The organism is Streptomyces sp. NPDC055400, assembly GCF_053644375.1.
In genome coordinates this window covers 32412-88746 of sequence record NZ_JBSHLM010000016.1, presented here as the reverse complement: position 1 = coordinate 88746, position 56335 = coordinate 32412, and the positions used below count along the sequence as shown (strand labels likewise).

Genomic DNA, 56335 nt, shown 5'->3' with positions numbered 1-56335 from the left:
TTCCCCCGTGGCACACCAGGTCTCCGGGGAACGTGCGTATGACATCTGCACACTCCCTCCGCATCTTGACTGGGGCCCCGGGACTGCGCGACATTGAAGCCCGGCATCCGGCGCTTCGGGGGGCAAAGTCGCCAATGCAGACCATCGGCATCAAGCCACCGTCATCAGACAGAGCACCGTCACCTGCGCAGTGGGGACGCAGCAGGGACGTATCGCCCCTGGCAGCAGGGGTCGCCGCCGCCGTCGGAGGGGTCGGCGCGGTACTGGCGCTCGCGGACATCTCGTCGCCGTTGCGCGGCCCGTTGACGCTCTTCTTCCTGGTCGCGGCGCCGGGCGCCGCGATCGGTTCGGCGCTGCGCGGACTCGATCCGTGGGGCCGCTGGATCTGCGCCGCCGCGGGAGCGGTCGCGCTCGACCTGCTCGTGGCCGAGGCGATGCTCGCCACGCACCGCTGGTCGGTGACCGGCGGGGTCGTCACGATCGCGGTGATCAGCGTCGTCGGCCTCCTCGCACCCATGGTCCCCGCGCGGCGGCTCCTCGGCCGCGCACCGGGAAGGCGGGACTCCTGACGTGGACATCACCCTGCACCGGCCCGGCGAGCTGACCGCCGCCGACCGGGCCGCCTGGACCGCCATGCAGTCGAAGGCGCATCTGCACGGCTCGCCCGAGCTGGCGAACCCTTTCCTCTCGCCCGAGTTCACCCTCGCGATGGGCCGCTGCCGGCGCGGCGTGCGGATAGCCGTCGTGCGCGAGGACGGCGAACCCGCGGCGTTCTTCCCGTTCCAGAGATCCGTCACCGGCGTCGGCAGAGCCGTCGGCCTCGGCGTCTCCGACAGCCAGGGCCTCGTGCACAGACCCGGCTTCGAGTGGGACGCCCACGACCTGCTGCGGGCCTGCGGGCTCTCGGTATGGGAGTTCGACCACCTGGCGGGAGGCCAGGAGCCGTTCGAGGCGGAGGCCTCCGGCAGCTTCCCTTCCCCGGTCATGGACGTGGACCAGGGGTACGAGACGTATCTGCGCCTGCTGCGCGAGAGGTCGCCGAAGTTCACCAGGACGACGCTGGCCAAGGACCGCAAGCTGGGCCGGGACGCCGGCGAGGTGCGCTACGTGCACGACGAGCGCGACCCGGAGGTCCTGGCGACGCTGATGGAGTGGAAGTCGGCCCAGTACCGCAGGACCGGCCGCAGCGACCGCTTCGCGCACGCCTGGATCAACCGCCTCGCGCAGCAGCTCTTCCACACCTCTTCGGAGCCGTTCGCCGGGATCCTGTCGGTCCTGTACGCGGGCGGGAAGCCGGTCGCCGCGCACTTCGGGCTCCGCTCCGAGCGCGTGCTCGCCTGCTGGTTCCCGGCCTACGACCCGGCGTTCGCGAAGTTCTCGCCCGGGCTGATCCTGCATCTGCGCATGGCCGAGGCGGCCGCCGCCGACGGTATCGCCTATCTGGATCTCGGCCGCGGCCAGAAGGAATACAAGGACTCCCTCAAGACACGGGAACTGACCGTGCACGAGGGTTGGGTGACGCGCCGTCATCCGGTCGCTCTCGGACACCGGGCGCGCCGCGCTCCGGTCCGGGCGCTGCGTAACACCGTGCTGTCCCGGCCCGAGTTCTTCGAGCCGGCCGACAAACTCCTGAAACGGATGGGGAAAATCCGTTCGGGGAGTTAAGGGCGAGAGTCAGGTAAAGGTCAAAACAATAGAAAGGTGAGGCCTGGATACAGGTCTTGCCATACAGTCTCAATCATCAATACCGTCATACAACCACCCGCATCGGACCATCAACGCAATAGCGATCTAGGGGAGGGCTCAAGATCGCGATGGTCGGGCGCGGGGCGCGGTAGGGGGGTGCCGTGCTCGGTGACCGAGTTTCCGCCGAGTCGCGTGCCGCGTGGCCGATTTAGTCGATCGGTCTATTTTGCCAGCTCAACCGGCCTGTACAGAGCTGTATTTGTCATGGCCGTAGTGAGCACCCCCCTTTCGAACCGGATAAACAATCGGACCGCCCGGGGGCGGGCGGTCCACCGGACGAGAGGGACCAGACTCATGAGTTCTTTTGTGCGCCCTGCCATAGCCGGCCAGTACAGGGCGATCTCGACCCATCTCGCGATTGCGCCGCCGGTGAGCGTCGTGATCCCCGCCATGAATGAGGCGGAAAATCTTCCGTATGTGTTCAAGACACTTCCCGACTGGATCCACGAAGTGGTTCTCGTCGACGGGAATTCCACCGACAACACGGTGGAAGTCGCCCGCGAACTGTGGCCCGACGTGGTCGTCGTCCCACAGCGCGGCAAGGGCAAGGGCGACGCGCTGATCACCGGCTTCGCGGCGTGCACGGGGGACATCATCGTGATGGTCGACGCGGACGGTTCCGCGGACGGCCAGGAGATCGTCTCCTACGTCTCCGCCTTAGTCTCGGGCGCCGACTTCGCCAAGGGCTCCCGCTTCGCCAACGGCGGCGGCACCGACGACATGACGCCGATCCGCAAGCTCGGCAACTGGGCGCTGTGCACGGTCGTCAACAAGAAGTTCGGCGCCCGCTACACCGACCTCTGCTACGGCTACAACGCGTTCTGGCGGCACTGCCTGGACCAGATCGACCTCGACTGCACCGGCTTCGAGGTCGAGACCCTGATGAACATCCGGGTCGTCAAGGCCGGCCTCAAGGTCCAGGAGATCCCGAGCCACGAGTACCTGCGGATCCACGGTGCGAGCAATCTGCGCGCGGTGCGGGACGGGCTGCGGGTCCTCAAGGTGATCCTCAAGGAGCGCTCTACCCGGCGCGCGCAGCGCCGCCGGACGCAGGCGGGCCTGCTCAACACGGGGCGGGGAGAGGTGTCTTGAGCGCTCACGCCCCGCACGGCGGCGTGTCCGTCGTGATCTGCGTCTACACCGAGGACCGCTGGGAGGACATCCTCGCGGCGGTGTCCTCGGTGCGGGCGCAGTCGCTGCCGGCTCTCGAGACGCTGCTGGTGGTCGACCACAATCCGGCTCTCCTGGAGCGTCTCGGCAAGGAGTTCAAGGACGACAAGAAGTCAGCCGACGTGCGCGTGCTCGCCAACGCGGGCCCGCGCGGCCTGTCGGCCGGACGCAACACGGGCATCGCCGTCTCGCGCGGCGGGATCATCGCGTTCCTCGACGACGACGCGGTCGCGGAGCGGGACTGGCTGCGTCACTTCGCCGCCGGGTACGAGGATCCCCAGGTCATGGCGGTGGGCGGGCGTACGGAGCCCGTCTGGGCCTCGGGCCGCCGCCCCGCGTGGTTCCCCGAGGAGTTCGACTGGGTCGTCGGCTGTACGTACAAGGGGCTGCCGCGCGGAAAGGTGCGGGTGCGCAACGTGCTCGGGGGAAACGCCTCGTTCCGGCGGTCCGCGTTCGACGCGGCGGGCGGCTTCGCGACGGGCATCGGCCGCGACGGCGACAAGCGGCCGCTCGGCTGCGAGGAGACGGAGCTGTGCATCCGGCTCACCCGCGCCAGGCCGGACGCGGTGCTCCTGATCGACGACCGCGCGGTGATCCACCACCGGGTCCCCGCGGGCCGCGAGCGCTTCGCCTACTTCCGGACCCGGGCGTACGCCGAAGGGCTCTCCAAGGCGCTGGTCGCGCAGAGCGTGGGCGCGGACAAGGGCCTGGAGTCCGAGCGGCGCTACGCCACGCGGGTCCTGCCGGCCGGAGTGGCGCGCGGGGTACGGGACTTCGTCCTGGCGCGGCCGGGGGGCGCGGCGCGGGCCGGGGCGATCGTGGCCGGAGTCCTCACGACCGCCGGCGGATACGCGCTCGGCAGTTTCCGGGCGCGCAGGACGGGCGCGACGTTCTCGGTCGTGGAGATCGGGGACGCCCCGGCCGACGAGGGGGGCGGGCCGTCGTGAGCACGCCCGTGCCCATCCTCATGTACCACTCGGTGGCGCGTGAGCCGAACGACGCGACGCGCGAGCTGTCGGTGACACCCGAGGCGTTCGCCGAACAGCTCGCGGCGGTCGCCGACCTCGGCCTCACTCCCCTGACGACCGCCGAACTCGCCGCGGTCTGGCGCTCCCCGGGGCGCGCGCTGCCCGAGCGGCCCGTCCTCATCACCTTCGACGACGGCTACGAGGGCGTGCACCGCCACGCGCTCCCCGTCCTCGCCAAGCACGGCTTCCCGTCGACGCTGTTCGTGTCGACGGGCTGGCTGCGCGGGGCGTACGACACCGGGGGCGGGCTCGACACGATGCTCGGCTGGGACGAGGTGCGCGCACTGGCCGGCGCCGGGACGGAGATCGGCGGGCACAGCCACACACATCCGCAGCTCGACCAGCTCGACGACGACGCGCTCGGCTTCGAGCTGCTGCGCTGCAGGGAGATCGTCGCCGATGAACTCGGGGCGGTGCCCGTGTCGTTCGCGTACCCGTACGGCTACTCCAGCCGGCGGGTGCGCGCCGCCGTGCGCGGGGCCGGGTTCACCCAGTCCCTGGCCGTCGGCAACGGGCTGGCCAGGCGGCGGCAGGGCCCGTACGCACTCCAGCGCGTCACCGTGCGCCGCGCCACCGGTATCGAGGAGTTCGCGCGGCTCGTGGAGGGCCGCGCGATCGCCCGTAATTTTGCCAGGGACCGTGCCCTCACCAAGGGGTACGCCCTGGTCCGCAGAGCCCGACAGGTCCGCCGGAAGGCAAACCGAACCCGTGTCTGACACGACCACCGCCCAGGCCGCCACGACCACACCGACGACCGAGCCCCAGCCACCGGCCGGCCGCAGACTGCGGCTGCCCGGCAGGGGCAAGGGCGGCAAGGGCAACAAGGACGGCATGGGGTCGGGGGGCGGGAACCAGCTGTTCCGCAACGCCTATGCCCTGATGCTCAACACCGGCATCTCCGGGGTGCTCGGCGTCGGCTTCTGGCTCGCCGCGGCCCGCTACTACTCGGCGGACTCGGTGGGCCAGGGCTCGGCGGCCATCGCGGCGATGAAGTTCCTCGCGGGGCTGACCGCGGTGACCCTGACGGGCGCGCTGGCCCGCTTCATCCCGATCGCGGGGCGGCGCACCGGCAGCTTCATCTTCCGTACGTACGCGGGGAGTTCGCTCGCCGTCGCGTGCGCGGCGCTGGTCTTCCTGCTGACGCTGGATGTCTGGGGGCCGTCGTACCGGTTCCTGCACGGCCCGGTCAACGGGCTCGGGTTCATCGCCGCCGTGGTCGCCTGGTCGCTGCTCACGCTTCAGGACGGCGTGCTGACCGGGCTGCGCAGCGCGCTGTGGGTGCCGGTCGGCAACACCGTCTTCTCGACGGTGAAGCTGGGGCTGCTGATCGCGTTCGCCGTGGCGATCCCCACGACCGGGGTCTTCGTCTCGTGGGTCGTGGCCATCGCGACGTCGGTGATCCCGCTGGGCTGGCTGGTGTTCCGGCGCCTGGTGCCGCGGCACGTCGAGCTCACGGCGCACCGGACGAACCCGCCGACCCTGCGCGAGGTGGGCCGCTTCCTGGCGGGCGACTACACGGGCTCCCTGTTCTCGCTCGCCGTCGTCTATCTCGTCCCGGTCCTGATCGCCTCCCAGGTCAGCTCCGCCGACAACGCGTACTTCTACATCACCACCACCATCGGCGGCACCGTCAACCTGCTCGCCATCAACATGGGCGCCTCGCTCACGGTGGAGGGCTCGCACGACCCCGCGCAGCTCGCGGCGAACACCCGGGCGGCGCTGCGCCGGATGGCGCGGATCATGCTCCCGATCTGCGGGCTGCTGTTCCTCGCGGCGCCGCTGGTCCTGCACGTCTTCGGCGACGACTACGCGCACGCGGCGACGCCGCTGCTGCGCTGGTTCGCCGTCGGCGCGGCGCTGCGGGTGGTCATGGAGACGTACTTCGCGGTACTGCGCGCGCAGAGCCGGACGGCTGGACTCGCCTGGCTGCAGGGCCTGCTGTGCGTCCTGGTCCTCGGTCTGACGCTGCTGCTCCTGCCCAGGATGGGCCTGACGGGCGCGGGCGTCGCGGAGATCTCCAGCCTGGCCGTGATCGTCGCGCTCGCCGCGCCGAAGCTGTACCGCATCGTGCGGACCGCTCCCCCGGCACCGGCCGTCGTGGCGGCCCCGGACGGCGATCTGGCCGACCTCGGCACTGCGGACGTGACCACGGGGGCCAAGCGGCAGGGCCCCGGGCAGGCGTTGCGCGGCACGCTCGACTCGGACACCCTGCACCTCGCGGTGCAGCTCAATCTGGACCATCAGGAGCGGCGCCCCGACGTGCGGCCGGGGCCCGCGGCACCCGCGCACGGGACGCCGGCGGCGCGAGGCGGGGAGGACGACATGGGGCACCGGCCGACGTGGGCGCTGAAGTCCCCGCCGCCACCGGCACCGAGACCGCCCGCGGAGCCGGAACCGGAGCCGGCCACCGCCTCTGCCACAACCGAAACCTCTGCCACGTCGGAGGCTTCTGCCACCTCAGGCATCGCCGGCACGTCCAGCACCTCAGACACTGACGGCACCTCTGACACCGCAGTTCTCGCCCCGCCTGCCACGGACGCGCCCGCCGCCCGGACCCTGCGGGACCGGCTCACGCTGCTCAGCCCCCGCGTCGTCGTCCTGGCGCTGCTGCTCGTCGCCGCGCTCGGGCTGTACTGGGGACCCGTACTGGGCCTGGGCGACGGCGATCTCGACGCGATGGGCGGGCTCGGGCTCATCTCGGTGCTGCCGCCCGCGACGCTGCTGGGCGCGGCGCTCCTGATCGGCGTGTTCGCGTCCCTTCTGTGGCTCGAACGCCCGCACAAATGGCTGCTGTTGCTGACACTGCTCGCCACGGTCGTCTCGCTGCACGCGCTGCCCGCCGTGATCGAGGCGGAGCCGCGGTTCGCGACGGCGTGGCAGCACCTCGGCTTCATGGAGTACATCGACAGGACCGGCTCGGCGGTGCCCGATCTGGACGCGCGCTGGAGCTGGCCGGGGTTCTTCGCCGTCGCGACGTTCTTCGCCAAGGCGTGCGGCGTCACCGACATGACCGAGGTCATCCGCTGGTGGCCGCTCGCCATGCAACTGCTCTACCTGGCGCCGATGTTCCTGCTCACGCGCTCGATGCGGGCGAGCTGGCGCGCCCGGTGGACCGGGCTGTGGATCTTCGTGCTGAGCGGCTGGGTCGGCCAGGACTACTTCTCCCCGCAGGGCTTCACGTACCTCCTCTACCTGGCCTTCGTCGCCATCCTGCTGGTGTGGTTCCGGGCGCCTCGGGTGCTGTGGACCAAGCGGCGGCCCGGCGAGCTGGAGGTCGAGCCCACCGACCGGAGCCAGCGGGCGGTGCTGCTGCTCGTCCTGATCGGCCTCTTCGCGGCGACGGTCCCGGCCCACCAGCTCACCCCGTTCGTGATGCTCGGGGTCCTCGCGGTCCTGGTGCTCGTGGGCCGCTCCGAGCTGCGCGGCCTGCCGATCCTGTTCGCGGTCCTGGTCGCCGTGTGGGTCTCGTTCCTCGCGGAGCCGTACTGGTCGGGCCACTTCGACGAGCTGTTCGGCGGGCTCGGCGGCGTCGGCGGCAATGTGTCGTCGTCGGTCTCCGGGCGTATCCAGGGCGGCAGTTCGGCCCACAAACTCGTCCTCTACGCGCGCGTGCTGCTCGCCGGCGGTGTGATGGCGTTCGCGTGCTGGGGCTGGTGGCGGCGGCGCGACGCCAAGTACCGGGAGCGCTCCCTCCTCGTCCTCACGTTCGTCCCGTTCCTGGGCTTCGGCATGCAGTCGTACGGCGGTGAGATGGCGCTGCGCGTCTTCATGTTCGCGCTGCCGGGCGCCGCGCTGCTCGCCGGGCTCGCGCTGTTCCCGCGCGCCGGGATCACCGCGAAGGAACGCGACCGCGACCGGGTGAGCCTCGCGCCGCTCGCCGCGCTGCTGGCCGGCCTGATCCTCATGGGCGGCTTCCTCGTGGCGCGCTGGGGCAACGAGCCGTTCGAGCGGATCAGGCCGGGCGAGGTCGCGGCGATGGACTACGTCTACGCGCACGACGACCCGACGGTCCGCCTGTTGTGGATGAGCAACGACACCGTCGACAACGTCACGCCCGCGATGCCGTGGGGCACGCGAGACATGGAGAAGGTCCAGTACGTTCCCACGCTGGCGCCCGTCGACCCTGTCCTCGTCTCCAGCCTGGTGAAGGCGCTCAAGGACGCGGGCCCGAACTCGTACCTCATGATCAACAAGAGTCAGGTCGTCTATCTGCAGATGGACGTCGGCTACTCGAAGACCTGGGAGACGCGGCTCATCCGCAATCTCGACGACCGCCAGGAGCTGACGAAGGTCCTCGTCAACGACGACGTCACGATGTACACGCTGCGCCAGCAGCCGAGCGGTGAGGTCCCGAAGGCCGAGCCGGGGCCGATCGGCCCGCAGATCACCTGGACCCCGTGGTCCGTGGTGGGCGGCCTCGCGGCCGTCACCCTGGTCCTGCTGCTCGGGGCGCGCGAGATCGTACGGGTGGCGGTCCGGCCGGGCGTGCGGCAACTGCGCTGGCTGCAGAGCAGCTTCTGGTTCTCGCTGCCGCTGCTCGCGGTGCTGCTCGCGTCCATCCTCCAGAGGTTCCTGACGATGGCGTAGGCCCGTTTCACGGTGAGACGCGGCTCGGGCGGACTACTTCCGCTCGAGCCACTTCAGTTCGTACGCACCCATCTCGAAGCGCTTCCCGTCGACCAGCGCGCTGATCTTCCGGTTCAGGGTGTTCACCACGAGGACGGTCTTGTCGTCGGCGAGCACCCGCACGTTCGGTACGTCGTCCGCGGCGACCGGCACCGTCTCGTACACGGTGCCCGGGGGGAACGCCTCGTGGAAGCGGGAGATCAGGTCGTACATGGGCAGCTTCGCGCCGCCGTCGCCCGACTGCGTGGGCGTCCACAGACAGCCGGCGCACGTCGCACCCGTCTTCTCCTCCGGGTTCCAGTAGAAGCCCGAGGACGCGCCGCCCTTGGCCATCGCGACGAGGCCGGACGCCTGGACGGCGACGCGGTGCGGCTCGCTCCAGCCCTTGCGGTCGTCGTTCCGGTCGCCGGGCTCCACGTAGTACTCGGCCCACCACAGGGGCAGGTCGCCGGTCTGTCGCTCCACCCACTTGCCGACGGCGGTGAGCTTGTCCGTGGCCTTGAACTCGTCGGGCAGCAGCTCGTCGTCGACGGTGTAGCTGGAGCCGTCGACGACGACGAAGTCCGCGCCCGCCTTGTTCTTGTTCCAGTAGTCGAAGGCGTCGAGGACGCGCTGGTCCATGCTGCCCCAGGGCCCCTTCACGTCCGCCGACGCGTTCTCGCTCTGGCGCGGGTCGACGCTGTCCATCACCAGGTACGGCCCGCCGACCATGATGTCCTTGTCGACTTTCTTGAGGGCCTTGTAGACGAGGTTGTACAGCTCCGTGTAGCCCTCGTAGTCCCAGCGCTGCTTCCCGTTGTTCCAGAAGCCCTTGAACTCGTTCCACACGATGAAGTGCCGCACGTCCGGGTAGCGCTCGGCGACCGTCGCGGCGAGCGCGGCGAAGTCCTTGTAGTGCGCGCGGTCGGGCGCGGTCTCCAGGGACTGCCGGCTCCAGTCCGTGTTGTCGACCCCCGCCTTGCCGCCCTTCATCCAGTCCGGCGAACAGCACAGGGTGACGACTGGAGTGCCGCCCGACTTCCTGATGAAGTCGATCCGGCGGTCCATCTCGTCGAAGTCGTAGCGGCCCTTGACGGGCTCCGGGTTCCCCGCGCCCCAGCCCATGATGTGCTGGATCTGCGGAACCGACTGGCCGGAGAGCCTGTCCTCGACCCGCCGCGTCGCGCCGTCGTCGCCCTCGTCCGCGCTGTACTGGGTGTGCGTGAAGCCCCACCCGACCGCCGGCCCCAGCTGTGCGGGCGGATCGGAAGGGGAGCCGTGCACCTTGCCACCCGCGCTCGTGGTGCCCCGGTCATCGGCCCTGTCGTTCGGCAGTGTGCTGATCACTGTCAGCACCAGGGCCAGAGCGGCCACCCCCACGCCGAGCAGAGCGGTGAGCCGCCACCGCTGTGCCCCCGAATTCCACCCATGACGTCCCATCAAGGACAAGAGTAACTACGGTCGTTCGCGGAGGGGCAGACTCCGCTGCGACAGCGTTGTAACGGCGCGCGGGACCGGTCCACCGTGCGGGCAAGCGTGTGACGCGCTGCGGAAATCCCGTGCGGGAGCGCCGTGCGTGGCGGATCATGGCGGCATGTCTGCGAACCCACACGACGCGCTGCCGATCCGGCTCAACGTCGACGACAGCGACTCTCCTGCCGACGTCGTCGACGCGCTGTTCCTCGGCCGTTTCGCGACGGGCGAGCAGCCGCACTCGCACGCGGCGAACATCGACCGCGTGCGGTCGGGGGCCACCCTCCTGCCGCCCGAGGCGGTGGTCCTGCGCTCCGCGCGTGACGACGACCGCAGCGCGACGCTCGCCGAGGGCGACGGCTGGACCGTCCTCGTCTCCCGCTGGAACAGGGGCGCCGACGTCACGGTGACGGCGACCACCGCGGAGCTCGCCGAGAAGGTGCTCGGGCAGGCCACGGACGGCGCCGCCGACGAGCCCGAACCCCAGCCGGAGAACGTGACGATGGGGTTCTGGTACGTCTCGCCCCGGCGCGGGCCGCACCGCACCACGCGGCAGATCTCGGCCGGTACGTGGGACGAGGTGCGGGAGAACTACACGGCGCCGGTCGCCGGCGCCATGGAGCAGCTGATGAAGACGACCCCGCAGGACATCGCGGGCCGGCTGCTCCTGCTGCACGGTCCTCCCGGCACGGGCAAGACGTCCGCGCTGCGCACCCTGGCCCGGTCCTGGCGGGACTGGTGCCAGGTGGACTGCGTACTCGACCCGGAGCGGCTGTTCTCCGACGTCGGCTATCTCATGGACATCGCGATCGGCGAGGACGACGGCACGGCGAAGGGCCGCTGGCGCCTCCTCCTCCTGGAGGACTGCGACGAGCTCATCCGGGGCGAGGCCAAGCACACGGCGGGCCAGGCGCTCTCACGCCTGCTCAACCTGACGGACGGCCTGCTCGGGCAGGGGCGGAACGTCCTGGTCGGCGTCACGACGAACGAGGACCTTGAGCGCCTCCACCCGGCGGTCGTGCGCCCCGGCCGCTGCCTGGCCCGTATCGAGGTGGGCCCCCTGACCCACCGCGAGTCGGTGAACTGGCTCGGCAGCGAGAAGGGCGTGGGCCGCGACGGCGCGACACTCGCCGAGCTGTACGCGCTGCGCCGCGGCACCAGCCCGGCATCGGTCCCGGACCCGCGCGAGTCGGCGGACGCCGGGCTGTACTTGTAGGGGCGGGGCGGTACTTGTCGGGGGGCTGTACTTGTAGAGGCGGGGCTGTACTTGTAGAGGCGGGGCTGTACGTCCCGTTACCCCTTGTCCCCGTACGACGCCCGCAGCGCGTCCCGTACCGCGGCGAGTGCCTGCGACTCGGTGAGGCCGAGGCGGTGGGCCCGTTCCGCGAAAGCGGCGGCCGCCGCCGAGGCCTCCCGGGCCGAGGCGTCACCGGCGGCGGCGACGAACGTGCCGTTGCGGCCGCGCGTCTCGATCACCCCGTCCGACTCGAGCGCCCGATACGCCTTGGCCACCGTGTTCGCGGCCAGGCCGAGCGTCTCGGCGAGCCCGCGCACCGTCGGCAGTTTGTAGCCGACGGGCAAGGTCCCGGAAAGGGCCTGCCCGGCGATCTGGGCCCGTACCTGTTCGTAGGGCGCCGTCGCCGCGCCCGCATCGATATCGATCTTCAAGGTCACGCGCCGATTGTCCCGCACCGCGGAAAAATGGGAGGCACCCCGGCGCGCCCCGCGCGTAGCGTGCGGCCGTATGACTGTGATCGTCCGGGCCCTGCGGCCCGAGGACGCCGCGGCGTTCGCCCGGGTGCGGCGCGCCGCGCTGCCCGCCATGCTCGCGACCGCCGAGTCCGTCGCCTTCGATCTGGCGCACGCCCATCCGGACGCCCGGTACCGGCCGCTGGTCGCCGAGGCCGACGGCGAGGTCGTCGGCACCGCGCAGGTCGGGATCGCGTACGACAGCCCGGACCCGGGGCAGGGCTATGTGAACGTCTATGTGCACCCGGAACGCCGCGGGCTCGGGGCCGGGTCCCTGATCGTGCGGGCGGCGGAGGAGTATCTCGCCGGTGAGGGCGCCGTCGCCCTCTACTCGTGGGTGCTCGACACCCCGGACGACCGGGCGTTCGCCGCGCGCCGCGGCTACCACGCCAGCCGCCCCGCCCACTTCCTGAGACTCGACCTGGCGCACGGCACGCTGCCCCCGCTCACCGCGCCGCCGGCCGGAGTGACGCTGCGGACCGGCACGGACTTCGCGGACGACCCGCGTCCCCTGTTCGACCTGGACGCCGAGACGGTGAGCGACGAACCGAGCGACGTGGCCACGGAGTTCACGGACTACGAGCACTGGCTCGACGAGACCTGGCACCATCCGCTGACCGACCAACGGCTGACCTCGGTGGCCGTGGCCGGCGGCCGGCCCGTGGCGTTCAGCCTGGCCCGCACCGACGACGAGACCCGCTACACGTCCGGGATGACCGGCACCGCGCGGGAGTTCCGCGGCCGCGGCCTGGCCAAGCTCGCCAAGAACGACTCCCTGCACCGCGCCCGCGAGGCCGGGCTCACCGAGGCGTTCACGGGCAACGACGCGGAGAACGGTCCGATGCTCGCGATCAACAAATGGTTCGGCTACGAGATCTGCGCCACGGAGGTACGCCATGTCCGCACCCTCACCTGATCCCGCCGAGGCCCTCGACGTGGTCCTCGTCAAGGCGGGCCGGCTCAAGATCCGTTACCCCGCGGACGTCGTCCGTGACGACGGCACGCGCGTGACCGTCACCGCCGCCTGGGCCTCCCCCGGGGTCAGGGACTTCGGGTTCGTGCAGTTCGAGCCGGGCGACGTCTTCACCGAGCACTACTGGCGGGACCGGTGGTACGCGGTCAAGGAGGTGCGCACCGGCGGCGGCACCCTCAAGGGCTGGTACTGCGATGTGACGCGGCCTGCGGTCCGCGAGGGCGGCGAGCTCCGCGTGGAGGATCTCGACCTCGACCTGTGGGTCTCGGCGGACGGCAGCGACGTACTGCGCCTCGACGAGGACGAGTTCGCCCAGAGCGGGCTCGCGGAGCGCGACCCGCACGCGGCGGCGGCCGCGGTCCGCGCCCTCGACGGCCTCGAACTCCTCGCGCGCACCGAGGGGTTCGGCCGGCTGCTCGCCTAGGGGGTGTCCGGCGGATCAGGGTCGGACACCCCTAGAGCCGTACGGTCGCGACCACCGCGTACCGGTCGTCCTCGACCTGTCTCCCCCACAGCAGCGCGTCCCCGGAGAGCGGTTCGTGCCGGACGTGGGCGGCGAGCGGGGCGAGGGCGCCGGTGAGCCGGGCCGCCGGGACGCCGACGGGGCTGAGCGTTCCCCACACGCCCTCCACCAGGATCAGCCGCCCGCCGGGCCGCAGCAGCGAGAGCCAGTGCGCGAGGGCGCCGTCGAGGTCGGACAGTGTCCACGCGACGTGCCGCACGAGTATGACGTCGAAGGTCTCGCCCGCGACGGGCGGCGCCGCGGCGTCCCCGACGAGCACCCGCGCGGCCCGGCCGGCCAGCTTGGCCCGCGCGAGGTCCACCATGACGGGCGACAGGTCGACCGCGGTCACGCTGTGTCCCTGGTCGGTGGCGAGCAGCGACATGCTGCCCGTGCCGCAGCCCAGGTCGAGCAGGTCGCAGGGGTGGTCCGGCAGCCAGTCCCGCAGGCGCGCGGCCCAGGCCCCGCGCACGGCGGGATCACGCAGGCCGTGGTCGGGTTCGTCGTCGAATGCGGCGGCCTCGGCGTCCCAGTCGACCGGTTCGAGGGGCGCCATGTCCCGATTCGTGGTGTCCTCGCTCATCGTCATGCCCAGATCGTGACACCTGCCACTGACAATCACGCTTCGATGCGTCACCCTCCGGGGAACACGTCTACAGCGGTACCGCAGTGGAACCGGGGTAGGCACAGGAGGCAGTCATGCGCCGTGTGACCATCAACAAGCCCGTGGCGAAGACCAGCACCACCCGCCGGCAGCAGCAGGACGACGCCGCCGCGGAGCGCCGCCACGACCGTCCGGAAGTGCGCAAGGACATCCGGCGCACGTGGTGGCCCGACGAGTGAGCGGGCCGGGACACACGCGTCAGGCGGGCGGGGCCGCGGAGAGCCGCTTGCGGTAGTGGATGCGGTCGTAGAGGCCGTCGGTGCGGCGCTCCACGACCTCGTATCCATAGCGCGGATAGAGCTCCTGGTTCTCCCACATCTTTGCGTTCGTGTAGAGCCGCACCTCGGGAAGGCCGAGCACGCGCGCGTGCTCGTCGACGAACGCCAGCAGCCGCCGCCCCACGCCCTGTCCATGGGCATCGGGGTGGACGGCGATGCTGTCGAGGAACAGATGGTCCTCGCGGGTCTCGACGACGACGAGCCCGATGACTGCGGGCGCGCCGCCCCGCTCGCCGTCCACGACGTACACCTTGCCCGCGGCCACCTCGGCGCCGTGGTCGGCCTCCATGGGCGCGGGCACCACTCCGATCCGGTCGATGTAGTGGCGGTACGCGGCGTCGGTCACCGCTTTCACTGCGGGTACGTCGGCTGCTGCGGCGCGGCGAACTGTGTGAGTCATGGCCGCACAGTACGGGACGTGATCGCAGTCTGAGCCCCCGATTAGCCCTCCCTTAAACGCACCATAAAGATCGCCATCGCCTGCCCTCAGCAGGCGATTTCGCGGTTTTCAGGGGCTAGCTTTCTCACCGCCGGGGCCGTCGTCGCGGCCCTTCCCCCCACCCCTGAACCGCCGTTGAGGAGTTCCACTCATGACAGTTCGCCGCAAGGCCGCCGCGTTCGCCGTCGCAGGTGCCGTCCCGTTCGCCCTGACCGCGCTGGCCGCCGCGCCCGCGTCGGCGCACGGCTCGATGACGGATCCGGTCAGCCGCGTCTCCGCCTGCTACGCGGAGGGCCCGGAGAGCCCGCAGTCAGCGGCGTGCAAGGCCGCCGTCGCGGCCAGTGGCGCGCAGGCCTTCTACGACTGGAACGCGGTCAACATCGCGAACGCCGCGGGCAAGTCGAAGGAGATCATCCCCGACGGCAAGCTGTGCAGCGCGGGCAACGACAAGTACAAGGGGCTCGACCTTCCGCGCGCCGACTGGCCGTCGAGCCCGATGTCGGCGGGCAGCCACACCTTCCACTACAAGGGAACGGCGCCGCACAAGGGCTCGTTCGAGCTGTACATCACCAAGGACTCGTACGACCCGGCGAAGCCGCTGAAGTGGTCGGACCTGGAGGCTCAGCCCTTCGTGAAGGTCACCGACCCGAAGATGGAGAACGGCGACTACGTCTTCGACGGTGATGTCCCGGCGCGGTCGGGCCGTCACCTCATCTACTCGATCTGGCAGCGCTCCGACTCCCCCGAGGCCTTCTACACGTGCTCCGACGTGGTGTTCGGCAAGGACAGCGGGGCCGGTGCGGCCGCTCCCGCGGCGTCCGCGCCCTCCGACCAGGAGATCGCGGACGGTGCCGGCAAGTCGTCCGTGGAGCACCACCACGGTGACGCCGGGGGCAGTGCCGAACCGCAGGCCGAGGGGTCCGCGGCACCCGCTGCCGACGACGCCGACGACGCGACGGGCGGCAACGGGCCCGAGGCGAAGGGCGGTGCCGCGAAGCCCCTCGCCGACGAGAACCTCGCCGAGACGGGCGGCGACAGCGCCACCCCGTACATCGCGATGGGCGGCGCCGCGGTTCTGGCGATCGGTGCCGCGACGTTGTTCGCGTCGGTGCGGCGCCGCTCCGTGGCGGGCGGGCGTCACAGCCGCTGACGCCGCACAGCCGGGCCGCCGTCTCCCTGCCCACTCGTGGAGGCGGCGGCCCTTTCACGTTTCTGGCTGCGGTGCGCTCAACTCACCGCCGAGGCGCAGGTGGTGGGGGTGGCGTGGGCCGGGTCGAGGGCGTTCGCGACCTCGTGGAAGGCGACGCGGTCGATGGTGCCGATGGCGACGTGCTCGGACAGATCGACGGAGCACAGGTCCTGGAGCTTGACGTTGTGGACGTCGGAGCCGCTCAGGAACTGGGTGGCATACGGGGTGACGACCTCGTCGTACTTGGTCGCGATGACGGTGTAGTGGACGCCGGGGACGGTGTCCCCGCCCTGGTTGAGCTTGGTGATGAACGGGGAGCCCGCCATCTGGTCGGCGAGGCCGGGGGTGGCGAGGGTCAGCAGGTCGCCGGCCCCGGGGAAGTACGGCAGGAGGTTCGTGAGGCCGTTCAGGGTGGTGCCGTGGTTGTCGGGCGCGATGCCGACGAGGGAGTTCACCTTCGCGGCGCCGCCGAGGAACTTGAGGTAGTAGCGGGGCATCATGCCGCCCTGCGAGTGGCCGACGAGGTCGGCCTTGGGGGCGCCGGTGGCGGTGAGCACCTTGTCGACGAAGGTGTCGAGCTGGCCCGCCGACTTGTCGATGGGGCCGAGGCCGTTGAACAGCGGGACGCCGGGCAGTTGTCCGTAGTCGAGCGAGAAGACGCAGTAGCCGCGGTGCACCAGGTAGGGGGCGAGGACCAGCCAGTTGTCGACGGAGTTCCCGAAGGTGCCGTGGACGAGGACGACGGGGCGCGGGTGGGCGGCGGACGGCTTGCAGTCGTAGTTGTTCCAGCCGCTGTCGGGGGCGGTGTCGGCGTGGGCGGCGGCGGGGATCGCGCCGGCCGCGGCCGTGAGCAGCAGGGCGGCGGTCAGGGATCTGACCGCACGTTTCCAGTTCCGGGGCAGCATCGTGTGATCTCCTTGCGGCTCAAGGGAGTTGCGATGTGGGGTGCGTGCCCTGTGATCCGGATCACGAGGATGCTGTACTGCCAGCCAAATTACGCGCCAGTAGTAAAAGAGTGAAGTTACGCGTCAGTAAAAACTTGCAGTGGTAGCTGGACGCTGCCGGTGCTGACGCGGTGTCACCGGGCGGGCCTGACGGGTCCCCCGGGTGCGACAGCGGTCAACTGGTCGAGCAGGGCGCGGACCTGAGACGGTTCTGGCGGACGGCACGCGCGTATCGCCGCCCTGGGCTCGGTAAGGACTCACGCCGCGAGCCGCCCGGGCACGATCGCCCCGGGTCCGAACCGCGCCCGGGCCCGGTCGGCCACCGCCTCCAGCGCCCGCGCCTTCTCGTCCGCGGGGTCGAAGGTCAGCTGGCGGGCGGAACCCTCGACCGGGCGGAGCCCCTCCGCCCGCAGGGCGAGCGCCCGCACCCTGGCCCGCTGCAGGCCGAGCGCCTCGTACATCCGGTACGCGGTCGTGGACAGCGCGGTCGTGTGCCCGGTGGGCTCGGGGAGCGTACGGCTGCGGGTGGTCGTGGACCGGTCGGCGTAGCGCACGGTGAGGGTCAGCGAGCGGCACACCTGCTTCCCGTCGCGGAGCCGGGCGCCCAGTTCGTCGGCGAGGGAGAGCAGGGCGCGGCGGTGCCGGTACGGGTCGAGTTCGTCGCGCGGGAAGGGGCGTTCGGCGGCGGTGGACCGCGTGGCGGCGTTGGGGGTGACCCGGGTGCGGTCGACGCCGCGCGCCTTCTCGTGCAGTTCACGGCCGATGCGGGCGGTGGTGAGCCGTTGCAGGGTGCCCTGCGGGGCGGCGGCCACCCTGTCCAGGGTGTCGAGCCCGTACTCGCACAGGGTGCGGGCGGTGGCGGCGCCGACGCCGGGCAGCGCGGCGACCGGCTGCCCGGCGAGGAACTCCGCCACGGCGCCGGGGTCCCCCGGCACCACCCGGGTCACCCCGGGCGAGGCCGTCCGCGCGGCCATCCGCGCCAGCATCGGGCCGGGGCCCGCGCCGATCACGCACTCCACCCCGTACAGGGCGAGCGCCCGCACCCGGATCACCGCGGCGAGTTCGACGGCGTCCCGCCCGAAGTAGCGCACGGCGCCGCCCAGGTCCACGAGGGCGGCGTCGGGCGGCAGCGCCTCGACCGTCGGGCTGAACTCGCCCAGCAGGCCTATCAGTTGAGGCAGTGCCGCCTCGTACATGGGCGGTAGCAGGAACCGTACGTACAGAGTGGTCATCCCGCACTCCCGGGGCTCTGGTGCCACAGTTTGCGCGGTGGTCCGGACTGGCCGTCGCCCGCCGGGCGCAGGTCCGCCCAGGGGTGCATCTCGTATCCCGTGGCCATGCGGATGCGGCGGCCGTCGACCGGGTCGTCCTCGTCGGACGGCGACTGTCCGGGCGGCTCCGCCAGGCGCAGCGCCACCGCGTCGAGGCCGCCCTGCCGGCGCACCTCCACCAGGTCCGCGAGGTTCCACGCGGCCGCGCCCACCACGCTGAGACTGCGCGGTCCGCGCCGCTGGACCGTGCCGCGGACCAGGAGCAGCCACGAGTGGAAGACGGTGTGCGCGCACGCGGCGTGCGCGTCGTCGAAGAAGGCCAGGTCGACCAGGCCCGTGCCGTCGTCCAGGGTCGTGAAGATGACGCGCTTGCCGGAGCGGATCGGCGGGGTCTGCGTGGCGACCTTGGCACCCGCGACCAGCACGACCTTGCCGTGCTCGGCCTCGCGCAGGCGGCGCGCCGTCAGCACCCCCAGCTCCTCCAGGAACTTCTCGTGGTCGCCCATGAGATGGCGGGAGGCGTCCATCCCGAGTACCCCGAGTTCGGCGCTGAGCCGCTCGGCGTCGCCGAGGTCGGGCAGGCCGGCCGGCGCGGTGCCGTGGCCGCCGGACAGGGGCAGTTGGGCGCCGCGGGCGCCCCGGGACCCGCGCGTTCCCCGGTGCAGTTCGGTCAAGTGGAGTTGCAGGTCACGCCGGTTGGCGCCGAACGCGTCGAGCCCGCCGACCTGGGCGAGCCGCTGCGCGAGCGGCCGGCTGGGCCTGGCCCGCTCCCAGAAGTCGAGCAGCGAGGAGTAGGGCCGGCCCTCCTCGATGCGGGCCGCCTCGGCCTCGCTGATGCCGTGCACGTCGGAGAGCGCGAGCCGCACGCCCCATTTCTCCTCTTTGTGACCGCCATTCTTGTGGCCGCCACCTCCTTTATCAGACACCAGTTCGATACGGTGAGCGACTGCGGACTTGTTCACGTCCAGCGGAAGGATCGGCACCCCGCGCCGCCGCGCGTCCGCGAGGATCAGCCGCTTCGGGTACATCCCGGGGTCGTGGGTGAGCAACCCCGCGTAGAACGCGGCCGGGTGATGGGCCTTCAGCCACGCCGACTGGTAGGTCGGCACCGCGAAGGCGACGGCGTGCGCCTTGCAGAACCCGTACGACCCGAAGGCCTCGACGATCTCCCAGGTGCGGGCGATGGTCTCGGCGTCGTATCCGTGCGCCGCCGCCTGCTGTGCGAACCAGAACCGGATGCGCCCCTGCGAATCGGGGTCGGACAGCCCCCTCCTGACCCGGTCCGCCTCGTCGCGGCCGCATCCCGTCATGATGTTCACGATCTCGATGATCTGCTCGTGGAAGACGACGACCCCGTACGTCTCCTTCAGGGGTCCCTCCAGGTCGCGGTGCGGATAGCGGACCGGCGCGCGCCCGTGCCGCGCCTCGATGAACGGCCGCACCATGTCGGCGGCGACGGGTCCCGGGCGGAACAGCGAGATGTCCACCACGAGGTCGTGGAAGGTGGCCGGCTGGAGCCGTCCCACCAGGTCCCGCTGGCCCGGCGACTCGATCTGGAAACAGCCCAGCGTCTCGGTGGACTTGATGAGCCGGTACGTCTCCGGGTCGCCGGGCGGCACCGCGTCCAGGTCGAGCGCGGTGCCGGTCGCGCGCTCGGTCTCGGCGACCGCGTGCGCCATCGCCGACTGCATCCGCACCCCGAGGACGTCGAGCTTGAGCAGGCCGAGGTCCTCGACGTCCTCCTTGTCGAACTGCGACATGGGCAGGCTCTCGCCGCTGGTCGGCACGACGGGCGTACGGGCGAGCAGCGAGGCGTCCGAGAGCAGCACCCCGCACGGGTGCATGGCGATACCGCGCGGCAGCGCGTCGAGCGCCTCGACCAGCTCCCACATGCGTCCGTACCTGTCCCCGCCCCGCCGGGACTCCCCTGCCAGTTCCCGCAGTTCGGGCAGTTCCTCCAGCGCGGCCCGCGCGTCGCGGGCACGGATGTGCGGGAAGGACTTGGCGATCCGGTCGATGTCGGCCGGGTCCATGGACAGGGCCGCGCCCACATCGCGTACGGCATGGCGGACCCGGTACGTCTCCGGCATCGAGACGGTCGCGACGCGCTCGGCGCCGAACCGGTCGATGATCGCCCGGTAGACCTCCAGGCGCCGGGCCGACTCCACGTCGATGTCGATGTCGGGCAGGACGGAGCGGCGCTTGGACAGGAACCGCTCCATGAGGAGGCCGTGTTCGACCGGGTCCGCGTGCGCGATCCCGAGCAGATGGTTGACCAGGGACCCGGCGCCGGAGCCGCGCGCGGCGACCCGGATGCCCATGTCCCGTACGTCGTCGACGACTTGGGACACCGTCAGGAAGTAAGTGGCGAAGTCGTGGTGGGCGATGATGTCCAGCTCGCGGTGCATCCGCTCCCAGTACTCCCGCTTCCGGTCGTACCCGAGGCGCAGCATCCCCGCCGCCGCCCGCGACGCGAGGACCCGCTGGGCGGTGCGGCGGCCGGCGCCGACGAGCCGCGGTTCGGGGAAGTGCACGGAGCCGATGCCGAGGTCGCCCTCGGGGTCGACGCGGCATTCGGCCGCCGCGGCGTTGGTCTGTTCGAGCAGCCGGTACGCGGCGTCGCGGCGGAAGCCCGCGGCCTCCACCACCCGTTCGGCCGTCATCAGCATGGCCCCGGCGTCCTTCAGCCAGCGCTCGCCGCTGTCGAGTTCCTTGCGGGGGTCGACCGGGACGAGGCGGCGCGCGGCGTCGAGGACGTCGGCGACCGGGCCGAGGCCCGGGTCGGCGTACCGGACGTCGTTGCTGAGGACCGGGCGGATGCCCTGCTCGGCGGCGAAGCCGACGGTGCGGGCGGCCAGGCGCAGGGATCCGGGGCCCGTGCCCTCGCGTCCGTGGTGGACGGCTTCGAGGCGCAGGGCGTCGCCGTAGATCTCCCGCCAGGGGACGAGGAGGTGCGCGGCCCGGTCGGGGCGGCCCGCGGCGAGCGCGCGTCCGACGTCGGACGCGGGTCCGAGCAGTACGGTCAGGCCGTCGCCGTGGTTGTCCTCCCAGGTCAGCCGGGTCTCGCCGGTGGCGTGGGCAGCGGTGACCAGGCGGCACAGGGAGGCCCAGCCGATGGCTCCGTCGCGGGCGAGGAAGGTCACGCGCGGGGTCGACTCGTCGATGAAGGCACCGCCGCGCACGGGCTGCCTGCGGCGCTCGGCCGGGGTGCGGCCCGGCGCGGGGGCTCCGGCCGGCGGGGGTCCGCTCACCGCGAGGTCCGTCCCGAACAGCGGGCGCACCCCTGCCTTGACGCAGGCCTTGGCGAACCTGACCGAGCCCGAGAGGGTGTCCCGGTCGGCGAGGGCGAGCGCGTCCATGCCCCGTTCGGAGGCACGCTCGGCCAGCCGCTCCGGGTGCGAGGCCCCGTACCGAAGGGAGAACCCGGAAACGGTGTGCAAATGCGTGAACCCTGGCACACGCACCTCCTGCACACCTCGAACCGACCTGCTCTCGCCTCCCCACCACCACCATAGACCAAGTATCGAACGCATGTGCGACATCCGAGCGAGGTCACTGCCCCCGGCACCCGTTCAGCCCACCCCACCTGCACGAACACCGTGCCCCCCGGACCGTGGGAGCATGATCCAGACAGCCGATACCCCGCCCGGGCCCCGCAGCACCCGCAGCGCCCGGGACGCCCGAACCGCCCGAACCTCACACAACGCGAGGGGCCGACCCGTCGATGACGGGCCGGCCCCTGCGTCTGGCTGTCCAGCAGCTTTCTGGCTGTCTCGCTGTCGTTACCTCAGCCGATCTCGGCGCCGAACGTGGACAGCGCCTCCGTCACCGGCTGGAAGAAGGTCTCCCCGCCGGAGCTGCAGTCGCCGCTGCCGCCCGAGGTGAGGCCGATCGCGGTGTCGCCAGAGAAGAGCGAGCCGCCGCTGTCGCCGGGCTCGGCGCAGACGTCGGTCTGGATGAGCCCGTTGACGATGTCGCCGTTGCCGTAGTTCACGGTGGCGTCCAGGCCGGTGACGCTGCCGTCGTGGACCTGGGTCGTGGAGCCGCTGCGGGTCACCTTCATGCCGACGGTCGCGTCGCCCGCCTTGGTGATCTGCTGGCTGGAGCCGTTGTAGAGGTCGACCTCGCTCGGGTGCGCGACGTCGGCGGTGTACTTGACCAGGCCGAAGTCGTTGTCCGGGAAGCTGGACTGCTCGTTCGTGCCGATCTCCTGGCCGCTCGAGTCCGACCAGGTCGAGATCGCCTCGGTGCAGTGGCCGGCCGTGATGAAGTACGGCTGACCGCCCTTGACCACGTTGAAGCCGAGGGAGCAGCGGCCGCCGCCGCCGCTGATGGCGTCACCGCCCGCGATGAGGGGCTTGAACTCCCCCTTGGTCCGCTGGAGTTCGGCCTTGGATCCGAGACCGTCGACGACCTTGCTCAGCTTGCTCCACGCGGCCGCGCCGACCGTGCGGTCGGCGGTCACGACGACCTTGTTGGTGGCCGGGTCGACCGCCCACGAGGTGCCGGGGATCGTCGCGTCCTGCTTCAGGGTGATGCGGGCGCCCTTCAGTTCGGCCAGGGAGTTCTCGACGACTCTGGCCTTGGCTCCGGCCGCCTGCACGACGTCCGCCGCGTCCTTGTTCAGGACGTTCACGACGAGGTGCCTGGCCTTCGCGTCGTAGTACGTGCCCGCCGAGTCCGCGCCGAGGTCCTTGGTCAGGGACGAGGCGAGATTTCCGGCCTTCGCGATCGACAGGGTCTGCGGGGCCACATCAGGGGTGTCCGTGCTCGCGTTCGCAGTCTGGAAGGTGACTCCCGCGGCGACCAGAGCGGCGATGCCCGCTCCTACCGCGGCGGCACGCCGCTTGGGTATGCGTCGGTGCTTCAACTCTCGTCCTCCTGTGGGGGGTCGGAACCGACCGCTGTGGGGTGAGCCGGTCCCGTAGGTTGACGCGCCCACTATCCCGACGGCCACAGGGGACACACAAGGTCGACTTCAGGACGCGCGTGCGACTGACGCTATGCGCTCCCCCGGCCGCGTGCACCCCCGTCATACGCCTGTCGCACCACGTCGGTTCCCACTGCAAACACTCCGCGCAGAGGGGCGGTCCGCAATGGGTGAGGTCTAGTCCTGTCCTGATTCCGATGCCGTCGAGCCGGGAATCGGCGGCGGTTCGGCGGCCGGCTGCCGCGCCGCGTCCCCCGGCGTCGCCCGTTCCAGGAAGCGCAGGAGCTCCACCGGGAAGGGCAGTACGAGGGTCGAGTTCTTCTCGGCGGCGACGGCCACCACGGTCTGCAGGAGCCGGAGTTGGAGCGCCGCGGGCTGTTCGGACATCTCCGAGGCCGCCTCGGCGAGCTTCCTGGAGGCCTGGAGTTCGGCGTCCGCGTTGATGATCCGGGCGCGCCGCTCGCGCTCCGCCTCGGCCTGCCGCGACATCGAGCGTTTCATGGTCTCGGGCAGCGACACGTCCTTGATCTCGACGCGGTCGATCTGCACGCCCCAGCCGATTGCCGGGCTGTCGATCATCAACTCGAGGCCCTGGTTGAGCTTTTCGCGGTTCGAGAGGAGGTCGTCGAGGTCGCTCTTGCCGATGATCGAGCGCAGCGACGTCTGCGCCATCTGGGAGACGGCGAACCGGTAGTCCTCCACCTGTACGACGGCCTCGGACGCGTCGACCACCTTGAAGTAGATGACGGCGTCGACCCGCACCGTGACGTTGTCCCGCGTGATGCCGTCCTGCGCGGGCACCGGCATCGTGACGATCTGCATGTTGACCTTATGGAGCCGGTCCACGAACGGCATGATCATCGTGAATCCCGGGCCGCGCACATCCGGTCGCAGCCGCCCCAGGCGGAAGACCACGCCCCGCTCGTACTGTTTGACGATGCGCGCCGCCGCGGCCGTCACGCAGATCACCGCGGCGGTCGCGGCAGTGGCTCCCGCCACCACCAGCTCCTCGACCATGGAGGCCTCCAGGGGTCGGACCCAGGCACTCAGGGACGTTTTTCGACGGTTTCTCCTTCGAAGGTAACTCCGGAACGCGCACAAGGACGAGCCCCCGCACGGCAGTTGCCGTACGGGGGCTCCCTGCTGCTGACCGCAGGTCAGACTGTCCGAAGGCCGGTGACCGCCGGCCCAGGGACACGGATCAGTAGACGCTCACTCCGTACGCGCTCAGCGCCTCGGTGACCGGCTGGAAGAAGGTCGTACCGCCGGAGGTGCAGTTGCCGCTGCCGCCGGAGGTCAGGCCGTACGCGGTGGAGCCGCCGTAGAGCGGGCCGCCGGAGTCGCCGGGCTCGGCGCAGACCGTGGTCTGGATGAGGCCGGAGACGATGTCGCCGCCGCCGTAGTTCACGGTGGCGTTGAGCGCGGTGACGCGGCCGCTGTGGATACCGGTGGTCGAGCCGCGCCGGGTGACCGTGGTCCCCACGGACGGCGTGGCCGCACCGGTGATGTCCTGGCTGCCGACCGTTCCGGGCGGGGTCCCCGTGGTGGTGTACCTGACGATGCCGTAGTCATTGCCCGGGAAACTGGATCCCGCGGTCGAACCTATGGCCGTCGAGTGGGACGAGTTCGACCACCAGGTGCCGGCGCCGTCGGTGCAGTGGCCCGCGGTCAGGAAGTAGTAGGTGCTGCCCGAGCGGACGTTGAAGCCGAGCGAGCAGCGCCAGCTACTCGCATAGATGGCGTCGCCGCCGGAGACCAGCTTCTTGAACGTGCCGGGGGTGCGCTCGATCTTCAGGGCGCCCGCGTTGCTGCCGGCCGCCTTCTGGATCCTGGCGATCTCGGCCCGGGAGACCGTGCTGTCGGCGGTGACGACGACCTGGTTGGTCTTCTGGTCGACCGCCCAGGCGGTGCCGGGTACATCGGACTTCAGGACGGACGTGCCGGCCTGGGTGAGCTGGGTCGCGCTGAAGGTGTGCGCGACGGGCGCGTCCGACGCGCTGGCCGTGGGGACGGCGAGTGCGCCGATGGCGACGAGTCCGGTGGCCACGGAGATCATCCGGGCGCGTCTCGCTATGCCACTGCGGGGGGTGGTGCGCTTGATCCTCACTGGTTCGTTCCTCCCGAGGGAAGTCGGGGGCCCCGCGTGGGGTCGGGGGCCCGTGAGGCGCAGCCAGCGGCCCCCGTTCGGATTCCGGATTCCGGAATGTTCCGAAGATGCGGTGCCCCTGACAAGCGCTGCTCGGGAGTATTCGGCGTTTCAACTGACCGGCACAAGGGCGCCTTTCGGCCGTCCGTCCGGTACACGACCACATGCCCCGACGGCTTCTGCGGTGGGTCGCAGGCCGTCGGGGCTCGGCTCCCCTGTCAGACGGAGTGGCGGCCCACGAGGTTCCGTTCGCCGGCCTCGATCTTGACCGGCAGGGCGTTGCCGGGTGGCGGGAAGGGGCAGAGGAAGTGGTCGGTGAAGGCGCAGGGCGGCAGCACCGCGCGATTGAAGTCGACGCTCGTACGGCCTTCGGCGTCAGGCGCGGCGGGCCGCAGGAAGCGGAACCGGAAGGTCCCGTCGCCGCTGGTGGCGTCGGCGAACACGGCCCACAGCGAGCCGTCCGCCTGCACCGCGACCTGGAGGGTCAGGTCCTGTCCGTCGAGGGAGAAGGCCAGTTCACCGCCGAGGCCGAGGCCGCGCTCCTTGCCGTCGGCGTTCTCGACGCGGACCGTGCGGCTCTCCTCGTACGGCGTGAAGCGGCCCTCGACCGTCCAGCGGGGATCGTGGGCGGTGGCCTCGATGCCTGCGAAGTCGCGTCGCGGCCCCGACCGCGGGTCGAAGTCGCGTACGGCCCACAGGCCTTCGCGCACGATCGCGACGAGGCGGCGCTCGCCGAGGCCGATCCGCGCGTCGGCCGTGAGCCGCACCTCGCCGGTCAGCGGCTGTCCGTCACGAGTGAGGCCGTCCTCGGGGGCGGCGGTCAGGCCGACCTGGCCGCCGTCGGCCCGCCACTTCCCGGGAATGGCCGGAAGTTTGCCTTCCGGATAGTCGTCCAGCCAGTACGTGCCGGTGAGGGCGAGCGGTCCGTAGGGCTCGGAGACGGATGCGGTCCGCTGCTCGTGCCACTGCTGCCAGGCGTCGGCTGCGTCGTCGGTCATGCGGTCAGGCCTTCCTCGCGTGCGGGGCGTACGGGTTCTTTCAGCCCCAGATGGGAGCGCAGCGTCGTACCGGTGTATTCCGTGCGGTACGCCCCGCGTTCCTGGAGCAGGGGCACCACCTGGTCGACGAACTCGTCCAGGCCGCCCGGGGTGAGGTGCGGTACGAGGATGAAGCCGTCGGCCGCGTCGCTCTGCACGAACTCGTCGAGCTCGGCGGCGACGGCCTGCGGGGTGCCGATGAACGACTGGCGCGTGGTGGTCTCGATGACGGTCTGCCGGATGGACAGACCCTTGGCGCGCGACAGGGCGCGCCACTGCTCGGCGATGGCACGGGGGTCGCCGCGCTTGGTACGGCCCTGGGAGAGCCCGGAGTCGACGACCGGATCGATGTCCGGCAGCGGCCCGTCGGGGTCGTACGCGGAGAGGTCGACGCCCCAGATCTGCTCCAGGGTGAGGAGCGCGTTCTGCGGGGACACCTGCTGGCGCCTGATCCCGGCGGCGCGCTCCTGGGCCTCGGCTGCGGTGTCGCCGAGGACGACGGTGACACCCGGCATGATCTTCAGGTCCTCGGCGGTACGCCCGTACGTCGCGAGCCGGCTCTTCACATCGGCGTAGAAAGCGCGGCCCGCCTCCAGCGTGCCGTGCCGCGTGAAGATCACGTCCGCCGCCGACGCCGCGAACTCACGCCCCTCAGGAGAGTCCCCGGCCTGGATGACGACCGGGTGCCCCTGCGGGGAGCGCGGCAGGGTGAACTCGCCCTCGATGTCGAAGTGCCGGCCGGTGTGCGCGAAGGGCCGCGGCTCACCTTCGGGGGTCCAGGAGTCCCACAGCTCGCGGGCCGTGGCGACGAACTCGGCGGCGCGGGTGTACCGGTCGGCCCGGTCGAGGTAGCCGCCGCGGCGGAAGTTCTCGCCGGTGAACGCGTCGGAGGAGGTGACGACGTTCCAGGCGGCGCGGCCCCCGCTGAGGTGGTCGAGCGTGGCGAACCTGCGGGCGGTCTCGTAGGGCTCGTTGAACGTCGCGTTGACCGTCGCGGCAAGTCCCAGGCGCTCGGTGACGGCCGCGAGGGCGTTCAGGACGGTGACGGACTCCGGCCGCCCGACGACATCGAGATCGTGGACGCGCCCCTTGTGCTCGCGCAGCCGCAGCCCCTCCGCGAGGAAGAAGAAGTCGAACAGGCCGCGCTCGGCGGTGCGGGCGAGGTGCTCGAACGACGCGAAGTCGATCTGTGAGCGGGAGCGCGGATCGGTCCAGACGGTGGTGTTGTTGACCCCCGGGAAGTGGGCGGCGAGATGAACGTGTTTACGTGGCGTGGCGGTTGAGGTCATGACGGGTCCCCCGCGAGCGCGGCGTACTGGTTGGCGGGCCGGGCGAGCCCCAGGTGTTCCCTGAAGGTGCTGCCCGGATAGAACGTGCGGAACAGGCCGCGGTGCTGGAGCAGCGGCACCGTGCCGTTGACGAGCCGCTCCAGGTCACGGCGCGGCTCGACGGGGGTGAGGTGGAAGCCGTCCACTGCTCCGGCGCGGTGCCAGGCGGTGACGAGGTCGGCCAGGCCGACCGGACCGCCCCGGTAGAGCGGGCCGAGTTCGCTCGGCAGCGGCCCTCCCCCGCCGTGACCGGGCACGGCCGCGTGCTCCCCGCCGCCGAGGTCGATGCGCAGCGCGGCCAGGACGCGCAGGGCGTCGGGATCGCGTCCGTACTCCGCGGCGCGGCGGCGCAGTCCGGCGCGGACGGCGGCGGCCTGCGCCGGGCCCGCCGCGTTCACCAGGGCGACGTCGGCGTGGCGGGCGGCGACGTCGTACGCGTGCTGCTCCGTGGTGTCGACGACCGTGACGGGGTGGCCCTGCGGCGGCCGCGGCACGATGGAGGGGCCGCGCACGGAGAACGTGGCGCCCTGGAAGTCGACGTAGTGCAGCTTCTCCCGGTCGATGAAACGTCCGGTCGCCACGTCGCGGATCTCCGCGTCGTCCTCCCAGCTGTCCCACAACCGGGTTGCCACGTCGGCGACTTCACCGGCCTCGCCCCACAGCTCCGCAGCGGGCGCGGCGGCCCTGCGGCCGAAGAGGCGGGCCTCCTCCTCCGTGGCAGACACCTCGGGCCGCCAGCCGGCGCGGCCCCGGCTCACCCAGTCGAGGGTGGCGACGGCGGCCTGCACATGGAAGGGCTCGGTGTGCGTGGTGGTGACGGTGGGGACGAGGCCGATGCGGGCGGTCGCCGGGGCGACCCGGGACAGCACGGCGAGCGCGTCGGGCCCGGGCCGGCCGAAGGAGTCCTTGAGGGTGACGAAGTCCAGGGCGCCGCGTTCCGCGAGGCGCGTGAGCGTGAGATACGGATCGGCGTCGTAAGTGTCGGGCTGGTCGACGGCCGCCGCGAGATGCAGCAGGCCGCGCCCGGTTGACGTAGTCATGAGCAGGTCCTTGGACGAGGAACGGAGGAACGGGGCCGGCGGGCGGGCTACGGCTTGGGCAGGCCGGGCGGGTTGATCTCCGACTTCTCGACCGCCTCGGTCGACAGGCCCCAGCGCTTCAGGACGCGCCCGTACGACCCGTCCTTGATCACGTGGTCGAGGGCGGCGGCGTACGCGTCGACGAGTCCGCTGTCCTTCTTCGTCGTAGCGGCGATCTTGCCCTGGATCTTGTCCCCGGCGCCGGAGAGCGTGCCGATGATCTGCGACTGCCCGGCGGACTCCACGTGGTAGGCGGCGCTGGGGCTCGGGCCGAGGTAGGCGTCGATGCGGCCCGACTGGAGAGCGAGGTAGTAGTCGGTGTCCTTCTGGAAGTACTTGATGGTGACCGGCTTCAGGCCCGCCTTCTCGTCCTGCTTGCTCCAGTCGACGAGGATCTTCTCCTGGTTGGTGCCGGAGGAGACGGCGATGGTCTTCCCGGCCACGTCCTTGGGTTCCTTGACCCGCCAGGTCGTGCCCTTCTTCGCCTCGAACGCGATGTTGTCGAGCCGGTAGGTCGCGAAGTCGTACTTCTCCTTGCGCTCCTCCGTGACGGTGACGTTCGAGAAGACGGCGTCGAACTTGCCGCTGTCGAGGCCGACGAAGAGGTTCTCCCAGGACACCGGGGAGAACTCGATCTTCAGGCCGAGCGTGTCGGCGACGAGGGTCGCGAGGTCGATCTCGGAGCCGATGCGGGTCTTGTCGTCGGTGGCGTAGAAGCCGAGTGGCGGCGAGGCGTCGGCGCTGCCGCCGAGCCTGAGCGTGCCGCGCTCACGGACCGCGGCCGGCAGCTTGGCGGCGATCGCGTCGACCTTCTTGGCGTGGATGCGGTGCTGGTCGGGCCCGATGTTGATGCCGCCCACCTTCTCGGAGCCGCCCTTGTCGGTGCCGGTCGCGGCATCGCTGTCACCTCCGCAGGCGGTGAGCAGGGGCGCGGCTACGAGTGCGGCGACGGACAGGGCGAGGGTGCGGCGGGACAGCATGCGTGAACTCCTGTTGATGAAAGGCGAGTTGAAAGGGGGTGCGGGAGGTGCGGAATCAGGGGTGAGGGTCACAGGACCTTGGAGAGGAACGCCTTCGTGCGGTCGTGCCGCGGTGCGTCCAGTACGTCGCCGGGGGCGCCCTGTTCGACGATGCGGCCCTCGTCCATGAAGACGACGGTGTCGGCGACCTCGCGGGCGAAGCCGATCTCGTGCGTGACGACGATCATCGTGGTGCCCTGGAGCGCCAGGTCCTTGATGACGTCGAGGACTTCACCGACGAGCTCCGGATCGAGCGCGGACGTCGGCTCGTCGAAGAGCAGCAGCTTCGGTTCGAGTGCCAGCGCGCGGGCGATGGCGACGCGCTGCTGCTGCCCGCCGGAGAGCTGCTTCGGGTAGGCGCCGGCCTTGTCGGCGAGCCCGACCCGGTCGAGCAGCCTGCGCGCGTGGTCGAGGGCCTCCTTGCGGGGGCGCTTGAGGGCGGAGACGGGGGCCTCGGCGATGTTCTCCAGGACCGTGAGGTGCGGGAACAGGTTGAAGTTCTGGAAGACGAAGCCGATCTGGGTGCGCTGCTTGAGCACCTCGCGCTCGCGCAGCTCGTACAGCTTGTCTCCCGCCCGTCGCCCACCACCGCCCTTGCCGGAAGCCCTTCGGGCCGCAGTCTTCTTCTCGCGCCGGTAACCGACGAGGGAGCCGTCGACGCTGATCCAACCGCTGTCGACCTTCTCCAGATGGTTGATGGTGCGCAGCAGCGTGGACTTGCCCGAGCCCGACGGGCCCAGGACGACGGTGACCTCGCCGGTGCGCACCTCCAGGTCGATGCCGCGCAGCACCTCCAGCGTGCCGAAGCTCTTGTGGACGGCCTTGATGTCGACCATGGTCCGGCCGGCGCCCGCGTCGCTCATCGGGTGGTTCCCTTCGAGAAGTGTCGTTCTACGTAGTGCTGGAGGACGGAGAGCGCGCTGGTCAGGAGCACGTACCAGACGGTGGCGACCATCAGGAGCGGGACCACACGCCCGTTGCGGCCGTAGATGACCTGGACCTGGTAGAAGAGCTCGCCGATCGCCATGACGGAGACGATCGAGGTGCCCTTGAAGAGGGAGATAACCTCGTTGGCCGCGTTGGGCAGGATCGAGCGCATGGCCTGCGGCAGGACGATGCGGCGGATCTGCCGCAGCCGGGGGATGCCGAGCGCGGCCGCGGCCTCCAACTGGCCGCCGTCGACGGCCAGTACGCCACCGCGGACGATTTCGGCGGCGTACGCGGCCTGGTGCAGCGCGAGCCCGAGGACGGCCGCGCTCATCGCGCCGACCAGGCCCATCGTGTCGAAGGAGAGGAAGCCGGGCCCGAAGGGGATCCCGAACTGCAACTCCTTGTACAGATAGGCCAGGTTGAACCAGAAGAGCAGTTGCACGATCAGCGGGATCGAGCGGAACGCCCAGATGTAGCCGAAGGCGACGGCCTGGAGGAACCGGCTGGCAGACAGACGCATGAAGGCCAGGACGATGCCGAGCGCGAACCCGAGGGCCGTTCCGTAGAACGTCAGCTGAAGGGTGGTCCACACCGCCTTGAGGATCACGTCGGCGGTGAAGTAGTCAGCGAACACCCCCCATTCCCAGCCGGTGTTGGTGATGAATCCGTGCGCGAACTGGGCGAGCAGCACGGCGGTCGCGACGATGGCGGCCCAGCGCCAGGGGTGGCGGACGGGCACCACCTTCAGCGCGCCGTAGTCGACGGCGCCGCCGGCTGTCGTGGCTGATGTCGTTTTGCCGATGGGTGGATCACTGGTCAGGGACATGGGGGTTCCTCAAGAGGACGGAAAGGGACGGGCGGTGGCCGGGGCTCAGGCTGCGGCGCGACAGGAGAGGTCGTGCAGGAACGCCAGGACCGCGCGTGCGGTGGCGTCGTTCTGCCGGAACGAAGGGCTGTTCGTACGCGGCCGCGTGAACGCTCCGGCGCCGCGCGCGTTCGTGTGCGGGCCGAGCGCGAAGCGGCGCGGATGCGCCGTGCCGTCGCGGTGCAGGACGCGCCCGTCCTCGGGGTCGACCGCGAGGAGCCCCGCCGGGGTCGCCCGCGCCCCGTCCTCGTACAGCTCGCGCAGGAGCTGGTCGCGGGTGCGGGCGAGCGTGGGGTGCGGCAGGCGGGCCTCGACGAGGGCGCGGGCCTCGACGACGGAGCCGGGGACGGTGGCGCTCGTCGCGCGGAAGACGCCGTCCTCCGCGGCGACCCGCATGTCCGCGCCGATGAACTTCACGACGCCTGCCCGGGAGAGCGCGAGCAGCTGCCGAAGCCGGGGCCCCGGCGGCCCGGAGGCGAGATAGCTGAAGAAGCCGTGCCACCAGGACCCGATGTCGCCCAGCCGCACGAGCTGCCCGTACACGGACAGCAGACCGAGGAACACGGCGAGGTCGGGGCTGTGCGCGGGGTCGTGGCGGCGTTCGAGGTCCGCGGTGATGTAGCCGCGCAGCCCGTCCTGGAGTTCCTCGTACGAGGTGTGGCGTACGCCGTCCAGCGGGTGGTCGAGGGCCGTGAGGTCGAGGCGGTCCGCCGGGTCGGGCACGGCGGAGGCCACGAGGGCCTGGAGTTCGGCGCTCAGCGGTTCGGCGGCGGCGTACTTCTCCTCGAAGTCGGCCCAGGCGACGGCGGTGCGCTCGGGGTGGGCGGTGAACAGGCGGTGGTAGTGGGCGTAGCCCAGCTCCTTGTCGATGAGGGGCCACACGTCGCGCCGGAAGTCGTAGCCGTCGGGGCGGGCGAGGAGTCCGTCGATCTCGGCGGGGCCGAGGAAGCGGGGCAGCGGCGGGCGCTCGCCGGTCCAGTCGTAGCCGATCTTGGAGTGGTACGGGACGCCGCGCCGGGAGCCGACGTGCAGGACGGGTTCACGCCCCGAGGGGATGTACGTGTCCCCTTCGTACCGTCCGCCGCGGCCCTCGGTCAGGAGCACCATCAGGTCGACGAAGGCCAGGCCGAAGCCGCGGACGAGGACGTCCTCGCCGGGAGCGAGCGCGGACAGATCGCTGTCCGCGGTGAAGTCGGGCGGCAGATGGACGAGCCCGTGTTCGCGAGCGTACGCGCTCAACTCCCGCTGTTCGTCGTCGAGTTCGGCGTCCAGGTGGCCCTGGGCGAGGACGACGGTGTCGGCGAGGAGGGGGCGGGCACGCCCGTCGAGCCACACCTGCTGGCGGCCCTCGCGGGGGCCGCTGACACGCAGGGCGTGGCGCGGGTGGTGGCGGACGGTGACACCCGGCGGGAGCGCGGCCACCGACCGCTCGTACACCCAGTGGAGATAGGCGCCCTGGAGCTGCCGGCCGGCGAAGGCGCGGCCGTCGAGGTCCGCCCACTCGTGCAGGGCGGGCCCGGGCAGTACCGGACCGTCGAGCTCGACCGTGTCGTCGGTGAACATCGTGACGTCCTGGGACTGCGAGTTCATCCAGAGCAGCGGGGACTGCGCCTGCCGCCAGACCCGTCCGCCGCCCGGCGGGAACGGATCGACGAGATGGATGTCGAGTTCGAGGCCGGCGTAGTCAGGTGCGTTCGCGGCGATCCGCTCCAGGATGCCGGTCCCCCGCGGACCGGCTCCCACGATCACCAGCGAGGGCCTCATCGGGTGCGCTCCGAACCGCGCGCGTAGTGCCGCTCGACGTAGAACTGGCCGACGCTGAGGAGCGAGGTGACCACGACGTACCAGATGGTGGCGACCAGGAGCATCGGGATGACCTGGTAGGTGCGGTGGTAGACGAGCTGCACCGAGTAGAGCAGGTCCTGGACGGCGATGACGCTGACGATGGAGGTGCCCTTGAGGGTACCGATCAGCATGTTCCCGGCCGGCGGCACGATGGAGCGCATGGCCTGCGGCAGGACGATCCGCCGCCAGCGCCGCAGCCGGCTCAGCCCGAGCGCCTGCGCGGCCTCGGTCTGCCCGCGGTCGACGGAGAGGATGCCGCCGCGTACGACCTCGGCGGCGTACGCGGCCTCGTGCAGCGTGAGCCCGATGATGGCGACGGTGATGGGCCCGAACAGGTCGACGGTCCTGATGCCGAGGATGTGCGGGTACAGCGCGCCGATGTTGAACCAGAACAGCAGCTGCACCAGGATCGGCATCGACCTGAACAGCCAGACGTAGCCCCAACTGACCGCGCGCAGCACGGGGTTGGCGGACAGACGCATGACGGCGAGCAGGGTGCCGAGGGCGAAGCCGAGCGCCATGACGAGGGCGGTCAGCCAGAGAGTGAGTCCGAGTCCGCGCAGGACGGACGCCGATGTGAAGTAGTCGGCGACGACGTCCCACTGGAAGGCGTCGTTGCGGATCACCGAGCCCGCGGCGAGCGCGAGGAGTACGAGGACGACGGCGGCGGCGAGCCACTGGCCGGTGCGGGGCCGTCGGACGATGCGGGGCCGTCCCTCACCGGCGTCGGCGGGCGGTCCGGCCGCGGGAGACGCGGTCTTTGCGAGTGTGTTCGAGGACATGCGAAGGCTCCGTGGGCACTGGAATCCAGCACGGTCTTGCCTTCACACGGAACATGCGGACCGAGCCCCTCAGCAGCGGTCCCTCACCGAGAGTACGGGGCTCGCTCCGCTCGCTGTCAAGGCTGTCCAGAGTGTGAGCTGTCCGTCTCAAGTGAGTTGACGCGGAAACGGATGCCTGTTCCACTTGGCCCATGCATCCGCAGCAGTGGCTGGTCACGCGCTCCCACATCGACTTCGGTCGAGTGTGGTCGGCGTCCTGTTGATGCCCTTCTGACGCCCGCTGCGCGTCTGTTTCCCTCTTCTCCACGCTTCCCGACGCTCGTCGCGTTCTGAGCGTTCTGCGTTTCTGCGTCTTCTACGTTTTTTCTACGTTTTCTACGTTTTCTGCGTTTCCCGGTGCGCCCAAGTACGCGCACTCGTCCGCGCCTTCACACACCCACGCGTCCTCGCGTACCCCTCCCCTCCTTCTCTCGTCACCCCTGCGTGCTCGTTGTCTTCGAAGGGCAGAACTCCACGCCATGCGTACGATTTTGATGACCCGTCAGCGAATTCCGGCCGCGTTCGCGCTGATCACCGCGGCCACCCTGGCGTTGGCCGGATGCGGCTCCGGCGACCCCGGAGCCGCCGCCGACGGCGCCGCACCCGCGGGCAGGAGCGACAAGATCCCCACCACCGACGTGGTGAAGGCCGTCACGAAGGACGAGGCGGCGGCGAAGCTGCTGCCCGCCGGGGTCCGGGCGAGCGGCAAGCTGACCGTCGGCGCCTCCATCGGCGGCACCCCGCCCGGCGCCTTCTACCTGGAGGACGGCCGGACAGCCGCCGGCCAGGACATCGACTTCGCCGACGCCGCCGCCAAGGTCCTCGGGCTGAAGCTGAAGCGGGAGGCCGCCGGTTTCGAGGCGATCCTGCCCGCGCTCGGCAGCGGCAAGTACGACCTGGGCACAGGCAACTTCGGCGTCACGGACGAGCGGCGCAGGACGATCGACTTCGTCACGTACATCAATGACGGCCAGGGCTTCGCCGTGCGCGAGGACAGCGACCTGAAGAAGGTCACGGACCTCAGGCAGCTGTGCGGCCTGAACGTGGCCACCGGCGCGGGCACCACCTTCGAGGCGACCCTGGAGGAGAACAAGCACCTCTGCACGGACGCCGGGAAAAAGGCGTACAGCGTGAAGACGTACGCGGACCAGAGCGCGATCTGGTCGTCCCTCCAGCAGGGCAGGTCCGACGTGGTGATGAGCACCATCAACGGGCTGCGGTACGCCGTCGCCCACCAGGAGGGGCTGAAGTTCCTCAACGAGTACCACCGCCTCGACGTCGGCTTCGCCTTCAAGAAGGGCACGAAGCTGGCGCCTGCGTTCCGGGCGGCGGTGAACAAGCTGATCGCCGACGGGACGTACGACAAGATCCTGAAGAAGTGGGGCACGAGCGAGTCCGCGATCGAGAAGTCGCAGATCTCACCGCCCGAGATCAAGGACTGACGCCGGGCCCACGGACCCGGAACCGGACCCGGAACCCGGGGGTCTCAGCAGTCGCAGCAGGAGCAGCACTCACAGCATTCGCAGATGGAGCACGCCTCGCAGCAGCTGCAGTCGGTCGAGCAGCAGTCGCTGCACCAGCCGTCGCGCTTCTTCCGGGACCAGGGCCCCTCGAACTCGTCGGCACAGCACACCTTGCAGGTGCAGCAGAGCCCGATCGCCGCGGCGCACCCGGCGAAGAACCCGCGCTTGCCGGGCTTCGGCGGCTGAAAGGACGGCCCCCCGCCGAAGCCACCGGGTCCGCCCGGACCACCGGGACCGCCCTGGCCGCCGCCGTACGGATTCTGCGAGCCGTACGGCCCGGAGGACCCGGGTGGCACATACGGGCCCGATCCGGTGGGCACCCAGGGGCCGGGCGCACCGGGGCCCTGCTGCGGGCTGGACGCCGTCGGTGCGTGCGCGCCGTGTGAGGGGCCGGCTCGGCGAGAGGGATCAGTGCCATGGGACGCGTCGGCGCCGTGCGCGCAGCCCGACGTGCCGAAGGCGCGGTCGACCGACCGGCGCAGTTCGTGGACGAGCAGCAGATGCGCGAGCGTGCCGTCGACGAATTCGGCCTCGCGCAGGGCGAGACGGATGCCGCGCAGCGCGTCGTCGGCGAGGCGGCGCGCCTCGATGAGGTCCGTGCCCGTCGCCGTGAGCGGGTTCCAGGCATCCGACGCGGCGTCAGCTTCCTTGTCCTCCACGGCGTCCAGGAGGTGGGCGAGGCGCCCGAAGAGCCGGCCTGCCTCGGCGAGCGGCGCCGCGTTGCCGGGGCGTCCCGCGAGGACGGCGGTGTGCGCGAAGGCGGCGGCGGTCGCCGTCTCGGTCGGCTCGGTGACCGTGAGCACCGGGGTTCCGAGGCCGGCGAGCGACTCGATCCCGATCTGGCGCTCCACGGCGTCGACCAGGACGGCCGTATCGAACCCCACGTCAGAACCCGTACGGGATCCGGCCTTTCCCCACTTCGTGGCTACCCGGCGGGCCGCCGCGGCCACCGGCCTGCGGGCCAGGAGGCCGTCGCCGTCGGCGACGTGGTCGCGGACCTTCGCCGAGGCGAGGACCAGTGAGACGGCGGCGGCGAGCCGGGCGCCCTCGCCCTGCGCGACGGAGGCGGTGCGCATCCCGCGCAGTGGACAGGGCCCCGCCGTGCGCCGTCCCCCGGCGGCACGTTCGGTCTGAGCCTCCGTCAGAACCGAGATCAGCAAACCGTCGTAGTTCGTGACAATCCTCGCGAACTGCCCGTGGTCACCGCGAAGTGCCAGGCAGAGTCCGCACAGATGAGCCATCCATTGCGCTTTGAGTCCCTCGCCGAGACGATGACTGCAGGGCCGGACCATTCCGAACAAGACGACTCCCCCGAGGGTCCTGAAGACGTAAGCTGCGACATCGTATCGAGGGTGCCGTTCACCCGTACGCACCGGTCGTCACCCGTACGCCGCGAAGAATCATATTTCACTCACTGTCAGCAGCCGTACGGGATACGACCCTTGGGATTCATGGGACAGCGCCGTGTTGACTCTGCACCAGTAGCGTCACGAAAACCCCGCGCGCCGACTATCCACTTGGCGCACCATCCGCATCATGGACGACCATAGGGATGCGAAACGCAGAGGAACCGCTGTGAGAGGAGGCGTCCATGGGATCGGTGCGCAAGGCGAGTGCCTGGCTTGGCCTCGTCGACGACAACGATGACGAGCGTTACTACGACGGCTACGACGACGACAGGGTCGAGGGGTCCGAGCCCCAGACCGGCGCCGCCTGGGTCACGGACCCGCGGGTGAAGGTGGCGGCCGACACCGCCGAGGAGCAGGGCCGCCGGATCGGCACGGTCACCCCGGACGGATTCCGGGACGCCCGTGGCATCGGCGAGATGTTCCGGGAGGGTGTCCCGGTCATCATCAACCTCACGGCCATGGAGCCCGGGGACGCCAAGCGCGTCGTCGACTTCGCGGCCGGGCTCACGTTCGGGCTGCGGGGTTCCATCGAGCGGGTGGCGAACCGGGTGTTCCTGCTGAGCCCTGCCGACACGCAGGTGGTCAACGGCGAGGCGGAGAGCCGTCCGACGGACGGTTTCTTCAACCAGAGCTGAGCGTCACGGGTGGGTAGGGCCCGGCCCCTCGGCCGGGCCGCCGCCCGCGCCAGCCGTCACGCGACGGTGGACTCCACGCCGACCCGCTCGGGACCGCGCTGGGGCCCGATCTTCGCCGTGCCCTCAGCCTCCTGCGGGGCAGCGGCTTCGCACTCCATCCGCTTGGGCAGCCGCAGCGCGGCCAGCGCCCCGAGCAGCAGGAACCCGGCGCTCACGGACAGCGTCACGTGCAGTCCGTGGACGAAGGCGACCCGGGCGGCGCTGCGCAGCGCCTCACCGGCGGTGCCGCCGAGGCGCGTCGCGACCTGGTACGCCTCGCCGAGCGAGTTGCCCGCGTGGGCGCTCGCGGATCCGGGCACTCCGCTGACCCGGGCGATCCCGGGTGCGTACGCGGCGTTCATCACCGAGCCGAGCAGGGCGATACCCATGCCCGCGCCGAGCTGGTAGGAGGTCTCCCCGATCGCCGCGGCGCCGCCCGCGTCCTCCGCCGAGGCCTCGCTGAGCATCGACTCGTAGGCACCGAAGAGGGTGGTCTGCAGGCCGAAGCCGAGAAGGATGAAGCCGAAGAAGAGCAGCGACGGCCGGTCGTGCTGTCCCATCGGCGTGAGCATGAGCACCGCGGCCGCGGTGAGTACGAAGCCGGCCGAGACCATGCGGCGCGGTCCGAAGCGGCGCAGCTGGGCCGAGCCGAGGACGCCCGCGGCCATCGCCGCGAAGGTGAGTGGGAGCAGCCGTACGCCTGTCTCCAGGGGGCTCAGGCCGAGCACCAGCTGGAGGTACTGAACGGCGATGAGCTCCAGGCCGACCAGGGCGAGCATGGCGAGGACGATGCAGCCGACCGCGGTGGAGAAGGCGGGCCTCGCGAACATCTTCATATCGATGAGCGGGTGCTCGCGGCGCTTCTGCCGCCGCACGAACACGATCAGCACGGCCGCGCCGACGAGGAGGGGGCCGACGGCGGACGGGTCGAGCAGGTCGCGGTCGACGCCGAGCCGCTTCACGCCGTAGACGACACCGAGCATTCCGACGGCCGCCATGAAGGCGCCGACCACGTCCCAGGGCCCGTCGGAACGGCCCTTGGACTCGGGAAGTATGAGACGGCCGAGGGGCAGCATGACGGCCATCAGCGGGATGTTGATCAGGAAGACCGAGCCCCACCAGAAGTGCTCGACCATGAAGCCGCCGAGGACCGGCCCGGTGGCGGCGCCTATCGCGGCGACCGCGGACCAGACGCCGATCGCGACGGCCCGCTCGCGCCGGTCGGGGAAGACCGCGCGCAGGATCGACAGGGTCGCGGGCATGATCATCGCGCCGCCGACGCCGAGCAGCGCGCGGGCCAGGATCAGGATGTGCGGTGTCGAGGCGAACACGGCGAGTGCGGAGGCCACGCCGAAGAGGCCGTATCCGAGGAGCAGTACGCGTCTGCGGCCGACACGGTCGCCGAGCGTGCCGAAGAGGATCAGGAGCGCCGCGCAGATCAGCGGATAGGCGTCGACGATCCAGAGCAGCTGGACGGCCGAGGGGCGCAGGTCCTGGGTGACGGCGGGGACGGCGACGTGCAGCACGGTCGCGTCGAGGGCGACGAGCAGCAGGCTGGTGCACAGGACGACGAGGACGACCCAGCGATTGGCGCCTGGCCCTGCGGTCCGCAGGCGAGAGGGCGCGGTGGCCGTGATCGTCCCGGACATATGCGTACCTCCCAGTGGTCCCTCGCGCTCGGCGGATCCGCGGGGTGGGGACTTCCCCGCGGTTGCGGCCGGAAGGAGCGGACTCCCGTGCCCACGCAACGAATGGCGAGTGAGCCGCCAGAGTACGCGAGTCCGTTGCGGTCACACGTGGCGGACCTCTCATGTGCTCAGCCGCGGAGTGTGGCGTACGCCACGCTCTACTCCCGGACCACGCACCGGGCGTGCGGTCCGGTTGCGCCCGGCGCCGATAATCGACGCCGTGACCGAAGTCGACCTGCAAGAACCGCGGAGCGCGCCGGCCCGGGCGGCCGGTGCGCTGCGTCGCGCGGCGCCGGCACTCCTTGCCTATGCCGGGGTGCGCGCCCTGGGCCTGATCCTGCTCGCCGTGTGGAGCGCTGCGAAGGGGAAGAGCCCGCACACGCTGCTGACCGCCCGCTGGGACTCGCTCTGGTACACCCGCGTCGCCGATTTCGGCTACGGCTGGGAGGTGCGCCTGCCGGACGGCACGGTGCACTCGAACCTCGCGTTCTTCCCGCTGCTGCCGTGGCTGGAGCGGCTGGCGTCGGCGGTGAGCCCTTTGTCGTACGCGGACGCGGGCCTGCTGGTGAGCTGGCTCGCGTCGCTCTGCGCGGCCTGGGGGATCTTCCTCGTGGCCGAGCTGCTGTACGGGCGGCGGGCCGGCGTCTGCGCGGTCGTGCTCTGGGCGGTGCTCCCGGTCGGGATCGTGCAGTCGATGGCGTACAGCGAGTCACTCTTCACGGCGCTCGCGGCCTGGTCGCTGTACGCGGTGCTGACCGGGAGGTGGGTGAGCGCGGGGCTGCTCGCCTCGCTCGCGGGGCTGACCCGGCCGGTGGGTGCGGCGGTGGTCGCCGCGCTCTGGGTGACGGCCGTGGTCCAGGTCGTGCGGGAGAAGAGGATCTCCTGGCGCATGGCCGTCGGCGTGCTGCTCGCCCCACTGGGCGCCGCCGCGTACGTCCTGTGGGTGGGGCATCGCACGGGGGGCGGCCTCTTCGGCTATCTGGACGTCCAGGGTCAGTGGGGCAACGGCTTCGACGGCGGTCTCGCCTTCGCGCGCTTCGTCGGCGACAAGTTCACGTCGTTCCCCTCGGCGCTCGCGGGGCTCGGCCTGACCGTCGGGGTCGCGCTCGTGATCCGGCTCTACGTGCTGTGTGTACGGCGAGGTCAGCCGCTCGCGCTGCTCGTCTACTGCGGGATCGTCGTCGCGCTCGCGCTGTGCGCGTCGGGCTACTTCGGCTCGAAGCCGCGGCTGCTGCTGCCCGCGTTCCCGCTCCTGCTGCCGGTCGCGGTGGCGCTCGCCCGGCTGCGCACGAGCAGATCGGCGGCGGTGCTCGGCGGCGTGGCCGTGGCGTCGGCGGTGTACGGGGCCTTCTGGCTGAACGGGTCGGGGCCTCCTTGATCGACTTGATCGGCCCGGCGGGCCCGGGAGGCCCGCCCGATCGCACCGGGTGATCGGACGGGAAATTCCAGGGAAGCCGTCGGTGAACGAATTCGGGCGTGGCGAAAAACGAATGCACGAAATGATCAATGTAATTGAAGGCAACGCTCCGGTCGGATAGTGATATCCGCAGGGATAAACGCCCCGCTGAGAGCAATCCCACATCACATCGTCATCACAAACCGAGTGATTCGGCCGGGTTCGGCACTCACTCGCTGTAGCGTCGATTGGGTGCGTACCGAACGAAACCTCACCCGTCTGGAGCGGCTCTTCGCCCGCCTCGACCGTGAGCCGGAACGACCGGTCAACCTGGATGTGCCCAGGATGAGCCGGCACAGGGTCGTGCTCTTCGGAGCCACCCTGTCCTTCTACCTCGCCATCGTGGTGGCCGTGCTGATCACGTCCTGGCTCGTCACGTTCGACTGGCAGGTCATGTTCTTCCGGCCCTACCAGCAGTGGCCCGAGATCCACGCGTTCCTGGACTACTGGGTCGTGCTCGGCCAGCGTGGGCCGACCGCGGTCATGGTCATGGCCTGGCTCGGCTGGCGCTCCTGGCGTCAGCACACGCTGCGGCCGCTGCTCATGTTCGGTGCCGCGCTGCTGCTCCTGAACATCACCGTGGGCGCCGCCAAGCTCGGTATGGGCCGCCTCGGCCCGCACTACGCGACCACGATCGGCTCGAACGAGATGTGGCAGGGCGGCGATATATTTCCTTCGGGCCACACCGCCAACGCCGTGGTGACCTGGGGAATCCTCGCCTATCTGGCCTCGACGCCGCGCGCCAGGCGCTGGCTGTCGGCCGTCTCCGCCGTGATCTCCCTGAGCGTCGGCCTGACCACCGTGTACCTCGGTACGCACTGGCTGAGCGATGTCTTCCTCGGCTGGGCCGCGGGTCTGCTCATCCTGCTCGCGCTGCCCTGGGTCGAGCCGCTGATCACGCAGGTCGAGGCCTGGATCTTCTCGCTGCGCGAGCTGTGGCGCAGCCGCCGTTCCGGCGCGCTCCCGGCGCCCGCCCCGGCCGCCGCCACGCCCACGCTGGTTGCGCAGCGCGCCGCCCCGCCGGCCTCGGAGGAGACGCCGGTACGCGAACCGGTCGGCACCGCGCGGGCGGTGCGGCCCCCCGGGCTCCTCGCCCCGGGTCCGCACACCGCGCGCTCCGAGCGCACCCCGGTCACCCCGGCCGGCAGCCGCAGGCCGCCGCACGCCGACCGGGTGCCGCGCGGCACCACGTCGGCCGCTCGCCCGGTCGCCGGCGGCTGACCGGCGTAAGCGCGAGAGCGCCGCAGGCCGCGGGGCCGGTACGCACAGCCTGATCCCCGCAACGGCCGAAGGCCCCCGGTTCCCACACGGAACCGGGGGCCTTCGCGCTGCTTGTCGGCCCTGTCAGCCCTTCCAGCAGCGGGTCACGATGCCGTCGGACACCTCGAAGTTCAGCCGTCCCGCGCGGTACTCCATGGTGATGATCGCGCCCGGGGGCAGCGACCTGACCGTGGACCAGCCGCGCTCACGGGCCCGCGCCTCGGCGCCCGGCGCATCGAGGCCGACGTACGCGTCGAGAGTGTCCTGGGGGTCTGCGGGAGGGGTCGGAATGGGTGCCATGACCGCCACGTTAGGCGGCCGGGCCGCCTGACACCAGAGCGGGCCGCCCGCCGTCACGGGTCCCCCTCCGGTCACGCTTCTGTCACAGGTCCACGACACGCGTTTCACTCGAACTCCGTCACACGTACGAGCGATTTGATGCTCCTTCTGCGCTTGTTCTGAGCGCGCCACGGCATAATTCCGCGACTTCGCCGAAAGCGCCCGGATAACGTGCCCGGAAATAGCGCCACGACAGCGTCCGGGACCCGCCCAATTCGGATTCCCGGGCGCTCTTCATCAGTTGACGCCCCATCGGAATTGCATGAACGCGACACAGAGCTCCCGTACGCCCCCTGTCGGAGTCGGTGGGGAAGCGAGCATCATGGCGTGTGCTCGAGGCAGGCCCGGGGCGCGAGAAGCGAGGGGGCAAGCGATGGGTACGACGGACGTGCAGCCCGTGCAGCCGGCACCAGGAGCGGCGCGGACGAAGACGCCGGGCCGGATCGTCGTGGAGTGGCTGACCACCACGGACCACAAGAAGATCGGCCACCTCTACCTGATCACGTCGTTCGCGTTCTTCCTCGCCGGCGGCGTCATGGCGCTCCTGATGCGGGCGGAGCTCGCGCGGCCCGGGCTTCAGATGCTGTCCAACGAGCAGTACAACCAGCTCTTCACGATGCACGGCACGATCATGCTGCTGCTCTTCGCGACCCCGACCTTCGCGGGCTTCGCCAACGAGATCATGCCGCTGCAGATCGGCGCCCCCGACGTGGCGTTCCCCCGGCTCAACATGTTCTCGTACTGGCTGTTCCTGTTCGGCGGGCTGATCGTGATCGGCTCGCTGATGGTGCCCGGCGGGGCCGCGGACTTCGGCTGGTTCGCGTACGCACCGCTCAACAGCCTGACACGCTCACCGGGCATCGGCGCCGACATGTGGATCATGGGTCTGGCGCTCGCGGGCTTCGGCACGATCCTCGGCGCGGTGAACTTCCTGACGACCATCATCGGGATGCGGGCGCCCGGCATGACGATGTTCCGGATGCCGATCTTCACGTGGAACACGCTGTTCACGTCCATCCTCGTGCTGATGGCGTTCCCGGTGCTCGCCGCGGCGCTGCTCGTCCTGGAGGCGGACCGGCGCTTCGGGGCCGTGGTCTTCGAGGCCCAGTTCGGGGGTGCGCTGCTGTGGCAGCACCTCTTCTGGTTCTTCGGCCATCCGGAGGTCTACATCATCGCGCTGCCGTTCTTCGGCATCGTCTCCGAGATCCTCCCGGTCTTCAGCCGCAAGCCGATCTGGGGCTACTCGATGCTGGTCGGCGCCACGATGGCCATCACCGGGCTGTCGATCGTCGTGTGGGCGCACCACATGTTCGTGACGGGCGGGGTGCTGCTGCCGTTCTTCTCGTTCATGACGTTCCTGATCGCGGTGCCCACGGGCGTGAAGTTCTTCAACTGGATCGGGACGATGATCAACGGGTCCCTGTCCTTCGAGACCCCGATGCTGTGGTCCGTCGGCTTCCTGGTGACGTTCCTGTTCGGCGGCCTGACCGGCGTCATCCTCGCCGTGCCGCCGCTGGACTTCCATGTGACGGACTCGTACTTCGTGGTCGCGCACTTCCACTACGTCGTGTTCGGCACGGTCGCCTTCGCGACCTTCGCCGGCTTCTACTTCTGGTGGCCGAAGTTCACCGGAAAGATGCTCGACGAGCGGCTCGGGAAGATCCACTTCTGGACGCTGTTCGTCGGCTTCCACACCACGTTCCTGGTGCAGCACTGGCTCGGCGCCGAGGGCATGCCGCGGCGGTACGCCGACTATCTGGCGGCCGACGGGTTCACGGCGCTCAACACGCTGTCGACCATCGGCTCGTTCCTGCTCGGCCTGTCCACGCTGCCGTTCCTCTACAACGTCTGGAGGACGTCCAGGTACGGCGAGAAGGTCGACGTGGAGGACCCGTGGGGCTACGGGCGTTCGCTGGAGTGGGCGACGCCGTGTCCGGCGCCGCGACACAACTTCCTCACGCTGCCCCGGATCCGCTCCGAGTCCCCGGCCTTCGACCTGCACCATCCGGCGTTCGCGTCCGCCCGTCCGCTGAGCCGGCCCGTTCCAGCGCCCGGGACAGACGGTCCCGAGCGGTCCTGATCGCCTCCGTGAGCCCGTCGGGTTCGAGCACCTCGAACTCGAAGCCCATCAGGGCCACGTGGATCACCATCACGTCGAGGCTCGCCGCCCCGGTGCGCAGCACACAGCTGTCCTCGCTGTCGGCCTCGATCGTGCCCGCCGACGGGCTGATCCGCTGCCTCGCCTCCTCCAGGGGCACCAGGAGCCGGATCGTCGCGCCGGTGGCGTACGGGCCTTGCGAGACACCCTTCGAGACATACGCGGCGAGGTCGTCGGCCGGTGGTGTGCGCGGAGTGAAGCGCGGTCCGTGCGGCGGCTTCGGCGTGATGCGGTCGACGCGGAACGTGCGCCAGTCCTCGCGGTCGGCGTCCCAGGCGACCAGGTACCAGCGGCGCTCGCTGCACACCAGACGGTGCGGCTCGACGGTGCGGCGCGTGACGGCGCCGCCGTGGTCCTCGTAGGCGAAGCGCAGCCGCTCCGAGTCCCGGCAGGCGACGGCGAGTTCGGTGAGGACGGACGGGTCGACGTCGGAGGGGCCCGGGCCGCGGAGCATCGGCACGGTGAACGCGTTGAGGGCAAAGACGCGGCGGCGCAGCCGGCCGGGGAGGACCTGTTCGAGCTTGGACAGGGCCCGTACGGACGCCTCGCCGATGCCCTCGATGCCCTGGCCGGCCGAGGTGCGCAGGCCGACGGCGACCGCGACGGCCTCGTCGTCGTCGAGGAGCAGCGGCGGCAGCTCGGCCCCGGCGCCCATCCGGTAGCCGCCGCCCGTGCCGGGGCTCGCGTCGACGGGGTAGCCGAGCCCGCGCAGCCGGTCGACGTCGCGGCGGACGGTGCGCGGCGTGACACCGAGCCGGTCCGCGAGGTCGGCGCCCGACCACTCGCGGTGGGCCTGCAGCAGCGACAGCAGCCGCAGGAGTCGGGCCGAGGTCTCCAGCATGGGCCCGAGTCTGCCAGCCCTTGCGGACAGCCGGGGTCCGCAAGGGCGCCGCGCGGGGACTACTCGGCGGCCGGGGTCACGAGGACCGCCAGGTCGTTGTCGCTCGTGTAGTACGGCTCGACCGCGATCCGGCCGCGCTCGGTGTCGAGACGCGCGGTCGGGTAGGTGAAGATCGGCTTCTTGTCGGCGACGTCGTCCAGGAGCCGGGCGACGCGTACCGCGAGTCCGTCCTCGCCCTCCGGGCGCACCCACAGGTCCCAGCGTCCCGCGTCCAGCTCCTCGTACCCGACGCGGAAGGTGAACTCTTCGCCGCGCGACGTCAGTTCGGTGCGCAGGGCGGGCCCGCCGTCCTTGCGTGAACGTATCTCCGCGTACGCCTTGGGGGTGATCGCGGTGCCGTAGATGCGGCCGCGGACCGTCATCTCGCTGTCCGCGATGAGCAGTTCGCCCGCCTCGGCGTGCGGGGCGCGCAACCAGCTGCGCACGGTGAGGTTGCCGTGCTTGGTCGCGTAGGGGATGCGGACGGCGACGAAGCCGCGGGAGCCGCTGGGCACGCGGTCGACGAGGGACCGCAGGTCGTTGAGGCCGGGGGCCAGGCGCTGCGGCTCCTCGCCGGCCACCTGCGCGAAGACGTCCCAGCGCCCCTCGGGCAGCCGGACGCTGCTGGGCAGCGCCGCCCGCAGGCTGCCGTCGCCCGCCGGGGTCAGCGGCAGGCGCACGTCCTCGCCGCTGTCCCGGTCGGTGAGGACCAGATGGGCCGGGTCGGGCCCGCCGTGGTCGGTGACGTCGAAGGTGAGACCGCCCGCCGAGTCGGCGATGCAGTCGGCGCGGGGCGCCGTGGCCCCGTCGCCCACGGAATTCCCGGACGAGGCAGACGAGGCGGCCGAGGCCGAGGCCGAGAAGTCTGCCGAAGCTTTCGGCGGGGTCATGCCGTGCGCCCCTTTCTCTGTGACGTTCCCTGGGCCGTGAACGCGGAGCGTCCCGCGTCCCGCACCGCGTACGCGCCCCCGAGCAGCGCGCCGCGGGTGCGGTGCACCAGGCCTCCGCCGCGGCGGGCCGTCAGCGAGCCGAACAGCGATTCGTAGCGCTCGGCGATGTGCGCCGGGTCGAACCGCTCGGAGTCCTTGAGCGCGGCGCTCGCCATCCGGGCGCGCAGCGCGTCGTTGTTGATCAGTTCGAGGAGGCCGCCGGAGATCGCCTCGACGTTGCCCACCTCGACCAGGCGCCCGTCGACACCGTTGTCGATGATTTCGCCGGGGCCGTGCGGACAGTCGGTGGCGACCACCGGGAGGCCGCAGCGCATCGCCTCGACGATGGTCATGCCGAACGACTCCAGGCTGGAGGTGACGGCGGCGATGGAACCTTTCGCCCACTCCGGTTCGATGGGGTGGGCGGGGCCCATGAGGAACACGTGGTTGTACAGACCGAGATCGTCGATCAGGGCGCGGAGCCTGTCCTTCTGCTTGCCGCTGCCGTAGATCCGCAGGCGCCAGTCGGGCCGCTCGGCGCGGACCCGGTCGAAGGCCCTGACCAGCAGGTCGTACCGCTTCACCGGCGCGAGCCGGCCTGCCGCGACGACCCACTTGCCCGAGCCGTCCGCGGGTTCGACACCCGGCGCGGGCACGGGGTTCGGCACGGCCTCGATCCGTACGCCGGGCAGCCGCATCTTCGCGCGGTACGCCCGGGCGTCGGCCTCCGTGGTCGTGGTGAGCGCGTCGAGCCGCGGGTAGACCGTGCGCAACTGCCTGCGCAGCGTGGTCGGGTGGCTGTCGAGCGTGAGGTGTTCCTGGCCGACGCGCAGGGGGCCCCGCCGGGTCTGGCGGGCCAGGTGCACATTGAGTCCCGGGCGGGTGCCGACGACGACATCGGCGTCGACCGCGCGCAAGTGCTCGGCGATCCGGCGGTCGGTGAGCGCGTTGTACTGGTCGTAGCGGCCCTCGGCGCGCGGGAACGCCGTGGCGGGGGTGCGGTATTCGGGGCTGTCGCCCTCGTAGCCCGGTGTGCCCTTGCGGATGTCGACGAGGTGACGGACCCGGACCCTCGGGTCGGGCCTGAAGACCGGCTCGTCACGGTGGCGCAGGACGGAGACCACCTCGACGTCGTGCTGTTCGGCAAGCGTGTTCGCGAGGTTGTACGTCGTCCGAATCGTCCCCCCGATTCCGTACGCGTTGTGAATCAGGAAAGAAATCTGCATGCGTCCCCGTATTCCACTGTTCCTCGCGGACAGTCCGTCTCCTCCGCCTACCGCGGGGTTAGACAGGGATGCGGGGGCAGAGGTTGGGCTTCACCACCATCTTGTTCCAGAACAGATGCGTGATTGAGAGACGATTTGTGGAACCTTTTGACGCTTTCCGACATCAAGGCAGGTAGGAGGGCTGAGGCACCACGAAGCAGTTCGTGGTGACGTCACCCTCTTGAGTGACCCACCCGAACTGCGGCGCGGCGCTGACGTGTTCGCCGGCGGGGCCGCCGAACTCAGCCGGCGCTCCTGGCCGATGCCTCCGGGACGAGCAGCATGGTGCCGCTGTTGAGGCGGTCGGGACGGTTGCCGACCATCAGCTTGTTGGCCTCGTAGAGCGCCTGCCAGCCGCCCTTGATCCCGTAGCGCGCGGCGATCGAGCTGAGGGTCTCGCCCCGCTCGACCACATGGACGCGGCCGTCGAGCCTGAGGACCTTGGAGCAGACGGGCCAGGCACGCCAGCCCTGGGTGCCCAGCACCTTCCCGGCGACCGCGATCTGCTCGGCACGCGTCGCGAGGTCCGCGCGCGGGGCGTACACGAGGCCGCCGTGCTCCTTCCAGGTGGACTGCCAGAACTGCAGCCCTCCGTAGTAGCCGTTGCCGCTGTTGATGTGCCAGCGCCCGGTGCTCTCGCATTCGGCCAGGCAGCCCCACGGCCACTGGTCCTTGACGCACTCGGACAGATTGACGTCCAGATGCCCGGGGCCGGGAGCCGGTGGCGGCGGGGCGGCGGCCGCGGCCGCGGGGGTGATCAGGGCGGTGAACAGGGCCGACAGGGCCGCGAGACGAAGGCGGCGTGCGGGGCGCTTGCGGATCACGGGCATGGGGCGCATCGCGTCACGCTAGGCAGAGGGGCCCACGCCTGAGCCGAGCCGCGCCCGGCGCCGGACCCGGCCCCACCCGGTCGGCCGCCACCCGGACCGCCGAAGACACATATGCGCCAACGACTGTTTTCAGCCACCTGCTTCATTGCATGATTTCAGGATTTGTCGACCTGTGGGCATGGCGACCTGGAGCCCGCCTGTCCGCATCAATCTCCTTACGCCCAAAGGGAGTTGATGTGGACTGATGGATTCCGGCCGTCGGAGCGCGTCGTGCACCGGATGGGTCGATTCCGTCCCCTTCCGGGCGTGACCCCCGGCACAGATCATCCGTTGTCTTCTTTATGAGCCGGGGCCGCCCGGCCCCATTCGACGCAGCAACACACCGAATCCGAGGAGCCACCCGTGCCGCGCATGCTCGACGTCAGCGACGACGTACGCGCCGAGATCGGCGACGCAGAAGCCGACCGGCTGCTCGCCGGAGACAACGCCCCGGGCACGTACGACTGCACCTCCTGCCGTACCCCGGGCGATTCGGAACAGGAGCGCACCAGCACCGTCCTGTTCATCGGCGACGAGACCGCCGTCCTCGCCTTCGCCCACTCCACCTGCCTGCCCTCGCAGGTCGTCCAGGTGTCCGAGGAGCAGTTGCAGGGAGCCGTCCGTTCCATCACCGGCGACGGCGGCGCACCCGCCGCAGCGTCCTCCGTCCCCTACCCCGCGGCGCAGCCCCTTCCCGGGCAGGCCGCCCCGCAGCCGCAGCAGGCCGTGCTCGGCGTGACCAGCGGGCTCGTCCTGATCTCAGGTGAGCTGCACCCCGCGCTCGTCGTCGAGCCGACCGGGCCGATCGCCCGCCCCGGCGCGACGGGCGGCTTCGACGAGTTCCTGACCCTCCTCGTGGAGCAGGGCTTCACGCCGACCGCCCAGGTCGGCGAGGTGCCGCCGGTGCTGCACGGCTGGTCCGTGCTGCTCGCCATGGGCCAGCTGCACGCCGTACTGCAGCCCACCGCCGGTGCGGGTCAGGTCGCGTGGTGGCAGGCGCACCAGCCGCTGCACGTCACCGACAGCTGGCGCGCCGCGGCGAACAGGACGAACTCCGTCCTCGTCTTCGCCGCCCCGTCCGGCACGATCGGCCGCCAGCCCCGCGAGGACCTGCTCCGCGACGCCCTCGACAAGGCCGCGGCGAACGGGCTGCTCGTCGGCGCGACGATGCCGCTGGCCGGTACGTGACGTTCCGTCACGAGCCGAGGTGACCGTGGGCCGGGCGCGTGCCCGGCCCACGGTCGTACCCGGCCCCCGGACGCCGCTGCGTGCACCTCCGCGTGCGCCGCCCGCACCCCCCTCGGCCTGCGAAAGCGCAGCCCGGGCCGCATCCGTGAGGGTGTGCGGGTCGTTGGCACCTACGTGCACGCATACGACCTCCCTCGCCGCCCGCAGTATCCGACCCCGATCCCCGCCATGCGCGGGACGCACGAATCGGCGGGTGGCCGCTCGGCCACACCGATCTACGACGCCCTGTACTCGGAGTACCGCCGGTCCTTCCGGGCCCTGCCGGGCGACCGCAGCGGCGAGGAGAACTTCTCGTTCTCCGCGTTCGGCTCGGTCCTGTACGCCGTGCACCACAGCACCAGCGGCCGGCACAGCGCGTCGCACCACGAACCGCAGCACGTCCACAGCTCGCCGCCGGCCGGCTCCTGGCACACGAACGGGCGGCAGCACAGCACCGGGAGCAACCTCCCTGCCGCACTGCCGCCCGGTCCACGCCGCGAACGCTAGGCACCAGGTCCTGGGCGCCGGGCGCTAGCTCACTTCTTACGGCCGCGCTTCTCGCGCACCCGGACCGAAATGTGGATCGGCGTCCCCTCGAAACCGAACTCCTCGCGAAGGCGCCGCTCCACGTACCGCCGGTAGCCGGCCTCGATGAAGCCGGAGGCGAAGAGCACGAACCGCGGCGGCTTCGTGCCGGCCTGCGTACCGAAGAGGATGCGGGGCTGCTTGCCGCCGCGGATCGGGTGCGGGTGCGAGGCCACCAGCTCACCCAGGAAGGCGTTGAGCCGGCCCGTCGGAACGCGTGTCTCCCAGCCGTCGAGTGCCGTCTCGATCGCGGGCACGAGCTTCTCCATGTGGCGCCCGGTCGTCGCCGACACGTTCACCCGGGGCGCCCACGCGACCTGCGCGAGCTCCGTCTCGATCTCGCGCTCCAGGTAGTAGCGCCGCTCCTCGTCGAGCGTGTCCCACTTGTTGTACGCGACGACGATCGCGCGGCCCGCCTCGACGGCCATCGTCACGATGCGCTGGTCCTGGATCGAGATCGACTCGGACGCGTCGATCAGGATGACCGCGACCTCCGCCTTCTCGACGGCAGCGGCGGTGCGCAGCGAGGCGTAGTAGTCCGCGCCCTGCTGGAGGTGGACCCGCTTGCGGATGCCCGCCGTGTCGACGAACTTCCAGGTCTTGCCGCCGAGCTCGATCAGCTCGTCGACCGGGTCGCGGGTGGTGCCCGCCAGCTCGTTCACGACGACGCGGTCCTCGTTCGCCACCTTGTTCAGGAGGGAGGACTTGCCGACGTTCGGGCGGCCGATGAGGGCGATGCGGCGGGGGCCGCCGATCGCGGTGCCGAAGGTCTGCGCCGGGGCGTCGGGGAGCGCCTCGATGACGGCGTCCAGCATGTCGCCGGTGCCGCGGCCGTGCAGGGCCGAGACCGGGTACGGCTCGCCGAGACCGAGGGACCACAGGGCGGTGGCGTCCGCCTCGCCGCTCGGCCCGTCCACCTTGTTGGCGCACAGCACGACCGGCTTGCCGGCCTTGCGCAGCAGCCGTACGACCGCGAGGTCGGTGTCCGTCGGGCCGACCGTCGCGTCGACGACGAAGACGACCGCGTCGGCCGTCTCGATCGCGTACTCGGCCTGCGCGGCCACGGACGCGTCGATGCCGAGGACGTCCTGCTCCCAGCCGCCCGTGTCGACGAGCCGGAAGCGGCGGCCCGCCCACTCTGCCTCGTACGAGACGCGGTCGCGGGTGACGCCCGGCTTGTCCTCGACGACGGCCTCGCGGCGGCCGATGATGCGGTTCACCAGGGTCGACTTGCCGACATTGGGGCGGCCGACGACGGCGAGTGCGGGCAGCGGGCCGTGGCCCGCCTCCTCGATCGCGCCCTCGACGTCCTCGATGTCGAAGCCCTCGACCGCGGCGAGCTCCATGAACTCCGCGTACTCCGCGTCGCCAAGGGCCCCGTGCTCGTGCTCGGCCGAGCCCTCCGGCTGGATCTGGTCGTTCATGAAGTCCGTACCTCGTCGTTCATCGTGGTGATCGGTGGACCGTGTGATCGCTTACCGCGGTCCACTACTGAAAAGTCTCGCTCAGTGCCCGGTGAGGCGCCTGGCGTTTTCCAGGTGGGCGGTGAGCCGCTCCTGGATGCGCACGGTCGCCTCGTCCAGCGCCTTGCGCGTACGCCGCCCGCTGCCGTCGCCCGCCGGGAACGGGTCCCCGAAGACGACGTCGACGCGGCTGCGCAGTGGCGGCAGCGCCTTTATCAACCGGCCGCGCCCCTTCGTGCTTCCCAGGACCGCCACCGGCACGATGGGCGCCCCGCTGCGCACGGCGAAGTAGGCGAGACCGGCCCGCAGGGAGGCGAAGTCGCCGCCCCCTCGGGTGCCCTCCGGGAAGATCCCGAGAACTCCCCCCTCGTCGAGCACGCTCAGCGCACGCGTGATCGCCGTACGGTCAGCCGTCGACCGGTCCACCTCGACCTGGCCGATGGCGCCCAGGAACGTGCCGAGCGGCCCGATGAACGCTTCCTTCTTGATCAGGAAGTGCGTCGGCCTGGGCGCGACGCCCATGACCATCGGCCCGTCGACGTTGTGCGCGTGGTTGACGGCCAGGATCACCGGGCCGGTCGCGGGGACCTTCCAGGCGCCGAGGACGCGGGGCTTCCACAGCCCGTACATGAGGCCGACCCCGATGCGGCGGCCGACCTCCGCGCCTCTTTCCGAGGGGGAAGCCGCGGTCACTTCGCTGCCCGCTTCTCCCCGATGAGGGTGACGACGCACTCGATGACCTGCTGGAGCGTGAGCTCGGAGGTGTCCACCTCGACGGCGTCGCCGGCCTTGGCCAGCGGGGACGTCTTGCGGCTGGAGTCCGCGGCGTCCCGCTTGATCAGGGCTTCCTGGGTCGCCTTCACGTCGGCGCCCTTGAGCTCACCGCTGCGGCGGGCCGCGCGGGCCTCCGGCGACGCGGTGAGGAAGATCTTCAGGTCGGCGTCGGGCAGGACGGTCGTACCGATGTCACGGCCCTCGACGACGATGCCCTGCTGCGCCGAGGCGGCGATGGAGCGCTGCAACTCGGTGATGCGGGCACGCACCTCGGGGACGGCGCTGACGGCGCTGACCTTCGAGGTGACCTCGGTGGTGCGGATGGGAGCGGCGACGTCGACACCGTCGACCGTGATCGTCGGGGCGGACGGGTCGGTGCCGGAGACGATCTCGGCCTTGCCGGCCACGGCGGCGATGGCCGTCGGGTCGGCCAGGTCTATGCCGTTGTTCACCATCCACCAGGTGATCGCCCGGTACTGGGCACCGGTGTCCAGGTAGCTGAGCCCGAGCTGGGCGGCGACGGCCTTCGAGGTGCTCGACTTGCCCGTGCCGGAGGGGCCGTCGATGGCGACGATCACTGCTGCCGGGGCGGCGCTTGCGGCGGTTGCGGCGGTTTCCACGGGGCTGCGGACACCTTTCTCAGTGCACGGGACAGGGAGGCGGGGCGCAAAGGCGCCCCGCACAAGGTTACTGGCTCAGGCACCCTGCCCTTACAGCCCCTGACGACAGGCCCTACTGGCGCATCGCCCAGCCGCGGTCGCGGAGCGCGGCGGTCAGTTTCGGGGCCGCGGCCGGCTGGACCAGCAGCTGGACGAAGCCCGCCTGCTGGCCGGTCGCGTGCTCGATGCGGACGTCCTCCACGTTGACGCCCGCGGCGCCCGCGTCGGCGAAGATCCGGGCCAGCTCGCCGGGCTGGTCGGAGATGAGGACCGCCACGGTGTCGTACGCCGCCGGGGCCGCGCCGTGCTTTCCGGGAACGCGGACCTGGCCCGCGTTCCCGCGGCGCAGGACTTCCTCGATGCCGGTGACGCCCTCGCTCCGCTTCGCCTCGTCCGAGGACTGGAGGGAGCGCAGGGCGCTCACCGTCTCGTCGAGGTCGGCGGAGACCGCGGAGAGCAGGTCGGCGACCGGGCCCGGGTTCGCGGAGAGGATGTCGATCCACATGCGGGGGTCGGAGCCCGCGATGCGCGTCACATCCCGGATGCCCTGGCCGCACAGGCGTACGGCCGACTCCTCGGCGTGCTCAAGGCGCGCCGCGACCATGCTGGAGACCAGGTGCGGCATGTGGGAGACGAGGGCGACGGCGCGGTCGTGGGCGTCCGCGTCCATGACGACGGGGACGGCCCGGCACAGCGCGACCAGTTCCAGCGCGAGGTTCAAGACCTCGGTGTCGGTGTCGCGGGTGGGGGTCAGCACCCAGGGGCGGCCCTCGAAGAGATCCGCGGTGGCCGCCAGGGGCCCGCTGCGCTCGCGGCCCGACATGGGGTGCGTCCCGATATAGGCGCTGAGGTCGAGGCCGAGTGCCTCAAGATCGCGGCGCGGGCCGCCCTTGACGCTGGCGACGTCGAGGTAGCCGCGGGCCACTCCGCGCCGCATCGCGTCGGCCAGGGTCGTCGCGACGTGCGCGGGCGGCACGGCCACCAGGCACAGGTCCACGGGTCCCTCGGGCGCCTCGTCGGTGCCGGCTCCGAGTGCGGCGGCGGTGCGGGCCTGCGTCGGGTCGTGGTCGGCGAGGTGCACGTGCACGCCGCGCGAGGCGAGCGCCTGGGCGGCGGAGGTACCGATGAGACCGGTGCCGATGACGAGGGCGGTTCTCACTGGGCGATGTCCTTGCGCAGGGCGGCCGCGGCACCGAGGTACACGTGCGCGATCCCGGACTTCGGCAGCTCGGACTCGATATGGGCGAGGACGCGCACGACGCGCGGCAGCGCTCCCTCGATGTCGAGCTCCTGCGCGCAGATCAGCGGCACGTCGACGATGCCCAGCTTGCGCGCGGCGGCGGCCGGGAAGTCGGAGTGCAGATCGGGGGTGGCCGTGAACCAGATCGAGATCAGGTCGTCGGAGGTCAGCGCGTTCCGCTCAAGGATGGCGGTGAGCAGCTCGCTGACCTGCTCGTCCATGTGTCCGGCTTCGTCCCGTTCGAGTTGGACGGCGCCCCGGACCGCTCGTACCGCCACGGTGTCGCTCCTTGCTCGCGTACGTACAGGCTGATGAGGTGCCAAGCCTAGCCAGCCCCCCGGACACCGGCGCGCGGCGCCCGCCTGCCGAGACGGGACGCCGCGCCGGGGTGGGACACGGTGCGCCGCCTCAGAACTTCTGCTCCTTGACCAGCTCGTCCAGCGAGACGCTCGGCACCTCGCCCTGTGGGGTCAGCTTGTCGACGGCCGTGGGCAGGGCGCTCGCGATGTCGTGTACCGCCTGGTCCGGGGTGACGCCCGACTCGGCCGCCACCTTCTGGAGCGTGGCGTCCGGCAGGGCCTCCTTGACCTGGTCCGGGGTCAGCTGCTCGTCCGAGCCGGTGCCGACCCAGGACTGCGCCTGCCCGCCGAGGCCCGACTTGGCGAGTGTCTCCAGGAGGCCGCCCAGCGGGTTGCCGCCCGCCGAGCCGACCTGGCTCTTGGCGAACGCGGCCAGGAGCGAGGTCAGGACCCCGCCCGCCGAGCCGCCCGCCTTGTCACCGAGGAGGCCGCCGAGCAGGCTTCCCAGATCGTTGTCACCCGCCATGGTCACGCCTTTCGGGACGTTCTCGGGGTCTTGCGTGGGCCCGCCTCTGGAGTCCACAGACCATGCCAATGTGACCCGAACCACACTCGGTCGCCACTCAGGCGGCCCTCGCCGGCCCGCCCTCCCCGAAGATCACGGACGCCGGAAATTCGCTCCGCCCCGCCCGGGCGCAGCCCGTACGCTCCGTCCATGACAGAGGCCCTGGACCTGGTGCGCGACCACACGATCTACTCCTGCGTGATGGGGTCGCGGGCGTTCGGCCTGGCCACGGACGGCAGCGACACCGACCGCCGGGGCGTCTTCGTGGCGCCGACCCCGATGTTCTGGCGGTTCGAGAAGCCGCCGACCCATGTCGACGGTCCGGCGGACGAGCAGTTCTCCTGGGAACTGGAGCGCTTCTGCGAGCTCGCCCTGCGGGCCAATCCGAACATCCTGGAGTGCCTGCACTCACCGCTCGTCGAGCGCGTCACCGACACCGGTCGCGAACTGCTCGACCTGCGTGAGGCGTTCCTGTCCCAGCAGGTCCACGCAACGTTCACGGGCTACGCGCTGGGCCAGCGCAAGAAGCTCGACGCCGATGTCCGCCAGTACGGCGCTCCGCGCTGGAAGCACGCGATGCATCTGCTGCGGCTCCTCGCCTCCTGCCGCGATCTGCTCCGCACCGGCCGGCTGACCCTCGGCGTGGGTGATGACCGTGAGGCGCTGCTCGCGGTGAAGCGGGGCGAGGTTTCCTGGGACGACGTGGTGGCCCGGATGGCGCGCCTGGGCGCCGAGGCGGAGGAGGCCGCCGTGCGCACCCCGCTGCCGCCCGAACCGGACCGGGCGCGGGTGGCGGACTTCCTGTTCGAGGTCCGGCGGGCGTCAGCCCTTCAGCCGGAGCCGTACGACGAGGTCGTGCAGGGCGTCGTGGACGGTCGGGGCGTCCGGCAGCGCTGAGCCCTCCTGCGCGGCGTCGAGGACGGCGTGCAGCGCCTCTATGTCGTCGGCCCCGCGCGCGGGGGCGACGACGGCCGCCCCCTGCTCCCCCACCCCCATGCCCCCGAACAGCTACCGCAGATAAGAGGGTGGCAACAACACGCCC

General features: G+C 71.1%; 49 protein-coding genes and 2 pseudogenes. 19 read left to right on the top strand and 32 right to left on the bottom strand.

Annotated features, from left to right (window positions below):
- The first annotated feature begins 134 nt into the window (after positions 1 to 134).
- The 6 genes from ACWIGU_RS34490 (at position 135) to ACWIGU_RS34465 (ending at position 8531) form a co-directional block, all read left to right on the top strand.
- Positions 135 to 569: a hypothetical protein gene (locus ACWIGU_RS34490; protein ID WP_454405610.1), complete on the top strand. Its 435-nt coding sequence runs from the start codon at positions 135 to 137 to the stop codon at positions 567 to 569.
- A gap of 1 nt (position 570) precedes the next feature.
- Positions 571 to 1665 (top strand): GNAT family N-acetyltransferase, encoded by a 1095-nt coding sequence (locus tag ACWIGU_RS34485; protein ID WP_454405609.1) that lies wholly within the window; start codon positions 571 to 573, stop codon positions 1663 to 1665.
- A 375-nt stretch (positions 1666 to 2040) separates the two neighbouring features.
- Entirely contained in the window at positions 2041 to 2838 is a 798-nt protein-coding gene (locus ACWIGU_RS34480; protein WP_454405608.1) for a glycosyltransferase family 2 protein, read from the top strand.
- Positions 2835 to 3863 (top strand): glycosyltransferase, encoded by a 1029-nt coding sequence (locus tag ACWIGU_RS34475; RefSeq protein ID WP_454405607.1) that lies wholly within the window; start codon positions 2835 to 2837, stop codon positions 3861 to 3863. The genes ACWIGU_RS34480 and ACWIGU_RS34475 overlap by 4 nt, the downstream gene beginning before the upstream one ends.
- 20 nt (positions 3864 to 3883) lie before the next feature.
- A complete protein-coding gene (locus ACWIGU_RS34470; RefSeq protein WP_454405749.1) occupies positions 3884 to 4660 on the top strand; it encodes a polysaccharide deacetylase family protein in 777 nt (258 codons plus the stop codon).
- Positions 4653 to 8531: a lipopolysaccharide biosynthesis protein gene (locus ACWIGU_RS34465; RefSeq protein WP_454405606.1), complete on the top strand. Its 3879-nt coding sequence runs from the start codon at positions 4653 to 4655 to the stop codon at positions 8529 to 8531. Before ACWIGU_RS34470 ends, ACWIGU_RS34465 begins: the two co-directional genes overlap by 8 nt.
- Positions 8532 to 8564: 33 nt before the next feature.
- On the opposite strand, the gene ACWIGU_RS34460 is transcribed toward ACWIGU_RS34465, so the two are convergent.
- Entirely contained in the window at positions 8565 to 9989 is a 1425-nt protein-coding gene (locus ACWIGU_RS34460; protein ID WP_454405604.1) for a GH39 family glycosyl hydrolase, read from the bottom strand.
- A 154-nt stretch (positions 9990 to 10143) separates the two neighbouring features.
- Here ACWIGU_RS34460 and ACWIGU_RS34455 point away from each other — a divergent pair, with 154 nt between their 5' ends.
- Positions 10144 to 11238, top strand: a complete 1095-nt coding sequence (locus ACWIGU_RS34455; RefSeq protein WP_454405603.1) for a DUF5925 domain-containing protein — start codon at positions 10144 to 10146, stop codon at positions 11236 to 11238.
- Between the two features lie 77 nt (positions 11239 to 11315).
- Here the strand turns inward: ACWIGU_RS34455 and ACWIGU_RS34450 are convergent, their stop codons facing one another.
- Positions 11316 to 11696: a GntR family transcriptional regulator gene (locus tag ACWIGU_RS34450; RefSeq protein WP_453774256.1), complete on the bottom strand. Its 381-nt coding sequence runs from the start codon at positions 11694 to 11696 to the stop codon at positions 11316 to 11318.
- 70 nt (positions 11697 to 11766) lie between these two features.
- Between ACWIGU_RS34450 and ACWIGU_RS34445 the strand changes: the two genes are divergently transcribed.
- The gene (locus ACWIGU_RS34445) at positions 11767 to 12687 is read left to right on the top strand and encodes a GNAT family N-acetyltransferase (protein ID WP_454405601.1); all 921 of its coding nucleotides are present in this window, start codon (positions 11767 to 11769) and stop codon (positions 12685 to 12687) included.
- Positions 12668 to 13168, top strand: a complete 501-nt coding sequence (locus ACWIGU_RS34440; protein WP_454405599.1) for a DUF402 domain-containing protein — start codon at positions 12668 to 12670, stop codon at positions 13166 to 13168. Before ACWIGU_RS34445 ends, ACWIGU_RS34440 begins: the two co-directional genes overlap by 20 nt.
- Positions 13169 to 13199: 31 nt before the next feature.
- Here ACWIGU_RS34440 and ACWIGU_RS34435 read toward each other — a convergent pair whose 3' ends face one another.
- Positions 13200 to 13835, bottom strand: a complete 636-nt coding sequence (locus tag ACWIGU_RS34435) for a class I SAM-dependent methyltransferase (protein WP_454405598.1) — start codon at positions 13833 to 13835, stop codon at positions 13200 to 13202.
- Positions 13836 to 13945: 110 nt separating this feature from the next.
- Here ACWIGU_RS34435 and ACWIGU_RS34430 point away from each other — a divergent pair, with 110 nt between their 5' ends.
- On the top strand, positions 13946 to 14089 hold the full coding sequence (locus ACWIGU_RS34430) for a hypothetical protein (RefSeq protein ID WP_199842054.1): 144 nt from the start codon (positions 13946 to 13948) through the stop codon (positions 14087 to 14089).
- A 19-nt stretch (positions 14090 to 14108) separates the two neighbouring features.
- Here ACWIGU_RS34430 and ACWIGU_RS34425 read toward each other — a convergent pair whose 3' ends face one another.
- Positions 14109 to 14588, bottom strand: a complete 480-nt coding sequence (locus ACWIGU_RS34425) for a GNAT family N-acetyltransferase (RefSeq protein WP_454405597.1) — start codon at positions 14586 to 14588, stop codon at positions 14109 to 14111.
- Between the two features lie 190 nt (positions 14589 to 14778).
- On the opposite strand from ACWIGU_RS34425, the gene ACWIGU_RS34420 reads away from it, so the two are divergent.
- Positions 14779 to 15777 carry a lytic polysaccharide monooxygenase gene (locus ACWIGU_RS34420; protein ID WP_454405596.1) on the top strand — a complete coding sequence of 333 codons (999 nt, stop codon included), beginning with the start codon at positions 14779 to 14781 and terminating at the stop codon, positions 15775 to 15777.
- Positions 15778 to 15854: 77 nt separating this feature from the next.
- Here ACWIGU_RS34420 and ACWIGU_RS34415 read toward each other — a convergent pair whose 3' ends face one another.
- The 14 genes from ACWIGU_RS34415 to ACWIGU_RS34350 form a co-directional block, all read right to left on the bottom strand.
- A complete protein-coding gene (locus ACWIGU_RS34415; RefSeq protein ID WP_454405595.1) occupies positions 15855 to 16721 on the bottom strand; it encodes an esterase/lipase family protein in 867 nt (288 codons plus the stop codon).
- A 296-nt stretch (positions 16722 to 17017) separates the two neighbouring features.
- Positions 17018 to 17992, bottom strand: a complete 975-nt coding sequence (locus tag ACWIGU_RS34410; RefSeq protein WP_454405594.1) for a DNA polymerase Y family protein — start codon at positions 17990 to 17992, stop codon at positions 17018 to 17020.
- The gene (locus ACWIGU_RS34405; RefSeq protein WP_454405593.1) at positions 17989 to 21489 is read right to left on the bottom strand and encodes a DNA polymerase III subunit alpha; all 3501 of its coding nucleotides are present in this window, start codon (positions 21487 to 21489) and stop codon (positions 17989 to 17991) included. Before ACWIGU_RS34405 ends, ACWIGU_RS34410 begins: the two co-directional genes overlap by 4 nt.
- A 329-nt stretch (positions 21490 to 21818) precedes the next feature.
- Positions 21819 to 22901 carry a S1 family peptidase gene (locus ACWIGU_RS34400; protein WP_454405592.1) on the bottom strand — a complete coding sequence of 361 codons (1083 nt, stop codon included), beginning with the start codon at positions 22899 to 22901 and terminating at the stop codon, positions 21819 to 21821.
- A gap of 237 nt (positions 22902 to 23138) precedes the next feature.
- Complete coding sequence (locus ACWIGU_RS34395) at positions 23139 to 23978, bottom strand: slipin family protein (RefSeq protein ID WP_454405591.1); 840 nt, start codon at positions 23976 to 23978, stop codon at positions 23139 to 23141.
- Between the two features lie 184 nt (positions 23979 to 24162).
- Entirely contained in the window at positions 24163 to 25068 is a 906-nt protein-coding gene (locus ACWIGU_RS34390) for a S1 family peptidase (protein WP_454405590.1), read from the bottom strand.
- 257 nt (positions 25069 to 25325) lie between these two features.
- Positions 25326 to 26105, bottom strand: coding sequence for a DUF1684 domain-containing protein (locus ACWIGU_RS34385; protein ID WP_454405589.1), 780 nt, complete (start codon positions 26103 to 26105; stop codon positions 25326 to 25328).
- Entirely contained in the window at positions 26102 to 27433 is a 1332-nt protein-coding gene (locus tag ACWIGU_RS34380) for an NtaA/DmoA family FMN-dependent monooxygenase (protein ID WP_454405587.1), read from the bottom strand. Before ACWIGU_RS34380 ends, ACWIGU_RS34385 begins: the two co-directional genes overlap by 4 nt.
- Positions 27430 to 28512, bottom strand: coding sequence for an LLM class flavin-dependent oxidoreductase (locus ACWIGU_RS34375; protein ID WP_454405586.1), 1083 nt, complete (start codon positions 28510 to 28512; stop codon positions 27430 to 27432). The genes ACWIGU_RS34380 and ACWIGU_RS34375 overlap by 4 nt, the downstream gene beginning before the upstream one ends.
- Before the next feature lie 47 nt (positions 28513 to 28559).
- The gene (locus tag ACWIGU_RS34370; RefSeq protein WP_454405585.1) at positions 28560 to 29531 is read right to left on the bottom strand and encodes an ABC transporter substrate-binding protein; all 972 of its coding nucleotides are present in this window, start codon (positions 29529 to 29531) and stop codon (positions 28560 to 28562) included.
- Positions 29532 to 29599: 68 nt separating this feature from the next.
- Positions 29600 to 30433: an amino acid ABC transporter ATP-binding protein gene (locus tag ACWIGU_RS34365; protein ID WP_454405584.1), complete on the bottom strand. Its 834-nt coding sequence runs from the start codon at positions 30431 to 30433 to the stop codon at positions 29600 to 29602.
- A complete protein-coding gene (locus ACWIGU_RS34360; protein ID WP_454405583.1) occupies positions 30430 to 31326 on the bottom strand; it encodes an amino acid ABC transporter permease in 897 nt (298 codons plus the stop codon). The genes ACWIGU_RS34365 and ACWIGU_RS34360 overlap by 4 nt, the downstream gene beginning before the upstream one ends.
- Before the next feature lie 45 nt (positions 31327 to 31371).
- Positions 31372 to 33129 (bottom strand): FAD/NAD(P)-binding protein, encoded by a 1758-nt coding sequence (locus tag ACWIGU_RS34355; RefSeq protein WP_454405582.1) that lies wholly within the window; start codon positions 33127 to 33129, stop codon positions 31372 to 31374.
- Positions 33126 to 33992: an amino acid ABC transporter permease gene (locus tag ACWIGU_RS34350; RefSeq protein ID WP_454405581.1), complete on the bottom strand. Its 867-nt coding sequence runs from the start codon at positions 33990 to 33992 to the stop codon at positions 33126 to 33128. Before ACWIGU_RS34350 ends, ACWIGU_RS34355 begins: the two co-directional genes overlap by 4 nt.
- Before the next feature lie 533 nt (positions 33993 to 34525).
- On the opposite strand from ACWIGU_RS34350, the gene ACWIGU_RS34345 reads away from it, so the two are divergent.
- Entirely contained in the window at positions 34526 to 35473 is a 948-nt protein-coding gene (locus ACWIGU_RS34345) for an ABC transporter substrate-binding protein (protein WP_454405580.1), read from the top strand.
- Positions 35474 to 35517: 44 nt separating this feature from the next.
- Here ACWIGU_RS34345 and ACWIGU_RS34340 read toward each other — a convergent pair whose 3' ends face one another.
- The gene (locus ACWIGU_RS34340; protein WP_454405579.1) at positions 35518 to 36855 is read right to left on the bottom strand and encodes a DUF5685 family protein; all 1338 of its coding nucleotides are present in this window, start codon (positions 36853 to 36855) and stop codon (positions 35518 to 35520) included.
- 290 nt (positions 36856 to 37145) lie between these two features.
- Between ACWIGU_RS34340 and ACWIGU_RS34335 the strand changes: the two genes are divergently transcribed.
- Positions 37146 to 37598, top strand: a complete 453-nt coding sequence (locus tag ACWIGU_RS34335; RefSeq protein ID WP_399970429.1) for a cell division protein SepF — start codon at positions 37146 to 37148, stop codon at positions 37596 to 37598.
- Between the two features lie 56 nt (positions 37599 to 37654).
- On the opposite strand, the gene ACWIGU_RS34330 is transcribed toward ACWIGU_RS34335, so the two are convergent.
- Positions 37655 to 39286 (bottom strand): MFS transporter, encoded by a 1632-nt coding sequence (locus tag ACWIGU_RS34330; protein WP_454405578.1) that lies wholly within the window; start codon positions 39284 to 39286, stop codon positions 37655 to 37657.
- 259 nt (positions 39287 to 39545) lie between these two features.
- On the opposite strand from ACWIGU_RS34330, the gene ACWIGU_RS34325 reads away from it, so the two are divergent.
- Both ACWIGU_RS34325 and ACWIGU_RS34320 read left to right on the top strand, forming a co-directional pair.
- Positions 39546 to 40703, top strand: a complete 1158-nt coding sequence (locus ACWIGU_RS34325) for a hypothetical protein (protein ID WP_454405577.1) — start codon at positions 39546 to 39548, stop codon at positions 40701 to 40703.
- A gap of 270 nt (positions 40704 to 40973) precedes the next feature.
- Positions 40974 to 42002, top strand: coding sequence for a phosphatase PAP2 family protein (locus tag ACWIGU_RS34320; protein ID WP_454405576.1), 1029 nt, complete (start codon positions 40974 to 40976; stop codon positions 42000 to 42002).
- Between the two features lie 123 nt (positions 42003 to 42125).
- Here the strand turns inward: ACWIGU_RS34320 and ACWIGU_RS34315 are convergent, their stop codons facing one another.
- Positions 42126 to 42341, bottom strand: coding sequence for an I78 family peptidase inhibitor (locus tag ACWIGU_RS34315; protein WP_356280109.1), 216 nt, complete (start codon positions 42339 to 42341; stop codon positions 42126 to 42128).
- A gap of 412 nt (positions 42342 to 42753) precedes the next feature.
- Here ACWIGU_RS34315 and ctaD point away from each other — a divergent pair.
- Positions 42754 to 44451, top strand: a pseudogene (gene ctaD, locus ACWIGU_RS34310) (aa3-type cytochrome oxidase subunit I); the annotation flags it as partial.
- Here the strand turns inward: ctaD and ACWIGU_RS34305 are convergent.
- From ACWIGU_RS34305 to ACWIGU_RS34290, 4 genes are all read right to left on the bottom strand, one after another.
- Positions 44336 to 45379, bottom strand: coding sequence for a helix-turn-helix transcriptional regulator (locus tag ACWIGU_RS34305; RefSeq protein WP_454405575.1), 1044 nt, complete (start codon positions 45377 to 45379; stop codon positions 44336 to 44338). The pseudogene ctaD and the gene ACWIGU_RS34305 sit on opposite strands and share 116 nt — an antisense overlap.
- Positions 45380 to 45438: 59 nt before the next feature.
- Positions 45439 to 46308, bottom strand: coding sequence for a hypothetical protein (locus ACWIGU_RS34300; RefSeq protein WP_454405574.1), 870 nt, complete (start codon positions 46306 to 46308; stop codon positions 45439 to 45441).
- A complete protein-coding gene (locus tag ACWIGU_RS34295) occupies positions 46305 to 47573 on the bottom strand; it encodes a glycosyltransferase family 4 protein (RefSeq protein ID WP_454405573.1) in 1269 nt (422 codons plus the stop codon). The genes ACWIGU_RS34300 and ACWIGU_RS34295 overlap by 4 nt, the downstream gene beginning before the upstream one ends.
- Before the next feature lie 281 nt (positions 47574 to 47854).
- The gene (locus ACWIGU_RS34290) at positions 47855 to 48451 is read right to left on the bottom strand and encodes a transglycosylase family protein (protein WP_454405572.1); all 597 of its coding nucleotides are present in this window, start codon (positions 48449 to 48451) and stop codon (positions 47855 to 47857) included.
- 393 nt (positions 48452 to 48844) lie between these two features.
- On the opposite strand from ACWIGU_RS34290, the gene ACWIGU_RS34285 reads away from it, so the two are divergent.
- Positions 48845 to 49669: a hypothetical protein gene (locus ACWIGU_RS34285; protein WP_454405571.1), complete on the top strand. Its 825-nt coding sequence runs from the start codon at positions 48845 to 48847 to the stop codon at positions 49667 to 49669.
- A gap of 228 nt (positions 49670 to 49897) precedes the next feature.
- Positions 49898 to 50215 carry a hypothetical protein gene (locus ACWIGU_RS34280; RefSeq protein WP_454405570.1) on the top strand — a complete coding sequence of 106 codons (318 nt, stop codon included), beginning with the start codon at positions 49898 to 49900 and terminating at the stop codon, positions 50213 to 50215.
- Between the two features lie 29 nt (positions 50216 to 50244).
- Here the strand turns inward: ACWIGU_RS34280 and der are convergent, their stop codons facing one another.
- From der to ACWIGU_RS34250, 6 genes are all read right to left on the bottom strand, one after another.
- Positions 50245 to 51717 (bottom strand): ribosome biogenesis GTPase Der, encoded by a 1473-nt coding sequence (gene der / locus ACWIGU_RS34275; protein ID WP_100598999.1) that lies wholly within the window; start codon positions 51715 to 51717, stop codon positions 50245 to 50247.
- Positions 51718 to 51798: 81 nt separating this feature from the next.
- Positions 51799 to 52488 carry a 1-acyl-sn-glycerol-3-phosphate acyltransferase gene (locus ACWIGU_RS34270; RefSeq protein ID WP_442802645.1) on the bottom strand — a complete coding sequence of 230 codons (690 nt, stop codon included), beginning with the start codon at positions 52486 to 52488 and terminating at the stop codon, positions 51799 to 51801.
- Entirely contained in the window at positions 52446 to 53150 is a 705-nt protein-coding gene (cmk, locus tag ACWIGU_RS34265) for a (d)CMP kinase (RefSeq protein WP_454405569.1), read from the bottom strand. The genes ACWIGU_RS34270 and cmk overlap by 43 nt, the downstream gene beginning before the upstream one ends.
- 112 nt (positions 53151 to 53262) lie before the next feature.
- Positions 53263 to 54348, bottom strand: a complete 1086-nt coding sequence (locus tag ACWIGU_RS34260) for a prephenate dehydrogenase (protein WP_454405568.1) — start codon at positions 54346 to 54348, stop codon at positions 53263 to 53265.
- Positions 54345 to 54707: a chorismate mutase gene (aroH, locus tag ACWIGU_RS34255; RefSeq protein ID WP_100599003.1), complete on the bottom strand. Its 363-nt coding sequence runs from the start codon at positions 54705 to 54707 to the stop codon at positions 54345 to 54347. The genes ACWIGU_RS34260 and aroH overlap by 4 nt, the downstream gene beginning before the upstream one ends.
- A gap of 130 nt (positions 54708 to 54837) precedes the next feature.
- The gene (locus tag ACWIGU_RS34250) at positions 54838 to 55254 is read right to left on the bottom strand and encodes a YidB family protein (protein ID WP_454405567.1); all 417 of its coding nucleotides are present in this window, start codon (positions 55252 to 55254) and stop codon (positions 54838 to 54840) included.
- 189 nt (positions 55255 to 55443) lie between these two features.
- Between ACWIGU_RS34250 and ACWIGU_RS34245 the strand changes: the two genes are divergently transcribed.
- The gene (locus ACWIGU_RS34245; RefSeq protein WP_454405566.1) at positions 55444 to 56190 is read left to right on the top strand and encodes a nucleotidyltransferase domain-containing protein; all 747 of its coding nucleotides are present in this window, start codon (positions 55444 to 55446) and stop codon (positions 56188 to 56190) included.
- Here ACWIGU_RS34245 and ACWIGU_RS34240 read toward each other — a convergent pair.
- Positions 56116 to 56271, bottom strand: a pseudogene (locus tag ACWIGU_RS34240) (nucleotidyltransferase domain-containing protein); the annotation flags it as partial. The gene ACWIGU_RS34245 and the pseudogene ACWIGU_RS34240 sit on opposite strands and share 75 nt — an antisense overlap.
- Positions 56272 to 56335: the final 64 nt, after the last annotated feature.

What these genes read in the sequence shown, in the direction of transcription:
- ACWIGU_RS34490 (WP_454405610.1), top strand. Translation starts at nt 135, where the DNA reads ATGCAGACCATCGGCATCAAGCCACCGTCATCAGACAGAGCACCGTCA.
- ACWIGU_RS34480 (WP_454405608.1), top strand. Translation starts at nt 2,041, where the DNA reads ATGAGTTCTTTTGTGCGCCCTGCCATAGCCGGCCAGTACAGGGCGATC.
- ACWIGU_RS34470 (WP_454405749.1), top strand. Translation starts at nt 3,884, where the DNA reads ATGTACCACTCGGTGGCGCGTGAGCCGAACGACGCGACGCGCGAGCTG.
- ACWIGU_RS34460 (WP_454405604.1), bottom strand. Translation starts at nt 9,989, where the DNA reads ATGGGACGTCATGGGTGGAATTCGGGGGCACAGCGGTGGCGGCTCACC.
- ACWIGU_RS34455 (WP_454405603.1), top strand. Translation starts at nt 10,144, where the DNA reads ATGTCTGCGAACCCACACGACGCGCTGCCGATCCGGCTCAACGTCGAC.
- ACWIGU_RS34445 (WP_454405601.1), top strand. Translation starts at nt 11,767, where the DNA reads ATGACTGTGATCGTCCGGGCCCTGCGGCCCGAGGACGCCGCGGCGTTC.
- ACWIGU_RS34440 (WP_454405599.1), top strand. Translation starts at nt 12,668, where the DNA reads ATGTCCGCACCCTCACCTGATCCCGCCGAGGCCCTCGACGTGGTCCTC.
- ACWIGU_RS34435 (WP_454405598.1), bottom strand. Translation starts at nt 13,835, where the DNA reads ATGACGATGAGCGAGGACACCACGAATCGGGACATGGCGCCCCTCGAA.
- ACWIGU_RS34430 (WP_199842054.1), top strand. Translation starts at nt 13,946, where the DNA reads ATGCGCCGTGTGACCATCAACAAGCCCGTGGCGAAGACCAGCACCACC.
- ACWIGU_RS34425 (WP_454405597.1), bottom strand. Translation starts at nt 14,588, where the DNA reads ATGACTCACACAGTTCGCCGCGCCGCAGCAGCCGACGTACCCGCAGTG.
- ACWIGU_RS34420 (WP_454405596.1), top strand. Translation starts at nt 14,779, where the DNA reads ATGACAGTTCGCCGCAAGGCCGCCGCGTTCGCCGTCGCAGGTGCCGTC.
- ACWIGU_RS34415 (WP_454405595.1), bottom strand. Translation starts at nt 16,721, where the DNA reads ATGCTGCCCCGGAACTGGAAACGTGCGGTCAGATCCCTGACCGCCGCC.
- ACWIGU_RS34410 (WP_454405594.1), bottom strand. Translation starts at nt 17,992, where the DNA reads ATGACCACTCTGTACGTACGGTTCCTGCTACCGCCCATGTACGAGGCG.
- ACWIGU_RS34395 (WP_454405591.1), bottom strand. Translation starts at nt 23,978, where the DNA reads ATGGTCGAGGAGCTGGTGGTGGCGGGAGCCACTGCCGCGACCGCCGCG.
- ACWIGU_RS34385 (WP_454405589.1), bottom strand. Translation starts at nt 26,105, where the DNA reads ATGACCGACGACGCAGCCGACGCCTGGCAGCAGTGGCACGAGCAGCGG.
- ACWIGU_RS34380 (WP_454405587.1), bottom strand. Translation starts at nt 27,433, where the DNA reads ATGACCTCAACCGCCACGCCACGTAAACACGTTCATCTCGCCGCCCAC.
- ACWIGU_RS34375 (WP_454405586.1), bottom strand. Translation starts at nt 28,512, where the DNA reads ATGACTACGTCAACCGGGCGCGGCCTGCTGCATCTCGCGGCGGCCGTC.
- ACWIGU_RS34370 (WP_454405585.1), bottom strand. Translation starts at nt 29,531, where the DNA reads ATGCTGTCCCGCCGCACCCTCGCCCTGTCCGTCGCCGCACTCGTAGCC.
- ACWIGU_RS34365 (WP_454405584.1), bottom strand. Translation starts at nt 30,433, where the DNA reads ATGAGCGACGCGGGCGCCGGCCGGACCATGGTCGACATCAAGGCCGTC.
- ACWIGU_RS34360 (WP_454405583.1), bottom strand. Translation starts at nt 31,326, where the DNA reads ATGTCCCTGACCAGTGATCCACCCATCGGCAAAACGACATCAGCCACG.
- ACWIGU_RS34355 (WP_454405582.1), bottom strand. Translation starts at nt 33,129, where the DNA reads ATGAGGCCCTCGCTGGTGATCGTGGGAGCCGGTCCGCGGGGGACCGGC.
- ACWIGU_RS34350 (WP_454405581.1), bottom strand. Translation starts at nt 33,992, where the DNA reads ATGTCCTCGAACACACTCGCAAAGACCGCGTCTCCCGCGGCCGGACCG.
- ACWIGU_RS34345 (WP_454405580.1), top strand. Translation starts at nt 34,526, where the DNA reads ATGACCCGTCAGCGAATTCCGGCCGCGTTCGCGCTGATCACCGCGGCC.
- ACWIGU_RS34335 (WP_399970429.1), top strand. Translation starts at nt 37,146, where the DNA reads ATGGGATCGGTGCGCAAGGCGAGTGCCTGGCTTGGCCTCGTCGACGAC.
- ACWIGU_RS34330 (WP_454405578.1), bottom strand. Translation starts at nt 39,286, where the DNA reads ATGTCCGGGACGATCACGGCCACCGCGCCCTCTCGCCTGCGGACCGCA.
- ACWIGU_RS34315 (WP_356280109.1), bottom strand. Translation starts at nt 42,341, where the DNA reads ATGGCACCCATTCCGACCCCTCCCGCAGACCCCCAGGACACTCTCGAC.
- ACWIGU_RS34305 (WP_454405575.1), bottom strand. Translation starts at nt 45,379, where the DNA reads ATGCTGGAGACCTCGGCCCGACTCCTGCGGCTGCTGTCGCTGCTGCAG.
- ACWIGU_RS34300 (WP_454405574.1), bottom strand. Translation starts at nt 46,308, where the DNA reads ATGACCCCGCCGAAAGCTTCGGCAGACTTCTCGGCCTCGGCCTCGGCC.
- ACWIGU_RS34295 (WP_454405573.1), bottom strand. Translation starts at nt 47,573, where the DNA reads ATGCAGATTTCTTTCCTGATTCACAACGCGTACGGAATCGGGGGGACG.
- ACWIGU_RS34290 (WP_454405572.1), bottom strand. Translation starts at nt 48,451, where the DNA reads ATGCGCCCCATGCCCGTGATCCGCAAGCGCCCCGCACGCCGCCTTCGT.
- ACWIGU_RS34280 (WP_454405570.1), top strand. Translation starts at nt 49,898, where the DNA reads ATGCGCGGGACGCACGAATCGGCGGGTGGCCGCTCGGCCACACCGATC.
- der (WP_100598999.1), bottom strand. Translation starts at nt 51,717, where the DNA reads ATGAACGACCAGATCCAGCCGGAGGGCTCGGCCGAGCACGAGCACGGG.
- ACWIGU_RS34250 (WP_454405567.1), bottom strand. Translation starts at nt 55,254, where the DNA reads ATGGCGGGTGACAACGATCTGGGAAGCCTGCTCGGCGGCCTCCTCGGT.
- ACWIGU_RS34245 (WP_454405566.1), top strand. Translation starts at nt 55,444, where the DNA reads ATGACAGAGGCCCTGGACCTGGTGCGCGACCACACGATCTACTCCTGC.